The 57,671-nt window shown below is 67.8% G+C and carries 54 protein-coding genes (2 of these 54 running past the window's edge); 33 read left to right on the plus strand and 21 right to left on the minus strand.

The features are described 5' to 3' along the window. The 8 genes from MOM01_RS11670 to MOM01_RS11705 all read right to left on the minus strand — a co-directional run. Positions 1 to 692, minus strand: partial view of a fumarylacetoacetate hydrolase family protein gene (locus MOM01_RS11670; protein WP_241385600.1) — the 5' portion only. The gene continues 178 nt to the left of window position 1, outside the view; 692 of the gene's 870 nt are visible here — the first part of the coding sequence; its start codon is at positions 690 to 692; the stop codon falls past the left edge of the window. Continuing rightward, positions 692 to 2,083 (minus strand): MmgE/PrpD family protein, encoded by a 1,392-nt coding sequence (locus tag MOM01_RS11675; protein WP_241385601.1) that lies wholly within the window; start codon positions 2,081 to 2,083, stop codon positions 692 to 694. The genes MOM01_RS11670 and MOM01_RS11675 overlap by 1 nt, the downstream gene beginning before the upstream one ends. 93 nt (positions 2,084 to 2,176) lie before the next feature. Continuing rightward, positions 2,177 to 3,523, minus strand: coding sequence for an MFS transporter (locus MOM01_RS11680; protein ID WP_241385602.1), 1,347 nt, complete (start codon positions 3,521 to 3,523; stop codon positions 2,177 to 2,179). Between the two features lie 132 nt (positions 3,524 to 3,655). Then, positions 3,656 to 4,852 (minus strand): flavin reductase family protein, encoded by a 1,197-nt coding sequence (locus tag MOM01_RS11685; RefSeq protein ID WP_241385603.1) that lies wholly within the window; start codon positions 4,850 to 4,852, stop codon positions 3,656 to 3,658. Continuing rightward, complete coding sequence (locus tag MOM01_RS11690; RefSeq protein ID WP_241385604.1) at positions 4,845 to 6,152, minus strand: MFS transporter; 1,308 nt, start codon at positions 6,150 to 6,152, stop codon at positions 4,845 to 4,847. The genes MOM01_RS11685 and MOM01_RS11690 overlap by 8 nt, the downstream gene beginning before the upstream one ends. Before the next feature lie 79 nt (positions 6,153 to 6,231). Beyond that, the gene (locus MOM01_RS23340; RefSeq protein ID WP_241385605.1) at positions 6,232 to 7,479 is read right to left on the minus strand and encodes a hypothetical protein; all 1,248 of its coding nucleotides are present in this window, start codon (positions 7,477 to 7,479) and stop codon (positions 6,232 to 6,234) included. A 43-nt stretch (positions 7,480 to 7,522) separates the two neighbouring features. Then, positions 7,523 to 8,524, minus strand: coding sequence for an alpha/beta fold hydrolase (locus MOM01_RS11700; protein WP_241385606.1), 1,002 nt, complete (start codon positions 8,522 to 8,524; stop codon positions 7,523 to 7,525). 127 nt (positions 8,525 to 8,651) lie between these two features. Further along, positions 8,652 to 9,512: a VOC family protein gene (locus tag MOM01_RS11705; protein ID WP_241385607.1), complete on the minus strand. Its 861-nt coding sequence runs from the start codon at positions 9,510 to 9,512 to the stop codon at positions 8,652 to 8,654. A 198-nt stretch (positions 9,513 to 9,710) separates the two neighbouring features. Between MOM01_RS11705 and MOM01_RS11710 the strand changes: the two genes are divergently transcribed. The 4 genes from MOM01_RS11710 (at position 9,711) to bluB (ending at position 12,772) form a co-directional block, all read left to right on the plus strand. Then, positions 9,711 to 10,571: a hypothetical protein gene (locus MOM01_RS11710; RefSeq protein WP_241385608.1), complete on the plus strand. Its 861-nt coding sequence runs from the start codon at positions 9,711 to 9,713 to the stop codon at positions 10,569 to 10,571. Between the two features lie 78 nt (positions 10,572 to 10,649). Next, the gene (locus MOM01_RS11715; protein ID WP_241385609.1) at positions 10,650 to 11,504 is read left to right on the plus strand and encodes an IclR family transcriptional regulator; all 855 of its coding nucleotides are present in this window, start codon (positions 10,650 to 10,652) and stop codon (positions 11,502 to 11,504) included. Between the two features lie 102 nt (positions 11,505 to 11,606). Further along, entirely contained in the window at positions 11,607 to 12,101 is a 495-nt protein-coding gene (locus MOM01_RS11720) for a glutathione peroxidase (RefSeq protein WP_241385610.1), read from the plus strand. Between the two features lie 5 nt (positions 12,102 to 12,106). Beyond that, positions 12,107 to 12,772 carry a 5,6-dimethylbenzimidazole synthase gene (gene bluB / locus MOM01_RS11725; RefSeq protein WP_241385611.1) on the plus strand — a complete coding sequence of 222 codons (666 nt, stop codon included), beginning with the start codon at positions 12,107 to 12,109 and terminating at the stop codon, positions 12,770 to 12,772. Positions 12,773 to 12,829: 57 nt separating this feature from the next. Here bluB and MOM01_RS11730 read toward each other — a convergent pair whose 3' ends face one another. Beyond that, a complete protein-coding gene (locus MOM01_RS11730) occupies positions 12,830 to 14,956 on the minus strand; it encodes an oxidoreductase (RefSeq protein WP_241385612.1) in 2,127 nt (708 codons plus the stop codon). Positions 14,957 to 15,220: 264 nt separating this feature from the next. Between MOM01_RS11730 and MOM01_RS11735 the strand changes: the two genes are divergently transcribed. Together MOM01_RS11735 and MOM01_RS11740 are read left to right on the plus strand one after the other, a co-directional pair. Further along, the gene (locus MOM01_RS11735; protein ID WP_241385613.1) at positions 15,221 to 15,925 is read left to right on the plus strand and encodes a DUF2334 domain-containing protein; all 705 of its coding nucleotides are present in this window, start codon (positions 15,221 to 15,223) and stop codon (positions 15,923 to 15,925) included. 59 nt (positions 15,926 to 15,984) lie between these two features. Beyond that, the gene (locus MOM01_RS11740) at positions 15,985 to 17,628 is read left to right on the plus strand and encodes an FAD-binding dehydrogenase (protein ID WP_241385614.1); all 1,644 of its coding nucleotides are present in this window, start codon (positions 15,985 to 15,987) and stop codon (positions 17,626 to 17,628) included. A 4-nt stretch (positions 17,629 to 17,632) separates the two neighbouring features. Here the strand turns inward: MOM01_RS11740 and MOM01_RS11745 are convergent, their stop codons facing one another. After that, positions 17,633 to 18,277: an MBL fold metallo-hydrolase gene (locus MOM01_RS11745; protein ID WP_241385615.1), complete on the minus strand. Its 645-nt coding sequence runs from the start codon at positions 18,275 to 18,277 to the stop codon at positions 17,633 to 17,635. Positions 18,278 to 18,456: 179 nt separating this feature from the next. Between MOM01_RS11745 and MOM01_RS11750 the strand changes: the two genes are divergently transcribed. From MOM01_RS11750 to purM, 16 genes are all read left to right on the plus strand, one after another. After that, positions 18,457 to 19,347: an LLM class flavin-dependent oxidoreductase gene (locus MOM01_RS11750; RefSeq protein WP_241385616.1), complete on the plus strand. Its 891-nt coding sequence runs from the start codon at positions 18,457 to 18,459 to the stop codon at positions 19,345 to 19,347. Between the two features lie 126 nt (positions 19,348 to 19,473). Next, a complete protein-coding gene (gene purS, locus MOM01_RS11755; protein WP_241385617.1) occupies positions 19,474 to 19,719 on the plus strand; it encodes a phosphoribosylformylglycinamidine synthase subunit PurS in 246 nt (81 codons plus the stop codon). Further along, positions 19,716 to 20,393, plus strand: a complete 678-nt coding sequence (gene purQ, locus MOM01_RS11760; protein ID WP_241385618.1) for a phosphoribosylformylglycinamidine synthase subunit PurQ — start codon at positions 19,716 to 19,718, stop codon at positions 20,391 to 20,393. The genes purS and purQ overlap by 4 nt, the downstream gene beginning before the upstream one ends. A gap of 199 nt (positions 20,394 to 20,592) precedes the next feature. Further along, a complete protein-coding gene (locus MOM01_RS11765) occupies positions 20,593 to 21,402 on the plus strand; it encodes an SDR family NAD(P)-dependent oxidoreductase (protein ID WP_241385619.1) in 810 nt (269 codons plus the stop codon). 51 nt (positions 21,403 to 21,453) lie between these two features. Beyond that, positions 21,454 to 22,626 (plus strand): serine hydrolase domain-containing protein, encoded by a 1,173-nt coding sequence (locus MOM01_RS11770; protein ID WP_241385620.1) that lies wholly within the window; start codon positions 21,454 to 21,456, stop codon positions 22,624 to 22,626. A 50-nt stretch (positions 22,627 to 22,676) separates the two neighbouring features. After that, positions 22,677 to 24,923 carry a cytochrome P450 gene (locus MOM01_RS11775; protein WP_241385621.1) on the plus strand — a complete coding sequence of 749 codons (2,247 nt, stop codon included), beginning with the start codon at positions 22,677 to 22,679 and terminating at the stop codon, positions 24,921 to 24,923. A 73-nt stretch (positions 24,924 to 24,996) separates the two neighbouring features. Further along, positions 24,997 to 25,593, plus strand: coding sequence for a TetR/AcrR family transcriptional regulator (locus MOM01_RS11780; RefSeq protein ID WP_241385622.1), 597 nt, complete (start codon positions 24,997 to 24,999; stop codon positions 25,591 to 25,593). A 260-nt stretch (positions 25,594 to 25,853) separates the two neighbouring features. Next, on the plus strand, positions 25,854 to 26,201 hold the full coding sequence (locus MOM01_RS11785) for a VOC family protein (RefSeq protein WP_241385623.1): 348 nt from the start codon (positions 25,854 to 25,856) through the stop codon (positions 26,199 to 26,201). Between the two features lie 83 nt (positions 26,202 to 26,284). Beyond that, positions 26,285 to 27,580, plus strand: a complete 1,296-nt coding sequence (locus tag MOM01_RS11790) for a M18 family aminopeptidase (RefSeq protein WP_241385624.1) — start codon at positions 26,285 to 26,287, stop codon at positions 27,578 to 27,580. 80 nt (positions 27,581 to 27,660) lie between these two features. Further along, complete coding sequence (locus MOM01_RS11795) at positions 27,661 to 28,251, plus strand: Uma2 family endonuclease (protein ID WP_241385625.1); 591 nt, start codon at positions 27,661 to 27,663, stop codon at positions 28,249 to 28,251. Between the two features lie 67 nt (positions 28,252 to 28,318). Further along, positions 28,319 to 30,598, plus strand: coding sequence for a phosphoribosylformylglycinamidine synthase subunit PurL (gene purL, locus MOM01_RS11800; RefSeq protein WP_241385626.1), 2,280 nt, complete (start codon positions 28,319 to 28,321; stop codon positions 30,596 to 30,598). A 2-nt stretch (positions 30,599 to 30,600) separates the two neighbouring features. Beyond that, positions 30,601 to 32,376, plus strand: a complete 1,776-nt coding sequence (locus tag MOM01_RS11805) for an alpha/beta hydrolase (RefSeq protein WP_241385627.1) — start codon at positions 30,601 to 30,603, stop codon at positions 32,374 to 32,376. Further along, positions 32,373 to 33,035 (plus strand): CPBP family intramembrane glutamic endopeptidase, encoded by a 663-nt coding sequence (locus tag MOM01_RS11810; RefSeq protein WP_241385628.1) that lies wholly within the window; start codon positions 32,373 to 32,375, stop codon positions 33,033 to 33,035. The genes MOM01_RS11805 and MOM01_RS11810 overlap by 4 nt, the downstream gene beginning before the upstream one ends. Next, entirely contained in the window at positions 33,022 to 33,408 is a 387-nt protein-coding gene (locus MOM01_RS11815) for a sterol carrier family protein (protein WP_241385629.1), read from the plus strand. Before MOM01_RS11810 ends, MOM01_RS11815 begins: the two co-directional genes overlap by 14 nt. Before the next feature lie 101 nt (positions 33,409 to 33,509). Further along, positions 33,510 to 35,117 carry an amidophosphoribosyltransferase gene (gene purF, locus MOM01_RS11820; RefSeq protein ID WP_241385630.1) on the plus strand — a complete coding sequence of 536 codons (1,608 nt, stop codon included), beginning with the start codon at positions 33,510 to 33,512 and terminating at the stop codon, positions 35,115 to 35,117. A gap of 135 nt (positions 35,118 to 35,252) precedes the next feature. Beyond that, positions 35,253 to 36,326: a phosphoribosylformylglycinamidine cyclo-ligase gene (purM, locus tag MOM01_RS11825; protein WP_241385631.1), complete on the plus strand. Its 1,074-nt coding sequence runs from the start codon at positions 35,253 to 35,255 to the stop codon at positions 36,324 to 36,326. A gap of 225 nt (positions 36,327 to 36,551) precedes the next feature. Here purM and MOM01_RS11830 read toward each other — a convergent pair whose 3' ends face one another. From MOM01_RS11830 to ygfZ, 4 genes are all read right to left on the minus strand, one after another. Then, complete coding sequence (locus tag MOM01_RS11830; protein ID WP_241385632.1) at positions 36,552 to 36,743, minus strand: DUF3073 domain-containing protein; 192 nt, start codon at positions 36,741 to 36,743, stop codon at positions 36,552 to 36,554. A gap of 194 nt (positions 36,744 to 36,937) precedes the next feature. After that, a complete protein-coding gene (locus MOM01_RS11835; RefSeq protein ID WP_241385633.1) occupies positions 36,938 to 37,918 on the minus strand; it encodes an asparaginase in 981 nt (326 codons plus the stop codon). Then, complete coding sequence (locus tag MOM01_RS11840; RefSeq protein WP_241385634.1) at positions 37,915 to 38,583, minus strand: MOSC domain-containing protein; 669 nt, start codon at positions 38,581 to 38,583, stop codon at positions 37,915 to 37,917. The genes MOM01_RS11835 and MOM01_RS11840 overlap by 4 nt, the downstream gene beginning before the upstream one ends. Continuing rightward, positions 38,580 to 39,710, minus strand: a complete 1,131-nt coding sequence (gene ygfZ / locus MOM01_RS11845) for a CAF17-like 4Fe-4S cluster assembly/insertion protein YgfZ (protein WP_241385635.1) — start codon at positions 39,708 to 39,710, stop codon at positions 38,580 to 38,582. The genes MOM01_RS11840 and ygfZ overlap by 4 nt, the downstream gene beginning before the upstream one ends. Positions 39,711 to 39,766: 56 nt before the next feature. Here ygfZ and MOM01_RS11850 point away from each other — a divergent pair, with 56 nt between their 5' ends. From MOM01_RS11850 to MOM01_RS11875, 6 genes are all read left to right on the plus strand, one after another. Beyond that, positions 39,767 to 40,621, plus strand: coding sequence for an aminodeoxychorismate lyase (locus MOM01_RS11850; protein WP_241385636.1), 855 nt, complete (start codon positions 39,767 to 39,769; stop codon positions 40,619 to 40,621). Between the two features lie 223 nt (positions 40,622 to 40,844). Continuing rightward, a complete protein-coding gene (locus tag MOM01_RS11855; RefSeq protein WP_241385637.1) occupies positions 40,845 to 42,350 on the plus strand; it encodes a cytochrome ubiquinol oxidase subunit I in 1,506 nt (501 codons plus the stop codon). Positions 42,351 to 42,362: 12 nt separating this feature from the next. Continuing rightward, positions 42,363 to 43,400 carry a cytochrome d ubiquinol oxidase subunit II gene (cydB, locus tag MOM01_RS11860; RefSeq protein ID WP_241385638.1) on the plus strand — a complete coding sequence of 346 codons (1,038 nt, stop codon included), beginning with the start codon at positions 42,363 to 42,365 and terminating at the stop codon, positions 43,398 to 43,400. Continuing rightward, on the plus strand, positions 43,397 to 45,142 hold the full coding sequence (cydD, locus tag MOM01_RS11865) for a thiol reductant ABC exporter subunit CydD (RefSeq protein ID WP_241385639.1): 1,746 nt from the start codon (positions 43,397 to 43,399) through the stop codon (positions 45,140 to 45,142). Before cydB ends, cydD begins: the two co-directional genes overlap by 4 nt. Further along, positions 45,139 to 46,806: a thiol reductant ABC exporter subunit CydC gene (gene cydC, locus MOM01_RS11870; protein ID WP_241385640.1), complete on the plus strand. Its 1,668-nt coding sequence runs from the start codon at positions 45,139 to 45,141 to the stop codon at positions 46,804 to 46,806. The genes cydD and cydC overlap by 4 nt, the downstream gene beginning before the upstream one ends. 295 nt (positions 46,807 to 47,101) lie before the next feature. Then, on the plus strand, positions 47,102 to 48,847 hold the full coding sequence (locus MOM01_RS11875) for a BCCT family transporter (protein WP_241385831.1): 1,746 nt from the start codon (positions 47,102 to 47,104) through the stop codon (positions 48,845 to 48,847). A 21-nt stretch (positions 48,848 to 48,868) separates the two neighbouring features. On the opposite strand, the gene MOM01_RS11880 is transcribed toward MOM01_RS11875, so the two are convergent. From MOM01_RS11880 to MOM01_RS11905, 7 genes are all read right to left on the minus strand, one after another. Next, positions 48,869 to 49,531 (minus strand): FABP family protein, encoded by a 663-nt coding sequence (locus MOM01_RS11880; protein ID WP_241385641.1) that lies wholly within the window; start codon positions 49,529 to 49,531, stop codon positions 48,869 to 48,871. 206 nt (positions 49,532 to 49,737) lie between these two features. Next, positions 49,738 to 50,043, minus strand: coding sequence for a DUF1416 domain-containing protein (locus MOM01_RS11885; RefSeq protein ID WP_006551801.1), 306 nt, complete (start codon positions 50,041 to 50,043; stop codon positions 49,738 to 49,740). 3 nt (positions 50,044 to 50,046) lie between these two features. Then, complete coding sequence (locus MOM01_RS11890; RefSeq protein WP_241385642.1) at positions 50,047 to 50,883, minus strand: sulfurtransferase; 837 nt, start codon at positions 50,881 to 50,883, stop codon at positions 50,047 to 50,049. A gap of 148 nt (positions 50,884 to 51,031) precedes the next feature. After that, the gene (locus tag MOM01_RS11895; protein WP_241385643.1) at positions 51,032 to 51,496 is read right to left on the minus strand and encodes a DUF4395 domain-containing protein; all 465 of its coding nucleotides are present in this window, start codon (positions 51,494 to 51,496) and stop codon (positions 51,032 to 51,034) included. 112 nt (positions 51,497 to 51,608) lie between these two features. After that, positions 51,609 to 51,695, minus strand: coding sequence for a putative leader peptide (locus tag MOM01_RS23425; RefSeq protein WP_374112298.1), 87 nt, complete (start codon positions 51,693 to 51,695; stop codon positions 51,609 to 51,611). Positions 51,696 to 51,740: 45 nt separating this feature from the next. Next, positions 51,741 to 52,157: a thioredoxin family protein gene (locus tag MOM01_RS11900; RefSeq protein ID WP_241385644.1), complete on the minus strand. Its 417-nt coding sequence runs from the start codon at positions 52,155 to 52,157 to the stop codon at positions 51,741 to 51,743. Beyond that, the gene (locus MOM01_RS11905) at positions 52,154 to 52,936 is read right to left on the minus strand and encodes an LmeA family phospholipid-binding protein (RefSeq protein WP_241385645.1); all 783 of its coding nucleotides are present in this window, start codon (positions 52,934 to 52,936) and stop codon (positions 52,154 to 52,156) included. Before MOM01_RS11905 ends, MOM01_RS11900 begins: the two co-directional genes overlap by 4 nt. A 164-nt stretch (positions 52,937 to 53,100) precedes the next feature. Between MOM01_RS11905 and MOM01_RS11910 the strand changes: the two genes are divergently transcribed. The 5 genes from MOM01_RS11910 to pstA form a co-directional block, all read left to right on the plus strand. After that, positions 53,101 to 53,880, plus strand: a complete 780-nt coding sequence (locus tag MOM01_RS11910; RefSeq protein ID WP_241385646.1) for a winged helix-turn-helix transcriptional regulator — start codon at positions 53,101 to 53,103, stop codon at positions 53,878 to 53,880. After that, positions 53,877 to 54,788: a mycothiol synthase gene (mshD, locus tag MOM01_RS11915; protein WP_241385647.1), complete on the plus strand. Its 912-nt coding sequence runs from the start codon at positions 53,877 to 53,879 to the stop codon at positions 54,786 to 54,788. The genes MOM01_RS11910 and mshD overlap by 4 nt, the downstream gene beginning before the upstream one ends. A 238-nt stretch (positions 54,789 to 55,026) precedes the next feature. After that, entirely contained in the window at positions 55,027 to 56,151 is a 1,125-nt protein-coding gene (pstS, locus tag MOM01_RS11920) for a phosphate ABC transporter substrate-binding protein PstS (protein WP_241385648.1), read from the plus strand. A gap of 121 nt (positions 56,152 to 56,272) precedes the next feature. Then, positions 56,273 to 57,328, plus strand: coding sequence for a phosphate ABC transporter permease subunit PstC (pstC, locus tag MOM01_RS11925; protein WP_241385649.1), 1,056 nt, complete (start codon positions 56,273 to 56,275; stop codon positions 57,326 to 57,328). A gap of 3 nt (positions 57,329 to 57,331) precedes the next feature. Further along, positions 57,332 to 57,671, plus strand: partial view of a phosphate ABC transporter permease PstA gene (pstA, locus tag MOM01_RS11930; protein WP_241385650.1) — the beginning only. Its footprint extends 572 nt past the window's final position; only the first 340 of its 912 coding nucleotides appear in the window; it begins with the start codon at positions 57,332 to 57,334; its stop codon lies beyond the right edge, outside the window.

The following is a 57,671-nucleotide window of genomic DNA, read 5'->3' on the forward strand; positions in this document are numbered from 1 at the left end:
ACGAGTTCAGGGACGGGAAAGATCATGTCGCGTGTGCGGCCCTTCTGGACCTCCTCGCCATCGATTGCACAACCGAGCTCGAGATCGTCCGGATCGGCGAACTCGTCGGGAGTGACGAGCCATGGGCCTTGCGGCGCGAATCCGGGATACGACTTCGCGAGTCCGAACTGGGGCGCGGGGCCGCGCATCTGAGATATGCGTTCGGAGAGGTCCTGACCTGCAGTCAGCCCCGCTGTACAGGACCACGCCTCGGCCGCATCGATTCTGTACGCTTCTCTGCCGATCACGGTGACGAGTTCGATCTCCCAGTCGACATCACCGTCGGGTGGGATTGCGACCTCGGTGTCGGGGCCGGTGAATGCCGACACGTATTTGGTGAACACCGGCGGCAGATGCGTCGGCGTTTCGAACCCGGACTCGGCGGCGTGGTCGTCGTAGTTCAGGCCGACCGCGAAGACCTGTCGCGGTGCGGGAGAGGGGGCTCGGAGCAGGGACCGGTCGATCGCCGTTCCGGCATGGCCTGACAGGTCGACCTCTGCGCCCCATGCCCGGACCTCGTTCCATGACGAGTAGATCGCGGACGGGTCAGGCCCGAATCGCCCGTCGGACGCAGTAGCGATGTCGACGGCCAGTTCGTCGCCGGGGCCGCCGACGACGAGCACAGCGCGGTTGTCGAGGTTGGCGATACGCATCAGTTCTCCTCCGTGGATGACGCAAGAATGGCCGAGAGATCGAATCGCTCTTGGGACACGAGTATCGCGCGTAGCACGGACAGGCACTTCTCCGGGGATCCTTCGAACTCGGCGTGTCGAAGGTTCGCAACGAACTTCGCGTCGATGTCCGCACTCGTCGCGCCGATACCCCGAGGATCTCCCCATGGATAGTCGATGCTCCTCGCACATACCGCCCCGTCGTTCGTGCGCAGCTCGAGATGTGCTGCAGTGAGCGGCACCGCCGGGTTGTCCGAGGCCCGGAGGCGGACGAGTCGGGCAAGACGAAGAACCTCGAGGTCGTTGCGAGCGGGATCGTCGAAGTGGGCCGGCACCGGCCTCCCTCGCACCAACGCATTCGCCACCTGGAACTGGAAGCCGAACAGTGCTGCCGGTCGAGAGACAGCCGAATTCGCGACCGGCAGGTCCAGCGGCGAGCCGACATGGTGCGGGTGGACGGTGAGGGTGATCTCCCGGATGGTCGAGGATGCACCGCCGAGGTCTGCATGCAGATTTCCGGCGATATCCACGGGACCGTGCGTGAACCGGCAACCGGGGTACGGCTTGAAGATCTGGTCACCGAAGTACACGCGACCGAGCCGATCTCTCACAGACGCAGCCGAGGGGTGTCCCGCACCATACGTCGAGAAGAGCCCGAAGCGGCCGTCGAACGCACCGTCCCCACCGGAGTAGCCGTGCCGGACGAGATCGGCCGCCTCGATGCCGTCCCGTGCCGCCAGTCCCTGGATGTAGGTGAATGCTTCACTGTGTTCTTCGATGGCCTGGAACGTTCCCGAGACCTGCTGAAGAACCAGTCCCCACGCCCGCACCAATTCGTCCGGGCTCAGTCTCCACAGGCGGGCGGCCACCACGGCAGAGCCGAAACGGTTGACCAGGCCGGGGTTGTCCCATCCGGTGCCCGGAACGAATTCGAGAGCTCTGCTGATCCGTGCGGTCACGTCGTCGGCGACCACGAGTGCTTCGAGCATCGTTCGTGCCGACGCACCGCAGTCCTCGGCGACCGCCACAGCCACAGGTACCGTCGTTTCCGAGATGGGGGACCAGATCGGGGTCGTACCGTCGAACGGAGTCAGCGGACCGAAGTCGTACGCGCGGGCGAGGAGCGCATTGGCGTAGGCGGCTGCGCCGGGAGTCGTTCTGGTGCCCTGGAACACGAGCGACGATCGGCCCGTCGCTGCGTTGTACGCGAGGAACTCGGCTGCTCGGCGGACCGATTCGACCTTCGTTCCGGCGACCGCACATCCGAGCGTATCGATGACTCGGTCCACGAGGGCGGAAAGGTAGGGGGATTCGAACGCCGGACTCGGCGTCGACTCGATGGCGTGGGATGCCAGGATGCGCGCGAGCGTCATGATGCAGGTACCTTCGTCGGTTGTGCAGGAGAGCGACGCTGCAGCCGAGCCGAAGCGCCACCCTCCCGACGAGCATTGCGGGGATCGACCTTCTCAGGAGACGAGAGCGCCGTGGGAAAGGGTGTTTCCGCCGCGTGCGGCAGAATCCTCGCGTTGCTGGATCCTGCCGAGTACCACGATGCACACCGTGCCGAGAGCCAACGGAAGGGCCATCAGATAGAACAGGTTGCCTGCAGTCCAACCGCTCTCGAGGAGGAAGCCGGTCCCGATGGGGGAGACGATCGATACGAGGCGGCCGACACCGACCATCCAGCCGACACCCGTGCCACGCAGCGAAGCGGGGTAGACGGTCGGTCCCACGGCGTAGAACCCGGCTACCGATCCGACAGCGACGATGCCGAGGAAGATACCGAGAGCGATGGCGAGCCACCCTACGCCGAATGCTGCACCGTAGACGGCGTATCCCACCGCGCCCAGACCCAGGGTGGTCACCAGGATGTTGCGCGGAATCCACCGGAATGCAGCGGCCGCGAAGATCAGGCTGCCGATGATGCCCCCGAGATTGAGGACGGTCCCGACGGTGGTACCGCTCTGCACGTCGCCGGTGGACTCGGCCACCAACTTGGGGATCCACGAGTTCGCGAAGTAGTAGGCGGCCATCAGGCAGGCATATGCGAGCCACAGTGCGAGGGTCTTGGCTCCTGTCGTGCCGGTGAAGATGGCGCCGAGCCGTGCATTGTGGCGATCGGCAGTGGACTGCTCGGGCAGTTCCTCCAGCGCGGGACGGCCCATCTTTACGAGCATGGAGTTGATGCGTTCGAGAGCATTCTTCGGGCGCCGTGCCACCAGGAAATCGATCGATTCCGGCAGCGCGGCCCAGGCGAGGACGAGCAATGCGACGCTCAGGACGGTGCCGACGACGAACAGATTCTTCCAATCCGCAGGATCGAACAGTCCGGCGACCACGCCGGCGAGGGCGGCGCCGATCGGGAATCCGGTGGCGTAGATGCCGACGACCGTGCCGCGGCGCTTCTCCGAGGCGAACTCGGAGACGTATGCGTTGAGCTGGGACATCGCACCGATGCCGAAGCCGGTGATCACGCGAGCGACGATCATGACGCCGACGCTCGGGGCGAGCACGGCAAGCAACATGCCGACGACAACCATCGTCATCGACACGATCGTCAGCGGTCGCCGTCCGAAACGATCACCGAACGGGCTGAACAGAATCGCGCCGGCGGCCATCCCGAACAAACTGCCGCTGAGAACGATTCCGAGAGTTCCGGATCCGACACCCCATTCATCCGACATCGGTTTCGCAGCGAACGACATCACTGCGATCTCGAATCCGTCGAGAATGATCAATGCGAGTGCTATCGCGATCGCGCGGATCTGCAGGGGCGCCATTTTCGAAGCCCTGATGTCAGCCAACACATCCATCGTTGATTCCTTCGCTTGGTCGCGCTCGAGGAGCGAAGCTCCGAGCTGAGACGACACCATGCCCGGTGGCGGTAGTCACATCTTGCGTCCGTCAGGTGCTGTGATCACAGTCACCGGTGCCACTGGGTGGCACTACCGGACGGCGTGCGGCAAGGCGAGTCCGATGGCTGTCGAAGACTGTCGGATCCGATGAATGAAGTCGAGTATCTCTGTGCCGGAGGTGTTCTCGGGTAGGCCTGACAACCGTAACACCATGACGACATTACCCTCGGGGTTGCGGACGGGAACGGAGAGCTGGAGCGGGGAGTAGATCGCGGTCGGATCGATATCGGCGGGCTCGTGACAGGCCGCCATCCGCTGCAGTGCGTCGATCAGTCTCTGTTCGTTCTCCGGCGTTCGGGCAGGGGCGCTGAAGGCGTCGACGAGCTCGTCGAGCGTACGGCTGTTCACCTCTCCGGACAGGGTCACCGACCACCCACGTTCCTGGACCCGACGGAGTTGGATCTCTGCGACCTCCCGGACCTCTCGTGATGTGTGAGGGGCGCGGTCGAGCCAGTCCTGACGTGACGGGGCTCCGGGATGGTCGACCATGAGAGAGCCGAGCGGGGGGACGAAGGGAAGCCGCGTGCCGGGCATCGTCGAGTGGCTCGGACCTTCGGCGTTCGCCGTTGCAACGAAAGCGAATTCGTCGCCGAGGGGCGCTAGGAGACTGACTTCCATCCCCAGTTCGTTGGCGAGGAGTTCCATTTCCTGTCGCCCGCATTCGGCTGTCCGGATAGCGGCGGCGAGGGAACGATAGTCCGAGGCCATCAGCGAGCCCGGCGTGAACCGTCCGTATCCGCGCTGGAAGAACAACAACGGAAGGCAGTTCCGCTCCGCTGCCAATTCGCGCACGGCGCCGAGGACGAAATAATGGTCACCGGCATCGATCACATCCGACCATTCACATTCGATCCACGCCGTCGTCCCCTCGAGAATCGGGGATCCCGTAGGAGATTCGCGCCAATCGACACCTTCGAACTTGTTCTCCCGTCGCATGAATGCTCCACATACGCCCTCTTGGTCGGCAGCCATGATGTTGACGCAGAAGGTGCGGGACTCACGCAGTGCGGAAAAGGTGTACGACGACTTCATCGGCATGAAGGACACCAGCGGCGGATCCATCGATACCGAATTGAACGTACCGACCACCATGCCCAGTGGGCTGCCGTCGGCTGCGCGGCCGGTGATGATCGCGACGCCGGTGGGATAACTGCCGAGTACGTGCCTCATGTGCTGGGGATCGATCGGTTCCACGCGCGGGAGGTCGAGGGCGGTTGCTTCAGGCATCGGACGTAGTCCTTTCGGGGACCGTCGACGTCGACGGGACGGAAGAAGTTTCGGCGGGATCATCGAGACGGGACAGGCGTAGTCGCTGGGGACCGAATCGAAGGGCGACCGCAACGGCCACCAGCAGGAACGCTGCGATTTCGACGGTGGACCGAAGACCGAGCACGTCGGCGAGCGCTCCCTGGAGCGCGGCACCGAGGGCGACCGAACCGGTGTAGACCATCACGCTGATGGAGAGCACTCGGCCGCGGATGTGGTCGGTGACCAATATCTGCACGGTGCTCTGTCCGATTGTGAGAGAGAGAAGGAAGAAGGTCCCCACACCGACGGTCGCGGCTGTGGCCGTGGCGACAGTCGGTGCGATCCCGAAGAGAGCCAGTGTTATTCCGAAGCCTGCGAAAGCGGCCAGGGCCACGGTCGAGCGGCCCACTCGTCGCAGGGCACGACCGAGCAGCGGTATGCCGGCCATGGTGCCGACACCGAGCCCGAGGTTGAGGGCGGCCAGACCGAGTTCTCCGCTGTCGAAGACATCCTCGGAGAACGTGATCACGTGCTGGAAGATCGGCATACCCAGCGTGCCCGTCACAAATACCACCGCAAGCGCAGTGAGGACTCCCGGCGTCTTCCAGGTGTAGCGCACCGCTTCCGAGAAGCGGCCGTTCGTCGCCCGGGAGATGCTGGGCGTCCGGTCGGGAGCATTCACGGGGCGTGAGACCAGGAGGGCGACGACGACGGAGAGCACCATGACGAAGGTGACAGCGAAGGCGACCGCCGGGCCCCACCAGTACAGGACGACACCGGCTACGGCGGGACCGAACGAGCGGGCGAGATTGAACTGGACGGTGTTCAGCGCCGCTGCGGAAGCCAATGATCCACGTGGAACGTAGTCGTTGGCCAACGCCTGCCAGCTCGGCATGGATACTCCCTGGGCGGCACCGGTCGCCACCGCAAGTCCGAGCAGCAGCCAGGGTGAATGCCAGCCGACGAGCCAGCTCACACAGATCGCGAAGGCGACGAGGGAGCGGATCAATTGCATCCACAGCACCAGTCGGCGACGGTCGACCCGGTCGGCGAGCGCACCCGCGTACGGTCCGAAGACCATGATCGGCACGAATTGCGCCGCGGTTGCGAGACCGACCCATGCGGCCGAGCCGGTGATCTGGAAGAGTACGAACGGCACTGCCAGCGACTGGAACCAGCCGCCGGTGTTCGTGAGGAACGCGCCGGTGAGGAAGACCGCGAAGCCGCGGTGGCGCAGAGCCTCGAACACGCTGCCCTGTGCTGCGGCCGACGCTGTCATCTGGTCCCTGCCTTTCTTCAGGTTTCCGGGTTCTGCAAGCCCGGGCGCGGCCGGAATTCCGGCCACGCCCGACCGATTGTCAGCCGTAGAGACGGGCCGACCGAGCCCGGGCCCCTGCACGTTCCTCGTCGCTGAGCAGGAAGGCGGCGGCTGCCGGGTTCCCCATCTCGAGATTCGCGGCGGTTGCGGCCGCGAAATCCGTGTTCTGTGTGAAGTGCTGGCGGGCCACGATGAGGTCGCGGTAGATGCGTGAGAGCGGATTCGCTTCGTGCACCACACTCGCCGACATCGACGGCATCAACTGCTGCGGCACGTTGAGCGCTGCCTCCGCGGTACGGGCCGCATCGTAGATCCCGCGGGCGGCTTCGAGATCTCCGGGGACCTCGAAATTCTCGGCCTGGCGGTACCCTTCGCTCAGAATCCGCAGCACGGTCCGCTGTTGGTCGTCGAGACGCACGCGCACGTCGTTCATGCGGAGCAGTTCGACGCGGTCCTCGCTGAGCTTCGCGTTGTCGAAGCGACGAGTGAATCGTTTGAGTTGGGCGACATACTCGTCGTAGAAGGCCCACGCGGCGCCGAGTGCGGGAGCGCCGGCGACGAGGTTGTAGAGGTAGCCCTGCGGGATGCGATAGAGCGGGTTCGTGTTTCGCGTCAGGCCGGGTCCGGCTTGCGCGAGCAGGACTTGGCGGTCGAGTACCCGGTGAGCCGGGACGAAGACGTTGCTCAACGCTACCGAGCGTGAACCGGTACCACGCATACCGAGCACGAACCAGTCGTCGATGATCTCGGCCTCGGACAACGGCACCACGAAGTTGTGCATGATCGGCTTGCCGTCGACTTCTACCGACGCGCCGAGGATCACCCACTGCGCGTGCGTGACACCGGAGGACGACTTCCATGAACCGTCGAGTATGTAGCCGCCCTCGACCGGCGTCGCCTTGCCGTGCGGGGCGTAGGACGAGGAGAGCAGCGTGGTGGGGTCGTCGAGGAACAATTCGTCCTGCAATTGTTCGGTCATGTGAGAGACCTCCCAGTTGTGGACGCCGAGCAGCATGAGCACCCAACCGGTTGAGGTGCAGGACTTGGAAACCTCGATGACCGCCTCGACGAAGTCGGCCGGATGAGCCTCCTCACCACCGTAACGGGCGGGTTGCAGGGCGCGGGTCAGGCCGCAGTCGATCATCGCCTGCACGGCTTCGGAAGCCACGGTGCGCTGCTGGTCGTTCTGCACGGCGTACTCGGCGACGATCGGGGCGATCTGCCGCGCGCGTTCGACGAGGGAAAGACCGGCGGCCACGGACACTGCGGGCTCGGCGTAGGTCGTCACGGGAGTTCTCCTTCTACAAGGGTGGACTGGGAGCTCGGAGCGGTCAGCGGGCGGACAGAGCGTCGTCCGGGACGCCGACCAGATCGGGGTTGGGGGCACGACGAGTGGAGATACCGGCGGCCTGCGCGGTGTCCCAGGAGACAATGCCGTCGCGGAAGAATTCGAGAAAGACCTGGTTGTGAAGTTCGGGGCGATCGGTCTGCCCTTGGTGTCCGGTGTTCTCCGGATAGAAGAACTGCACCTTCGGCAGGGCGTCTTCCTGCAGGTGCGCGGCTTCGACGGCGTAGAGCACGTCCTTGTCGCCGAACATCGCGATCCCGGGGATGGAGATGCGGTCGAGCCGGCCGGTGGTGGTCAGCCGCAGCAGCTCGTCAGGGTCGGTCGGGCGCAGCACTCGGCCCATGTTGGCGTCGTAGTAGTCCTTGTTGCGGTTCGCGGCGGCGGTGCGCATCGTCACGAGTTCGTCGGTGACGCCGGAGGGGTCCACGACCATGGACTCGATCATGGCGCGCATCATGTCTTCGCTGCCGTCATAGGTGCCGCCGCTGCCCGGCAGCGGGCCGTTCTTCGCTCGGTTGTCGACCGCGCGCATCTCGTCGCGGGAAACCAGATCGCCGATCATACCGGCGATCACTGCAAATCGTCTCACCCGTTCTGGATGTGCGACAACGTAATTGACCGTGTTCTGACAGCCCATCGAGTTTCCGCCGAGGCAGAAGGTGTCCAGCGCAACGGCGTTGACGAAATCCTGCAGGAAGTCGACCTGACCGCCCTGGCCGTACGCGTAGAAGCGGCCGGGATCCTCCGTCAGTCCGAAACCGGGGAAGTCGGGGCAGTAGACGCGAAACCCGTGAGCGCCGAGAAAAGGAGCCATGTAACGGAATCCGGCTGAACCGGAACTGCCGGGGATGCCGCCGTGCAGCAGGACGACGGCGGGCCCGCTCTCACCCGAGGTGGAGTAGTGGGCCTTGACGCCGGTCTGCAGCCGGACGTAACGGCTGAGCAGTCCTGGAACGTGAATCTCCTGGTCATCGGTCAACGACACGGTGTCCTCCTGGATGGTGCGTACATCACGTGCGAGCAGCAGTGTGTGGTGATTGCGGGTGCGAGCTATTGCGAGGTGCAACCGGCCGGTACGTGCCGAATGCACCTGCGTCGGTCCGGTCGGCCGGTCAGCCCATGCGCTGATGACCCCAGAAATGTGCAGAGGTCCAGCGACCGGGGACCCAGTTCTCCTCGTCGATTTCGAGGCCGCCGTAGCCGTACTCCATCTCCCAGCCGGAGGGTGTCTTGACGTAGTACGAGATCATCTCGTCATTGGTGTGCTTGCCCAGCGTGGCTCCGAGAGGTGCTGCTCCTGCGAGGATCAGGTCGTAGGCCCGTCCCACCGTGTCGAGGTCGTCGACCTGCACCATGAGATGGCCCAGCCGTGGCCCGAAGTTCGGGCGATTGGCGAACGCGACCGAGTGGTGACGCGGGTTGCAGTGCAGGAACGTTCCCGGGTCCGGACCGATGTCGATGTAGTCGCTCAGCCCGAGACCCAGGATGTCCATGTACAGCGTGCGGAACGGCGCAGACTCGCTGACTGCGAACATCACGTGACCGATGCCCATACCTTCGGTGACGAAGCGTGCGCCCGTGGGGGAGACGAAAGGCGCCGATTCACGATGCTGACCGTAGAAGATCTCGATGCCGTGCCCGTCGGGGTCGGTGAACGCCAGAAAGTCGGTGACCTGCCGGTAGGCGGCATCCTCGGCGCTCGCGCGGCGGGGGGCGTAGCCGTGATCGATCAGTGCCTTCTCGAGCGTGTCGATGTCCTCCGGTCCCCGAACCTCCCAGCCGACGGCATCGATGTGTTCCACCGCGCCACGGTGCAGATCGAGACGCCACGCCCGCTCGTCGAGCCGCAGCTTGAGCCTGTCCGGCGTATGTTCCACGACCTGCATCCCATGGACGTCGGCGGCGAAGATCTTCCAGGCCTCGATGTCCCTCACGGTTGCGACCAGGTAACCGAATGCACGGACCCGTCCCATCTTTCCTCCTGATTGCCTGCTCTGAACCGGCTGCTCGTGTCCTGTCGAGGGCGGCGCGCCGACCGACGGTTCACAGAGTGGTCCCGGTCACCCGAGGGGGCACGGATCGTGTGCCACGCCGTGGAACGTCCCCCCGGTTCCGCCAGGTGGCACCGCCGAGTTGTCCGTTCCACCCGGGGCGTCTGCACCATGTTCGTCATGACCGCACCCCCGCCGGCCCCCGCACCGTGGGACGAAGCTCCGAAACGGGCTGCGCTGGACAAGGTCGCCAACATGTTGGCCAATGCGGGCCTCACCGGTCGCCCCGCGCTCGCCGCCGACGCGCTCCTGGTCCCTTATGCCCGGCCGGGCGCCGAGGAGGTGGCCGCGATCAACTTCCGTCGCGGGGTGCAGGAGGGCTGCCGAGTGGTGGGCCGTGCTGTGACCGTTCTCGATACGAGCGCAGGTGAGGTAGGCGTCGGCGGTTACTACTTCGGCGGTTCGCTGCATGCCACCGGTACCGGCATCCCGGACACGCTTCTGGTTCGGCCGCAGCTGTCCGCGGCGCTCGCGCTGCGTGTCGGAACGACGCTCGATCGATCCGACATCACCATCGCGGAGGTCCTCGGCTCAGTAGAGGGTGTGCATGCGGTGCTGGTCGTCGACTGTCCACGGGTGGGCGGACCTGATGGATCGACCTTGCTCGAATGCATCGCGGACAATGCGCACGCCGGGCACATCGTCCTCTCCGACACCTGGATCACACCGGAAGGAGCAGACTTCGCGAACATCGTCCTCGACGTCGGGACCGGAGACACGGTGGCGTCGTACCGGCCGCATCCGCGGGCGTCGCTGCATCTGGTCTCCGCACTCCGCCGGTCGATCGCCCTGTTCGGACCGGTCTCCCCGGGTGAGATGCTCGTGATGCCGACTGCGGGTCAGGTGCTCGAACTCGCTCCGGGCGCGACGGCCAGGATGGACTCGGCGCTTTTCGGGACGGTTTCGGTCGCGCGCGCAGAAGGGGAGTACGACGACGGATTCGAGCCTCTCCGCCACGCGAACGACGGCGGTTCGTGGTGACTTTTCCACCGTGCGAGCGGATGTGGTTGACTTCGGGAATCGGGGGTGACCGTCGTCATACACGAAAGGGAGTGAGCCGTGAATCTCGGCGACCCTCAGGAAGCGCCCGTCAACGTCAAGCCGAGCATCGCCGTCGGCCGCGCGCTGTCACTCCTCGACGCGTTCCTCTACGCGGGCCACACCATGAGTCTCACCGAACTGGCGCAACGCACCGCGCTGCCGAAGTCGACTGCATTCCGCATCCTCGGGCAGTTGACAGTGAGCGGGCACGTGATCCGCAACGGGAACCAGTATCGGCTCGGGGTCAAGATGTTCGAACTGGGAAACCACTTCGTCCACAGTCGTCCCACAGGCCTCAAGGAGGTCGCTGCTCCGCTGCTCGGCGATCTGTTCCTGCACGTCGGTGCCACGGTCGGGTTGTCGATCCTGGAAGCCTGGGACGTCATCCTCGTCGACCAGATCACGAGTTCGCGCAGCCGGATCGTCACTCCCGTGGTCGGCGGGCGGGCACCGGCATTGAGCACCGCTTCGGGAAAGGCCCTCATCGCCTTTCTCGACACCGAGGGCCGCGATCGCGCCATCGCGTGGCACATCCGGCAGGACCGCCGTTCGAGCCATACTGTCCGTCACGCGGGCCGGTTGCGGTCCCAGCTCGCCGAGGTACGCGAGAACGGCCATTCCTGGGCTTGTGACGAGTTCAGCGTCGGGATGAGCGCGGCCGCGTCGCCCGTGCTCGTCAACGGGCGGCCGATCGCGGCGGTGAGTGTCTCGGCAGCGACCGGCCGTTTCGACCGTCACAAGGCCGCCGCCGCAGTTCTGCGCACCTCGCGATTGATCGCCACGCAGTTCATCCGAGCTCGCGAGCTCGCGCAGGACTACAGCACGGACGAGATGCAATGGGACATCGAGGACGAGTTCGACCGGGTCTCCTGAAGGCGCCTCCCGGATTGCCGGCGCATTGCGGTGATCGTCGAGATCGTCGCCCGGCGCTCCCCGTTCCGGAGAACAGAGCCGGTGGCAGGCTAACTTGTAGACATGACCACGTCTCTGCAGGACATCCCGATCAACACCCTCTCGGGTGAACCCACGAATCTCGGCGCCTACGACGGACATGCGGTCCTCGTCGTCAACGTCGCGTCCAAGTGCGGTCTGACCCCGCAGTACACGGCGCTCGAACAGCTCGCACAGGATTACCGCGACCGCGGCCTGTTCGTCGTCGGTGTGCCGTGCAACCAGTTCATGGGGCAGGAACCCGGCACGCCGGAGGAGATCCAGGAGTTCTGCTCCACGACCTACGGCGTGACCTTCCCGCTGCTCGAGAAGATCGAGGTCAACGGCGAGAACCGCCACCCGCTGTACGCAGAGCTCACCCGGCACCCGGACGCTTCCGGGGAAGCCGGCGACATCCAGTGGAACTTCGAGAAGTTCCTCATCGCGCCGGACGGCAGCGTGGTGAACCGCTTCCGGCCGCGCACCGAACCGGATGCACCCGAAGTCGTCGAGGCCATCGAAGCGGTCCTGCCGGCTTGATCGACATGTTCAGCACCGAAGCGCGCGACGCGCTGTACGACATCATCCGCATGCGCCGCGACGTGCGCGCCGAGTTCAGCGGTGACCGACTCCCGGAGGACGTGCTGATGCGTGTCCTGCGGGCCGCTCACCATGCGCCGAGCGTCGGCAACACCCAGCCCTGGGATTTCGTCGTCGTGCAGGACGAGCAACGTCTGTCGCAGTTCGCCGAGCACGTCGCGAGCTGCAGGCAGGCCTTCGCGGATTCGCTTCCCGAGGACCGCAAGAGCACCTTCGACCCGATCAAGGTCGAAGGCATCGTCGAGTCCGGGACCGGCATCGTCGTCACCTACGACCCCGAGCGCGGCGGGAAGCACATCCTCGGCCGGCACACCATCGACGAATCGGGCCTGTTCTCCGCGGTGCTCGCGATCCAGAACCTCTGGCTCGCCGCGACCGCGGAGGGGCTCGGCGTGGGCTGGGTGTCGTTCTACGAGGAGGACTTCCTCGCGGACTTCATCGGGGTGGATACCCCGGTGCGCCCCATCGCATGGCTGTGCGTCGGACCGGTCACCCGGCTGCAGGAAGTACCCGACCTCGAACGGTTCGGGTGGCGCCGGGGCCGGCCGCTCGAGGAGGCCGTGCATCGCGACCGATTCGAGAGCCGCGACCGGGCACGGCAGGAGGCCTGATCCGGTGGGTCGCGACCGTCGGCTGTGCCGTGCGGTCGCGACCCTCCGGGGGCCGGCTCACAACTCGGTCGCGACCTTCCATGCGGAGTGGATGGCGCCCTCGATGTAGTCGACCCGGCCGGCATCGCCGACGATACGGACGTCCATGCCGGAGCCGGCCAGTTCGTCGGCGAGCGGTGCTGCCGCCGACACACCGGACGCGACCACGACCATGCGGGCGCGTACCGATTTCGTCTCGCCGTCCACGGTGAACTCCACCGTCTTCGGGGTGATGCGCTGAACCGTCGCACCACGATGCACCTCGAGGCCCACCTCGCGGGCGTGCTTGACGGCCGTCCACCTGCGCGGCATCGCCATCGGAACTCCGAGTTGCTTCCCTTCGGCGAGCAGCGTCACCCGGCTTCCCCGCTCGGCCATGAACTCCGCGAGTTCGAGCCCGACGAGCGACCCGCCGATCACGACGACATCCTTCGCCATGGGAAGGAAACGGAGGAATCTGCGGCTGAGGGTGCGGATCCTCTCCGGGCTCGTGGTGATGTGTGCGAGCCTGCCGAGCCGGCCCATCGCACGCAGCACGAGGGACTGGTCCGACACGTCGCCTGCGCCCGTCATGAGCGCCCGCATGCTGTCACCGGTGTGCACGTGCGGCAGGTCGCCACCGGGTACGGTCGGCCGTTCCCGTATCGCGCCGGTCGCGACCACCACCACGTCCGGATCCAGGGCGCGTACGGACTCGGCGGTCGCCTCGGTGCCGAGCCGGACGTCGATTCCGAGGCGGTTGATCTCGGCGGTCAGCCACTTCAGCAGACGCTCGTTGTCCGGGGTGGTGAGAGTCGAGAACCACAGGGTGCCGCCGAGCCGGTCGGCCTTGTCGAGGACGGTGACCCGGTGCCCGCGTTCGGTGGCGACCCGTGCCGCTTCGAGACCACCCGGGCCGGCTCCGACGACCACGACATGCTTCGACGTCGCGGTGCGCACGAAGGGCACCAGTGCTTCGTTGCCGAGCGCAGGATTGACCGCGCAGATCGGCGTGGCATCCCAGAAGTTCTCCTGCACACACACATAGCAGTTGATGCACGGGCGGATCTGCTCGCTGCGTCCCGCCCGCAGCTTGGTGACGACAGCGGGATCGGCCAGCAGCTGACGGCCCATCGCGACGAAATCGGTGACGCCCTCGGCGATCATCTTCTCGCCGACCTCCGGCAGCATGCGGCCGACGGTGATGACCGGAACGGACACCGCACGTTTGACGACCGCCGCGTTGTGGGTGTAGTAGCCGACCTTGTCCGGCAGGGGACCGTCGGTGAAGTTCGCGAACGCGTTCAGCGCGGTGCCCGTGACATGGATGGCGTCGGCCCCGGCCTGTTCGAACAATGCGGCGGCAGCGGCGGATTCCTCGACGGTCAGACCGTCGGTCTCCCCGTATTCCTGCCCTGCGAGGCGCACGATGACGGCGAGACGATCGCCGACCGCGGCCTTGACCGCGCGGATCACCTCGCAGGTCAGCCGGGCCCGGTTCTCCAGCGAACCGCCGTACTCGTCGGTGCGCTGGTTGGTGTAGCGGCTGAGGAAGGCGCCGAGGACGTAGTTGTGCGCGGCGTGGATCTCCACGGCGTCCGCTCCGGCGGCCGCGACCCGGCCGGCGGCCTCGGCGAACATCCGGACGAGCCACTCGATGTCGCTCTCCGTGGCCTCGTTGTAGGTGGCCTGCTTACCGCTCTGGATGGCGGCCATACGCTGCAGTTCCTCGGGCGTGCAGTCGGCCATCGCGCTCATGTCGCTCGGCGGCTTCGGGATGCTCGGCACGAGCTGCGGCCGGCCCTGCAGGGTGTCGATGCGTGCGACCTTGCCGTGGTGCACCATCTGGACACACAGTTTGCTGCCGGCCTCGTGAACGGCGTCTGCGAGAGCGCGGAGACCGGGGATGAAACGGTCCTCCGACAATCCGGGTTCCTTGGTGCTGGTGCAGCCCGCCGGGTAGGCGACCGCACAGCACCCGGTGACGATCAGCCCGGTGCCGCCGGCCGCGCGGGCGACGAAATGGTCGATGTCACCCTGCTCGATCTCCCCGTCCTCGCAGAGGTTCATGTCCATGGCGGGCATCACGACCCGGTTGTCCAGGGTGATGGGCCCGATGGTGCCGGGCGAGAGGAGGCGCGTATACGTCTGGTTCAGGACTGTCACGCTCGGACGCTATGCCTGGTCCGGTGTGGCCGTCGACACAATCCCGATCAGCGGGATGCGGCTGGGAATCGTGTCCGTACGAGCGATACCGGAACCTCGGTGAACCCGCCGGTCTACGTGTGGTTCGTCGGGCATCGCCATCCTCCGGGCAAGGTGGGTGACATGTCCCGGTGTGGGGTGAGGGGCGTTCCACCGGGCGGGTTTCACCGGGAGTTCTCCTGTCCGGCAGGTTCTCGTTCACCCGGGTGCGGCAGGCTCGGAGCTGTGAGCGGAGAGATGATCGTGTCGGTATCGGGGATCCGGGACGCCACCCGCGACGCCGTGGAGGATTTCGCACGTGAGATGGACGTCCGCGGGGTGCCACTGTCGCTGTTCGTCGCGCCTCGGGCGAAGGACGGTTACCGCCTCGTGCAGGATCCGGCGATCCAGGAGTGGCTGCTCGAGCGCCGCGAGGGCGGCGACGCGATCGTGTTGCACGGATACGACCGGGCGGCGACGAAACGTCGTCGCGCCGAGTTCGCCGCACTGCCCGAGCACGAGGCACGGCTGCGCCTGCTCGCCGCGGACCGGGTACTCGAGGACACCGGGCTCCGGACGCGATTGTTCGCACCGCCGCGCGGGCTCGCCTCATCCGGTGCGGTGGCGGCGCTCCCGCAGGTCGGTTTCCGGGTGATGGTGGATCTCGCCGGTATCCGCGACCTCAGGACGGGCACCGTGCTCGAGGCGCGGGTGTACGGAATCGGTGGGGGAGTGAGGGCCGAGCCCTGGTGGTGCCGGGCGGTGGTGATCGGTGCCTCGCGGGTGGCGCGCCGGGGTGAACTGCTCCGTCTGGCGATCTCGGGTCCTCGCCTCGCCGAGCCCGGGCCTCGGCAGGCGATCCTCGACGCGGTGGACATCGCCCTGCGCCACGGGGCCGAACCGGTCGTCTACCGCCGGCCGCGACGTCCCGGGAGTGTGAGCGCCGCCTGATCCCACCGGTTCCCCACGGGGCTCCCCGCCGCCACCCGCGCTCGGTAATGTCGGCAGGCATGGACGCTGACGTGATCGTGGTGGGGGCGGGACTGGCGGGACTCGTGGCAGTCGGTGAGCTCGTCGACGCCGGCCGCAAGGTTCTCCTGGTCGATCAGGAGAACTCGAACAACCTCGGCGGGCAGGCATTCTGGTCGTTCGGTGGCCTGTTCTTCGTCGACAGTCCCGAGCAGCGACGGCTCGGCATCAAGGACTCCTACGAACTCGCCCTGCAGGACTGGATGGGTACCGCGGGCTTCGACCGCGAGATCGAGGACCGCTGGCCCAGGCGGTGGGCTCAGGCGTACGTCGAGTTCGCGGCGGGGGAGAAGCACGCCTGGCTGAAGCAGCGCGGCCTGAAGATCTTCCCCATGGTCAACTGGGCCGAACGCGGTGGATACGACGCTGCCGGACACGGCAATTCGGTGCCGCGCTTCCATATCACATGGGGTACCGGCCCGGGTCTCGTGGAGATCTTCGAGCGGAAGCTACGCCAGGGTGTCGACCGCGGCCTCGTCACGCTGAAGCATCGTCACCGTGTCGACGAACTGATCGTCACCGACGGCGCCGTCACCGGTGTGCGCGGAGCGGTCCTCGAACCCACCGACGCGCCGCGGGGTGTGGCGTCCTCGCGCACCGTGGTGGGCGACTTCGAGTTCTCGGCGGGAGCGGTGATCGTCACCTCGGGCGGGATCGGGGGCAACTACGACCTCGTGAAGAAGAACTGGCCGAAGCGGATGGGTGAGCCGCCGAAGCACATGCTCACGGGCGTGCCCGCGCATGTGGACGGGCGCATGCTCGAGATCACCGAGAAGGCCGGCGGCAACATCGTCAATCGCGACCGCATGTGGCACTACACCGAAGGGATCACCAACTACGACCCGGTGTGGCCCGGCCACGGTATCCGCATCCTGCCCGGCCCCTCGTCGCTGTGGCTCGACGCCACCGGCAAGCGCCTGCCCGTGCCGTTGTTCCCGGGATTCGACACGCTCGGCACGCTCGAATACATCGTGGGCACCGGCCACGACCACACCTGGTTCGTGCTCGACCAGAAGATCGTCGAGAAGGAATTCGGGCTCTCGGGGTCGGAGCAGAATCCGGACCTGACCGGACGTGACCTCCGGCTGCTGCTCCAGCGTGTGAGGCACGGTGCGCCCGGCCCGGTCGAGGCCTTCAAGCAGCGGGGCGTCGACTTCGTCGTCCGCGACACCCTCGCCGATCTGGTCGCGGGAATGAACGAACTCACCCCCGAGACGCCGCTCGACTACGAGCAGGTCCGGTCGGTGGTCGAGGCGCGCGACCGCGAGATGGACAACAAGTACACGAAGGACCTGCAGGTCGCGGCGGTGCGCGCGGCCCGCGCCTACACACCCGACCGGATCGCGCGGATCGCCGCGCCGCATCGGCTCCTCGACCCGAAGGCCGGGCCTCTCATCGCCGTCAAGCTGCACCTGCTCACCCGTAAGACGCTCGGTGGACTCGAGACCGACCTGTCGTCCCGCGTGCTGCGAGCGGACGGGTCGGTCTTCGAGGGGTTGTTCGCGGCGGGTGAGGTCGCCGGCTTCGGCGGTGGTGGCGTGCACGGCTACCGGTCGCTCGAAGGCACTTTCCTCGGAGGGTGCATCTTCTCCGGGCGGGCGGCCGGTCGCGCCGCCGCCCGGTGACGGATCAGACCTCGACGTCCTCCTCGTGCGGCAGCACGCGGAACTCGGTCCCTTCGGGCGCGAGGTCCTGGTAGCGGCCGTAGAAGAGGCCGCGACCGTTGTCGTTGACGATGCCCTGGTGGATCGGGACGGCCACCCGTGGGTTCACCGCGCGCAGGTAGTCCACCGATTCCCAGACCTTGAGCCAGGGAGCCGTGGACGGGAAGGCGAGCACGTCGATCCGCTCGTTCGGGATGTAGAACGAGTCGCCCGGGTGCAGCAGCCGGGCCGGGTTCTCGTCGTCACCGACGATGAACGCGGTGTTGTCGATGACCGGCATGTCGGGGTGGATCACGGCGTGACGTCCGCCGGTGCCGCGGACGGTGAGGGCGCCGAGGGTGACGCTCTCGCCGGGCCGCACGGCGGACCAGTTCCCGTCGAGCAGATCCGCCGACTGCGGGTCGGAGAACAGTGCCGCGTCGGGGTTCGCGTCGAGGAGGGCGGGCAGTCGCGCGGTGTCGGCGTGGTCGGGGTGCTGGTGGGTCACGAGAATCGCGTCGAGACCGGTGAGGCCTTCGAATCCGTGCGAGAAGTTTCCGGGGTCGAAGAGGATCTTCGAGCCGAGATGCTCGACGAGGAGGCAGGAGTGGCCGAAATGGGTCAGTCGCATGGCTCGAGTATGCCGCTGTTCGGCCTGTCGCTGGTCGTATCGCGGATCGTGCCCGCTGTTCCGCGTGGAGGAACGAGGCCGGTGATATAGTTGCGTAATCAACTAAATTCGACCGGTTCGGAGACGGTGCCGGTGAGCGCCGGAACTGCGACCCGGCACCTGTGATGGGAGGCTCCCGAATGACCGATTACGGACAGGAACTCCGCTTCGGCAGCTTCCTCACGCCCTCCGCCGCCGACCCGGCGGGCGTCGTCGACCTCGCCGTGGTCTCGGAGCGCGCCGGACTCGACCTGGTGACGATCCAGGACCATCCCTACCAGCCGCGCTTCCTCGACACCTGGACGTTGCTCTCCTGGATCGCCGCGCGCACCACGACCGTGACGGTCGCGCCCAATGTGGCGAATCTGCCCCTGCGCGGGCCGGTGATCCTCGCGCGGAGCGCGGCCTCGCTGGACCGGCTCAGCGGCGGTCGCGTCGAACTGGGTCTCGGATCGGGTGCCTTCCGGGACGCCGTTGCGGCCAACGGCGGGCCGCGCCGCAATCCCGGCGAAGCGGTCGACGCGCTGATCGAGGCGATCGAGGTGATCCGTGCCCTGTGGTCGGACGAGAAGGGCGCGGCCCGGGTCGACGGCACGTACTACCGTCTGACCGGCGCGAAGCGGGGCCCTCTCCCCGCGCACGATCTCGGTATCTGGATCGGCGCCTACGGCAGGCGGATGCTCGACGTCACCGGCCGCTTCGCCGACGGATGGCTGCCGAGTTCGTTCGCCGCCGGACCCGAGAGGTTGGGGGAGATGAGTGCCCGCGTCGACGAGGGCGCGCACCGTGCCGGACGTGATCCCGCCGCGATCCGTCGCCTCTACAACGTCTCCGGCACGTTCGCGGACCCGGCGGACGGCTCGTTCCTGCACGGGCCCTCCGAGGTGTGGGCCGAACAGCTCGCCGAGCTGACCCTGCGGCACGGGACCAGCACCTTCGTCCTCGGCAGTGACGAGCGGTCCGACCTCGAACGTTTCGGCGGTGAGGTCGCGCCCCGCGTGCGCGAACTCGTTGCTGCCGAGCGGCGTTGAACGGGCGTGACGGGCCTCGCCCGAGCGGGACCTCGGCCGATGCCCGTCCCGGTGGCCGCGGCCGGTAAACTGCTGGATGTCCGGTGTCCGTCCCCGGGCGCCAGCACTACTACCGAGGAGCAGCACGTGGCGCGTGTCGTCGTCGAAGTCATGCCCAAAGCCGAGATTCTCGACCCGCAGGGTCAGGCCATCACCGGGGCGCTGTCGCGGCTGGGCTTCGCGGGCGTGACCGACGTCCGTCAGGGCAAGCGTTTCGAGCTCGAGGTCGACGGCAGCGTCGACGACGCCGAGCTCGAGAAGATCGCCGAGTCGTTGCTCGCCAACACGGTGATCGAGGACTGGGCCATCCGGCGGATCGACGGTGACGCATGAGCGCACGCATCGGAGTCATCACCTTCCCGGGAACGCTCGACGACGTCGACGCCTCCCGTGCGGTGAATCTCGCCGGTGGTGAGGCCGTGAGCCTGTGGCACGGGGACGCCGACCTCAAGGGTGTCGACGCGGTGATCGTGCCCGGCGGCTTCTCCTACGGCGACTACCTGCGCTGCGGTGCCATCGCCCGTTTCGCGCCGGTGATGGGCAAGGTCGTGGAGGCCGCGCAGAAGGGCATGCCGGTCCTCGGCATCTGCAACGGCTTCCAGGTGTTGTGCGAGGCGGGATTGCTGCCGGGCGCGCTCACCCGCAATGCCGGCCTGCACTTCGTCTGCCGCGACGAGTGGCTGAAGGTCGAGTCCACCACCACCGCGTGGACGTCGCGTTACGAGGCCGGCGCCGAGATCCTCGTCCCGCTCAAGTCGGGTGAGGGCCGCTACCAGGCGTCGGAGAAGGTGCTCGACGAACTCGAGGGTGAGGGTCGCGTCGTGTTCCGTTACGCCGGCGACAACCCGAACGGTTCGCAGCGCGGCATCGCGGGCATCTCGTCGGCGAACGGTCGGGTGGTCGGTCTCATGCCGCACCCGGAGCATGCCACCGAGGCGCTCACCGGTCCCAGCGACGACGGGCTGGGCATGTTCTACAGCGTTCTGGATGCGGTCGTGAACGCGTAACCGCACAGCCGGGATCTCCGAAGCCCCCACCGACCTCCGGGCCGGTGGGGGCTTCGCGCTTCCCGGGGTGGATCACCCGCCCTGTGCTGCGGTGGGTGCCCTTGTGCAAAATTTCGCTAGACATATGTCTACCGAAATGTCATGCTTCGACCCGTCGGGCTCCGCAGGGAGTTCTCCGCCGATCGTCGAGGAGTATCGAATGCAGTTCCAGGACAAGACCGTCTTCGTCACCGGTGCCGCGTCGGGCATGGGCCTGGCCACCGCTGCGGCGTTCGCCGCGCAGGGTGCCATCGTGTACGGGGCGGACATCTCGGCCGAGAATCTCGAGCGCGATTTCGCCGCGCTTCCGGGAGCACGCCCCGTCCCCCTCGACATCGCCGATCCCGATGCCGTGCGTGCGGCCTTCGCACGGGTGGAGGGCGAGCAGGGGCATCTCGACGTCCTCGTCAACGCCGCGGGTGTCAACACCCCCAACCGCGCGGCGGCCGAGGCGCTCAACGAGGAGAACTACAAAGGCTTCACCGCCGCCAAGGAAGGCCGGGCCCACCATCCGGAGTTCCTCGAGTCGGTGACCGACGAGGACTTCGATCGCGTTCTCAAGATCAACCTGTACGGGCCGTTCTACACCACGCGTTCGGCGGTGCCGCTGATGAAGAAGGCCGGTGGGGGAGCGATCGTCAACTTCTCGTCGGCCGCCGCGCTGATGTCCGTCGCGATGCCCGCCTACTATCCGGCTTCGAAGGCCGGCGTCCTCGGCCTCACCCGCGAGACGGCGACCGAACTCGCGCCCTTCGGTATCCGAGTGAACGCCCTCGCGCCCGGCGCCGTCGACACCCCGCTGTTCCGTCAGACCGACCCCGAGTTCAACGAGTTCCTCGTGTCCCTGCAGCCGATCAAGCGGCCCGCCACCCCCGAGGAGGTCGCGCGGACCGTGCTGTTCCTCGCCGGTGAGGAAGGCGCCTATTACACCGGGCAGACGTTCTCGCCCTCCGGTGGCCTCGTCATGTGACCGCTCCCGGCCGCTGTCCCACCCCTCCTCCGAGAAAAGGAACGTCGAACGATGACCGCCCTCGCCCACTCCGCTCTCGACTCCAAGGCCCTCACCCGTCTGACCGACGAGATCCGTCGCGATATCGATCGCGGGGACTACGACGGTGTCAACATCATCGTCGCCCGCCACGGCGACATCGCCGTGAACGAGACCATCGGCTACGCCGAACGCGCGACGAACACCCCGCTGCGCCGTGACAACGTCTTCCGCATCCTGTCGATGACGAAGTCGTTCACCAACGCGCTCGCCTACCGTGCACTCGGGGAAGGAAAGCTGGCGCTGTCCACCCGCGTGGTCGACATCATCCCCGAGTTCTTCGGCACCGACGTCTTCCGGTCCGTGCGCAAGGACCGGATCAACCTGCACCACTTGCTCACCCATCGATCCGGCATGCCCGCCACGCCGAATCCCGGTCTCGGGCCCGATCGCTTCGGTGTGCTCGCCGACGTCATCGAGACACTGTGCTCGGTGGATGTCGTCAACGAACCCGGCACCAATCTGAACTACGCGCCCTCGATCAACCATGCCCTGATGGGCGAGATGGTCCGCCGCGTCTACGGCTACGACCGCTTCCGCGACCTGGCGAAGGACCTGATCTTCGAACCGGTCGGCATGAACCGCACCGCCTTCGGCCTCCCGGAGGCATGGCGTGCCGACGCGGTGCCGCTCAAGGCGTACGTCCCCGACAACGGCTGGCTGTCGCCCGCCGACATCGAGGACCTCAACGACGCGATCACCGAGGAATCGGAGATCCCCTGGGTCGGCGCCGTGAGCACCGTCGACGACATCTTCGCGTACGCCGAGATGTTCCGCCGCAAGGGCGAAGTGGACGGCGAGTATCTCATCGCCCCCGTCGTCGTGGACCAGGCGACGACCCTGCAGACCGGCACGATGCCCAACGATCTGTATGCCGGTATCGCCGCGGCCCGTGGATGGGAAACTCCGCCCGGAAACTTCGGTCTCGGATTCTCCCTGTCGGGCACCGGATCCCACGCATCCTTCTTCGGCCCGTTCACCTCACCGCGTACCTTCGGCAACTACGGTGCGGGTTCGTCGCTGTTCTGGGTGGATCCGGAACTCGACATGACCTTCGTATTCCTGTCGGCCGGTTGCATGGACGAGGGCGAGAACGTCGCGCGATTCCAGAAGCTGTCCACCATGGCCGCCGCCGCGGCCGTCTGAACCACACGACCCCTGCAACGTTCCGGCTACGGCCGGGATGGGAGCCCGTCATGACCCTCACCCCCCAAGCCCCGGCGGCACGCTGCCCGGTGGCACACGGCTTCGACGCCCTCGGTAGCGACTACTTCGTCGATCCCGCACAGCATTTCGCGAAGTTCCGCGACGAGACGCCGGTCTTCTTCTATCCGCATCTGAATGCGTGGATCGTCACCCGTCGCGACGACGTCGAAACCGTGCTCGCCGACTGGCAGAAGTTCACCTCGGGCGGAAACTCCGGCACCATCGACGTCCCCGAGCAGTTCCGTTCGATCGTGCCGCCGGACCTGATCACCCAGATCCTCGTGGGATCCGACCCGCCGAGCCACACCGATCACCGGTTCGTGGCGCAGCGCGGGTTCACGAAGGCGCGGATGGAAGCGCTGCGACCGGAGATCGAAGCCCGCGCGCACCGCATCATCGACCGGTTCGAGACGAACGGGTCGGCCAATCTGGTCACCGAGTACGCACTCGAGCTCACGACCGGAACGATCATGGCGCACATGGGGCTCGGCTACGAGCACGACGCCATGATGCGTCAGCTCCGGGACGACTTCGCGATGATCCTCGCATCCGCGGCCGAGCCCATGGCCGAACCGATGCGGACGCAGGTGTGGCAGCGGTACGTCGACGCCACGCTCGTGCTGCGTGGCATCATCGACGAGCGGCGGGCGAATCCGGGGGCCGACCTCATCTCGGACATGGCGATCGTCACGGGCAAGGACGGCGAGCCCATGCTTTCGTCGGCCCAGATCGCCGTGCACCTCACGGAATTCGCGATGGCCGGCGTCGACTCCACGACACAGGCCGTGTCGAACGCGGTGCTGTTCCTGGCGCAGAATCCGGACGTGCTCGCCGAGGCGATCGCCGACCCGGACCTGTGGCCGCGGGTCTTCGAGGAGACGGTGCGCCGCCGTCCGTCGTCGACCTTCGCCGCCCGGCAGGCCGAGCAGGACATCGAACTCGGTGGCGCGCAGATCGAACGGGGCGACATGGTGTGGCTGGCCCTGGCCAGTGCCAACACCGATCCGGCTCGTACGGCGCGTCCGTTCGATTTCGACATCCACCGGCCCGAGCCGGAGGACCACCTCGCGTTCACGCAGGGCCGGCACACCTGCCTCGGGCAGGCACTCGCCCGCGTCCAGGGTGCGACGGCCCTGAAGGTGCTGTTCGAGCGCCTGCCGTCACTGCGGCCCACCGACGACGTGCCGCTGGACTTCCTGCCGATCGCGTTGCTCCCCGTGCGCCGCACGCTGCCGGTCACCTGGGACGTCGCCGACGTCGAACGTGCCAAGAAGACCGTCGCACGGCAGTTCTCGCTCACCGTCCTCGAACGACGAGAGGAGGCCGACGGCGTCGTCTCGCTGACCCTCGGCCACGCCGACGGCCAGGCGCTGCCGCGGTGGAAGCCGGGAGCCCACACCGAGGTCCACCTCGGCGAGGGTGCCGACGCGCTCGTGCGCCAGTACTCACTGTGCTCGTCGCCGGAGGACGCGGCCCGGTGGCGGATCGGCGTACTGCGCGAGCCCACATCACGTGGCGGATCGAGCTACGTCCACGAGCACGTGCATGCCGGTTCGACCGTCACGGTCGGTTTCCCGCGCAACAACTTCCCGCTGCGTCGCGCGGCACGATACATCTTCGTGGCCGGTGGAATCGGCATCACGCCGATCCTGCCGATGATCGAGCAGGTGGAAGCGTCCGGTGGAGAGTGGACGCTGTTGTACGGCGGTCGCAGCCGGGCGTCGATGGCGTTCCTCGGGGAACTCGAACGGTACGGCGACCGGGTCACGGTGCGCCCGCAGGACGAGTACGGACTGCTGGACCTCGGAACGCTGCTGGCCGAACCGTCGGACGACACCTTGATCTACTGCTGCGGCCCCGAACCGTTGCTGCAGGCGATCGAAGCGGCGAGCGCCCACTGGCCCGTGGGTTCCCTGGTCACCGAGCGATTCGCCGCGAAGCAGATCGTGCGCACCGAGCCCGACGTGGCATTCGAAGTCGAGTTCGCGGGCTCGGGGGTCACGGCGACGGTGCCCGCGGACAAGTCGGTCCTCGAGGTCGCGGAGGCCCACGGAGTCCGGATGCTGTCGTCGTGCCTCGAGGGCACCTGCGGAACGTGTGAGACGCGGATCCTCTCCGGCCGCGCCGATCACCGGGACTCGATCCTCACCGCGTCGGAGCAGGAGGCGAACGAGACCATGATGGCCTGCGTCTCGCGTGCCGCGAAGGATTGCGCGAAGCTCGTACTCGACGCCTGACCTGCACGAGGAACCCTGCCGTGTCCTCCGCGCGCGGTAGGGTTCCTCGTCCGACGACAGGCTGGAGGTACGGGTGCGAGTCAAGCTGACGAGGGCCGAGCAGAAACAGGCCACTCGTGACGCGCTCGTCGAAGCGGCGCGGGCGCTCTTCGTCGAGGCGGGATACACCGCCACCACGGCCGATGCGATCGCCAAGGCGGCCGGTGTTTCCCGCGCGACCTTCTATCTGCACTTCCGGTCGAAGGCCGAGATCGTGCAGTCGCACATGGCGGCGCTCGAGGACCCCATCGCCGAGGCGTACACACGGCTCGACGCGATGGTCGATCCGGCACTCGAGGACGTCGTCGCGTGGCTGGAGGAACACGCCGAGTTCTGGCGCGAGCACCGTCCGGAGTTCGCGAGCATGGAGCAGGCACTGGCCCACGAGCCGCTCGTGTCGGACGAGTGGTTCGCGATGCTGCGGCGGGTCGCGGAAGGCATGCGGAATCTGCTCGGGCGGCAGCCGGATCCGGCTGCCCGGCACCGTGCCCGGCTCCACGTGACGTCGATGCTGATGTCGACGGACCGGAACTTCCACTTCGCGCTCGTGCAGGGGCACGACGAGAATTTCGGAGAACTCGTCTCCGTGCTCGCCGAACAGTGGCTGTTCTGCCTGCGGCGGGTGGGCTGAGGTGATCCGGAGAAGCGAGACCCTCCGGGAAGACGGAACGAGGGACTCCGCGGCCGTCCCGATCGGCTGCGAAATCCCTCGTCCCGAAACCCGGAGCTCGACCCCCCGATAAAGCCCGGGCGCGATGCCGTCGTCATCCCCCTACCGCGACATCGCGCACCAGTGTGCCCGAGACGAATGGGCGTGTCCTGAGTAGGACTACGCAATCGGACCTGCTCGTCCCGGGCCTCGATGTCGTTCCCGGGCGGTAGCCTCGCGCCATGGCAGCGACCGTCGCGATGATCACCTTCGACGCCACCGATCCGGGACCGCTCGCGGCCTGGTGGGCCGAGCGCACCGCCGGGCGTGTGGAACAGGACAACGACGGGTGGTTCTACATCGTCTCCCTCCCGCAGGGCATCAGACTGGGCTTCCAGAAGGTGCCCGACCCGACGCCGGGGAAGAACCGGGTGCACCTCGATCTCGTCACCACCGACGTCGATGCCGAGGTCGAGCGCTTCACACAGGCCGGGGCGAACGAGGTCCGGCGCGTGGTCATGGGCGACTTCCGCTGGGTGACCCTCGCCGATCCGGACGGCAACCTGTTCTGCGTCTCGGCCGACCACTGATCTCTTCGCCGGTCGCCGGAAGCCGACCGGCCGTGACGGTCTTCGGCGGGCACCCACCGGGTCGGTGATGGGAGGATGCAGTCATGTCTTCCATGCGTGCCGATGCTCAGGGTCTCTGCAATTTCGTCGACCTGTCGCCGTCGCCGTTCCACGTCTGCGCCACCGTCGCGGCGGCCCTGACGGAGGCCGGTTTCACCGAACTGGGCGAGCAGCAGGCCTGGCCGTCCGAGCCGGGACGCTTCTTCCTGGTGCGGGGCGGATCGCTGATCGCGTGGAGCACCGAGGGCGTCGCCGACGACCCGGCCACCCCCTTCCGTATCGTCGGCGGCCACACCGACAGCCCCAACCTGCGCGTCAAGCAGCATCCCGATCTCACGTCGGCCGGCTGGCAGCTCGTCGGTCTCGAACCGTACGGCGGTGCCTGGCTCAACTCCTGGCTCGACCGCGACCTCGGGATCTCGGGCCGGTTCACCGTGCGCTCGGGCCGGGCGACCGAGGACGTCCTCGTCCGCGTCGACGCCGCGGTACTGCGCGTCCCGCAGCTCGCCATCCACCTCTCCGAGGACCGCAAGGGTGTGCAGCTCGACCCGCAACGACACGTGAACGGCGTCTGGGGGATCGGTACCGAACCGCGCTCGTTCATCGCGTGGGTCGCCGAGCAGCACGGGATCGACCCGGGCGGTGTGCTCGGCTGGGAGCTGATGACCCACGACCTCGCCCCGAGTTCGATCGTGGGTGCGGATCGCACTCTCGTCAGCGCACCACGTCTCGACAACCAGGTCACCTGCTATGCGGGTCTGCAGGCACTGCTCCACGCCGCGGATCACGTCGCCGAGCACGGCGGTCCGCTTCCCCTGCTCGCCCTGTTCGACCACGAGGAGGTCGGCAGCATGTCCGATCGGGGTGCCTTCTCTGAGTTGCTCGGTGCGGTCCTCGAACGGATCGTCCTGCTCCGGGGCGGCGGACGCGAGGAGTTCCTGCGTGCCCGCGCCGGTTCGATCGTCGCGTCGGGCGACATGGCGCACGCCACGCACCCCAACTACCCGGAGCGGCACGAACCCGCCCACCGCATCGCCGTGGGCGGCGGACCGGTCCTGAAGGTGAACCAGAATCTGCGGTACGCCAGCGACGCGACCGGCGCGGGAGCCTTCGCACTGGCCTGCGAGCAGGCCGGAGTGCCACTGCAGCGATATGTGCACCGCGCCGACCTTCCGTGCGGCTCCACGATCGGTCCCATCACGGCTTCGAGAACGGCGATCACGACCGTCGACGTCGGTGCCCCCCAGCTCGCGATGCACTCGGCGAGAGAGTTCATGGGCACGGACGACGTGACGAGTTACGCGCGAGCCCTCGCCGCCTTCCTCACCCCGGTCCCGTGACGGCAATCGTCCGTCCCTCCGCGCCCACCGGTGACACACTGGACACGGTCCTGTCCGGTCGGCGAGAACGGGGGAATGCCGTGAACGTCCCGTCCTACCCCGATCACCTGCTGTCCCTCGACGAGTGGGCGGCGCTGCCCGACTCCGGCAGACATCACGTGGAGGTGTGCGAGGGTGTGCTGATCGCGGCGCCCCCGCCCGGCGAGGCCCACGACCACGCCGTGGTCGTGCTCGCGCTGCTGCTCGACGAGAGTCTGCCCGACGAATGGCGCGCCCTCGCAGGTGCCGAGGTGCTGGTGGCGGACGACCCGTTGACCGTCCGGTGCCCCGACGTCGTCGTGGTGAGCAGGGCGCTCGTGGAGGCCGATCCGGATCGGGCACCGGTCTCGGAGGTGAAGCTGGTCGTGGAGGTGACCGTCGACGGCACCGCGCGCACCGATCGGGTCACGAAGTTCTCCGAGTACGCGGAGGCCGGTATCCCTCAGTACTGGATCGTCGATCTCGCCGGGCCACCGGTGATCGCGGCCTTCACCCTCGTCGACGGGTGGTACCGGTTCGACGGCGAGCACACGGCCCCCGTGACCCTCGAGGCGGTGGGCAGCACGATCACCGTCGCGCCGTCCGCGCTCGTCCCCGCACCGGTGGACCCCGTCACCCCTGCGCACCGATAGACTGACCCGCGGCAGTTCCCGCCCGGCCTGCTGTTTTCGATCCCAGAGTGAAGGGACCCGACGCCCAGTGTCACCGCACGTGGATACCGTCTCCCACGCCGCCGAAACCCCCGATGCCGCTCAGCCCTATCGGGAGCTGGGTCTGAAGGAAGACGAGTACACCCGGATCAAGGAGATCCTGGGACGGCGCCCCACCGACGCCGAACTCGCGATGTACTCCGTCATGTGGTCCGAGCACTGCTCGTACAAGTCGTCGAAGGTGCACCTGCGCTATTTCGGCGAGACCACCACCGACGAGATGCGGACCTCGATGCTCGCCGGTATCGGCGAGAACGCGGGCGTCGTCGACATCGGCGACGGCTGGGCCGTCACCTTCAAGGTCGAGTCCCACAATCACCCGTCCTACATCGAGCCGTATCAGGGTGCGGCGACCGGCGTCGGCGGCATCGTCCGCGACATCATGGCCATGGGTGCCCGCCCGATCGCCGTCATGGACCAGCTGCGCTTCGGTGCCGCGGATCATCCCGACACCCGCCGGGTCGTCGACGGTGTCGTGCGCGGCGTCGGCGGCTACGGAAACTCCCTCGGTCTGCCCAATGTCGGAGGCGAGACCGTCTTCGACGCGTCCTATCAGGGCAATCCGCTGGTCAATGCACTGTGCGCGGGTGCGATGCGCGTGGAGGACCTGCATCTGGCCCACGCCTCGGGTACCGGCAACAAGGTCATCCTGTTCGGAGCCCGCACCGGTCTCGACGGCATCGGCGGTGTCTCCGTCCTCGCCTCCGAGACCTTCGACGACAGCGGCGGCGGCCGCCCCAAGAAGCTGCCGAGCGTGCAGGTGGGCGATCCCTTCACCGAGAAGGTGCTCATCGAGTGCTGCCTCGACCTGTACCGCGAGAAGCTCGTCGTCGGCATCCAGGATCTCGGCGGTGCCGGCCTGTCCTGCGCGACCTCCGAGCTCGCCGCTGCCGGCGACGGCGGTATGCACATCTACCTCGAGCGTGTCCCGACGCGCGCGAAGGGTATGACGCCCGCCGAGGTGCTGTCCTCGGAGTCGCAGGAACGCATGTGCGCGGTCGTCGAACCCGAGAACGTCGACGCCTTCATGGCCGTGTGCAAGAAGTGGGACGTCCTCGCCACCGTCATCGGTGAGGTCACCGACGGCGAGCGCCTCGTCATCGACTGGCACGGCGAGACGGTCGTCGACGTGCCGCCGCGCACCGTGGCGCACGAGGGCCCGGTCTACGAGCGTCCCGTGGAACGCCCGGCTTCGCAGGACGCGCTGGTCGCGAACACCACTGCGGGCCTGAAGCGCCCGGAGACCGCCGACGAGCTGCGCGCCACCCTGCTGAAGATGCTGGCGTCCCCGGCACTGTGCAGCCGCAAGTGGATCACCGAGCAGTACGACCGCTACGTGCGCGGCAACACCGTGCTCGCCGAGAACGCCGACGCCGGTGTGATCCGGGTCGACGAGTCCTCCGGTCGCGGTATCGCACTCGCCACCGATGCATCGGGCCGCTACACCCAGCTCGATCCGTACGCGGGCGCCCAGCTCGCCCTGGCCGAGGCCTACCGGAACGTCGCGGTCACGGGAGCGACCCCGAAGGCCGTGTCCAACTGCCTGAACTTCGGTTCGCCGGAGGATCCCGGTGTCATGTGGCAGTTCCAGCAGGCCGTGCGTGGCCTCGCGGACGGTTGCGCCCGGCTCGGGATCCCGGTCACCGGCGGCAATGTCAGCTTCTACAACCAGACCGGTGCCACCGCGATCCTGCCGACCCCGGTCGTCGCGGTGCTCGGTGTGATCGACGACGTGCACCGCCGCATCCCCACCGGTCTCGGTCTCGAGCCGGGGGAGACGCTGATCCTGCTCGGCGAGACCCGCGACGAGTTCGACGGATCGATCTGGGCTCAGGTCGAGCACGATCACCTCGGTGGCGTTCCGCCGAAGGTCGACCTCGACCGTGAGCGTCTGCTGTCGGAGATCCTCACGGCCGGTTCGCGCGACGGGATGATCTCGGCTGCGCACGATCTGTCCGAGGGCGGCTTGGCACAGGCCGTCGTGGAGGCCGCGCTGGCCGGCGAGACCGGCTGCCGCATCCTCCTCCCCGAGGACGCCGATCCGTTCGTGACCTTGTTCTCGGAGTCGGCAGGCCGCGTGCTCGTCGCGGTTCCGCGCACCGAGGAATCGCGCTTCACCGGTATGTGCACCGCCCGCAACATGCCGTGGGTGCGCATCGGTGTCGTCGACGAGGGATCCGACTCCGTCGAGATCCAGGGCCAGTTCTCGATCCCCATGACCGAGCTGCGCGAGGTGTGGGAAGGGACTCTGCCGCACCTGTTCGGATAACCGTGCCGGCCTCCCAGGTCGATCGGCTGGCGGCGTTCGAGGCCCGGCAGGGCCGCATCATCGCCGCGGTCACCGATTTCGGTGACCGTCATCCCTTCCCCGCCCGGGTGTGGGGGTGGCTGAGCCTGGATTTCACCGGTATCGGATTCGCGGCACTGTTCTTCTGCTGGTCGCTGACGCCGTCGTTGCTTCCCCGGGACTGGTTGTTCCAGGGGATCATCGGCGGCATCAACGCCGCCATCGGCTACGGAGTCGGTTGCGCCGTGGGCTGGGTCGTCGCCCGCTTCGTGCTTCCCGGACGCCCGTGGTGGCCACCACCGCTGCACGTCCTGCGTGCCGTCCGAGTGGCAGTGCCGGTCGCCGCGGTCCTCGCAGCCGTCGTCGCACTCGTGCTCGCCGCAGAAGAGCAACGGCAGCTCGCCGCGTTGATGGGGGCGGAGGGCAGCACCACCAGCGGCTATCTCCGCACCATCCTGCTGAGTCTGGCGATCGCCGCGGCGCTCATCGCGCTGTGGCGTGGCCTGCGGGACATCGGACGCTGGGTGGCTGCCAAACTCATCCGCCGGACGAGGATGCCGCTCGGGCTGGCCCGGACACTGGGTGTCCTCGTCGTCGTTCTCCTGTCCTTCATGCTCGTCGACGGCGTACTGATCCGTGGCACCTACGCCTTCGTCAACCAGGCCTTCGGACTGCGGGACGACACCACCCGCCCCGGTGCCGTCCAGCCGCTCGATCCCGCCAAGTCGGGAAGCCCGGCCTCCCTCGCGGCGTGGGAGACCCTCGGTTACGAGGGTCGCAACTTCGTGTCGCGCGGACTCGACGCCGAGGAACTGACCTCGGTGAACGTCAGTCCCGCCCGGGAACCCATCCGTGTCTACGTCGGTCTCGACACGGCTCCCACACCGGAGGAGCGAGCCGACCTCATCGTCGCGGAACTCGAGCGGACCGGGGCGTTCGATCGGTCGGCGCTCGTGTTGATCCCCACCACCGGGACAGGATGGGTCAACCCCACCGCCGCGCGGGCGATGGAACTCGTCCACAACGGAGATCTGGCGCTGGTGGCGTGGCAGTATTCGTACCTGCCGAGCTGGATCTCCTTCCTCGCCGACCGCGAAAAGGCCGCAGCGGCAGGAAAAATGCTGGTCGAGCGTGTGCAGGAGCGATGGTCGCAGTTGCCCGAGGACGATCGGCCCGCCCTGTTCCTGTACGGCGAGAGCCTGGGCACGCAGTCGGGTGAGGGGGCGTTCGACAGCCTCGCCGAGATCCGGGCACAGATGGACGGGGTGCTGTGGGTCGGGCCCCCGAATTCGAACCGGCTGTGGCGGCAACTCGTCGAGCGCCGGGATCCCGGCACCACCGAGGTGCAGCCGGTCTACGCGGACGGTCTGGTCGTACGCTTCGCCCACGACCCGGAAAGCGTTCACGAACCGGACACGCCCTGGCTCTCGCCACGGGTGCTCTACATCCAGCACGCCTCCGATCCGGTGGTGTGGTGGTCGCCGGATCTGCTGTTCTCCCGGCCGGACTGGTTGTCGGAGCCGCCGGGGCCCGATCGTCTCCCGCAGATGCGCTGGTTCCCCTTCGTCACCTTCTGGCAGGTCTCCGCCGATCTCACCAACGCCGCCGGAGTGCCCGACGGGCACGGCCACAATTACGGGACATCGGTGCTCGACGGCTGGATCGAGATCACCCAGCCCGACGGATGGACCGAGACCGACACCGAACGTGTGCGTCTTGCCATCGAGGCGTTCGCGGCCGACGACGGACCCGAGAAGTGAAACCGGCCGGAGCGGCGCTGGTGTGCGCCGCCGTATCGGTCGGGTGGAACAACCTCGTACTGCCGGCGATGGGACTGCCGCCGCGCGGCCGGGCGATCGCCAACACCGCCTTCGCCGCCGCCGTCACCGCCGGCGCACGTGCCGGGGGCCTCTCACCGCGGGAGCTGGGCCGGCGCGCGCCCGGTGAGAGCCGGCGCTGGGAACTCGCCGCGGTCGCACTGCCTGTCGCGGCGTACGCCGTGTTGCTCAGGATCCCGCAGACCAGGCGGCGGTTCGCCACGCCGGAGCGCCGCACCGATCATCTCGAGTGGGTGCTCGTGCACATCCCGTTCGGGACGGTCCTGACGGAGGAACTGGTGTTCCGCTCGGTGCTGTACGCGCTCGCGCGGCGCATGTCACCGCGGTGGGGTGGAGCGCTCGGTGCGGTCGCGTTCGGGCTGTGGCACATCGATCCCGCACGCCGCGCAGGGGACTCGGTCCTCGGTACGGTGCTGTTCACAGCGGCGGCGGGGGTGGTCTTCGACGAGCTGCGACGGCGCTCCGGCAGCGTGATCGCACCGATGCTCGCGCATCTCGCGGTGAACGCCGGCGGCGCCGTCGCGGTGCGGATCGCGAGCGAACCCGCCGGGACTAGGCTGGGCCGACGTGGCTCCACGTAAACCGGTCGATCCCGCCGAACTGCGCGCGGCGCTCGCGTGCGTCGAACCGTGGGTGACGGGTGAGCGCGACGAGAAGCCGCCGCGCGCCGCCCTCGCAGCGGCCGTGCGGCTCAGCGCACGCACCCTCGAGCAGATCGCACCGGGATCGAGCGTCGAGGTGCGCGTTCCGCCCTTCGTCGCCGTCCAGTGCATCGAGGGACCCCGGCACACACGCGGGACCCCGCCGAACGTCGTCGAGACCGATCCGCGCACGTGGCTGCGTCTCGTTCTCGGACAAGAAGTTTTCGACGACGCGGTCGGCTCCGGGAGGGTGGAGGCGTCCGGTGCGCGTGCGGAGGAGATCGGCCGCCTGCTTCCGCTCGCCCGTCTGTGACGCCGTGCGGGCGCCTCGGGTCCGGGCGTGTGGGCGGAAGCCGCCCGCGCTGGCCGTAGAATGAGGAAGGCCCCGCTTGTCCAGCCCCAGGGAGCACGTCCGTGACCAGTGCCGATCTGTCGGTCCACACACGTAATCTTCTCGCTTCGACCGAACCCGAGAACGAACCGCGCGAAGAGTGCGGGGTGTTCGGAGTGTGGGCTCCCGGTGAGGACGTGTCCAAGCTCACATATTACGGCCTCTATGCGCTGCAGCACCGAGGGCAGGAGGCTGCGGGCATCGCCGTGGCGGACGGCTCGCAGGTGCTCGTGTTCAAGGATCTCGGTCTCGTGAGCCAGGTGTTCGACGAGCAGACCCTCGCCGCGATGACCGGTCACATCGCCGTCGGCCACTGCCGCTACTCCACCACCGGGTCCACCACCTGGGAGAACGCACAGCCGATCTTCCGCACCACCGCGTCGGGTTCGGGAGTGGCGCTCGGCCACAACGGCAATCTCGTGAACACCGCCGAACTCGCCGAGCGCGGACGCCGCCTCGGTGTGCTCGACCCCACCCGTCCCGGTGCGGCGACCTCGGACTCCGACACCATCGGTGCGCTGCTCGCCCACGGTGCCGAGAACAGCACGATCGAAGAGGCCGCGATGGAGCTGCTCCCGCAGCTTCGCGGCGCGTTCTGCCTGACCTTCATGGACGAGCACACCCTCTACGCTGCTCGCGATCCGTGGGGCATCCGGCCGTTGTGCCTCGGGCGCCTCGATCGCGGCTGGGTGGTCGCGAGCGAGACCGCGGCCCTCGACATCGTCGGCGCCTCCTTCGTCCGCGACATCGAACCCGGCGAACTGCTGGCGATCGACGCGAACGGTGTGCGCTCGTCGCGATTCGCCAACCCCGAGCCCAAGGGCTGCGTCTTCGAGTACGTCTACCTGGCTCGTCCGGATTCGACCATCGCCGGTCGTTCGGTGCACGCGACCCGCGTCGAGATCGGCCGCAGGCTCGCGAAGGAACATCCCGTCGACGCCGATCTCGTCATCCCGGTGCCCGAGTCGGGCACCCCGGCCGCCGTGGGGTACGCCCAGGGATCGGGTCTCCCGTACGGGCAGGGCCTGATGAAGAACGCCTATGTGGGCCGCACCTTCATCCAGCCGAGCCAGACGATCCGGCAGCTCGGTATCCGCCTGAAGCTCAATCCGCTGCGCGAGGTGATCCGCGGTAAGCGACTGGTGGTCGTGGACGACTCGATCGTGCGCGGCAACACCCAGCGTGCCCTGATCCGGATGTTGCGCGAGGCCGGCGCTCTCGAGATCCACGTGCGTATCGCGTCTCCGCCGGTCAAATGGCCGTGCTTCTACGGCATCGACTTCGCGTCGCCGGCCGAGCTGATCGCCAACGGTGCGGGCACCCGCGACCACGACGGTGACGGACACGATTACGACGAGATGGTCGAGACGGTGCGCCGTTCCATCGGTGCCGACTCGCTCGGATACATCTCGACCGACGGGATGATCGGCGCGACCGAACAGCCCGCATCGCGACTGTGTGCCGCGTGTTTCGACGGTCACTATCCGATCGAGCTGCCGACCGAGCATGCCGTGGGCAAGAACGTCCTCGAGAGTGTCGTCGGCACTCGCGCGGGGGGCGTCGTCGATACCGATTCCCCCACGCCGACGGTGCTGGACAACGACAACGCGGATGTTCTCAGTCGGCCGTAGAAGCTGGTCGGGTACCGTAAGTGCCGCGGCCGACACCGTTCGGCGTGCGTTTCGCATGCCCGGACACAGGTGCCGGACGCGCGAGATAGCCAACATTCACGACAAGACACAACTCGAGGCTGGAGCCGACAACTCATGACCGAGGACGCAACCCCCGGAGCTTCCTACGCCGCGGCGGGCGTGGACATCGAGGCCGGTGACCGAGCCGTCGAACTGTTCGCCCCGCACGCGAAGAGGGCCACCCGCCCGGAGGTCATGGGCGGCCTGGGAGGGTTCGCCGGTCTGTTCGCTCTCAAGGACGGATACAAGGAGCCGTTGCTCGCGGCGTCCACCGACGGTGTGGGTACCAAACTCGCGGTGGCGCAGGCGCTCGACAAGCACGACACCGTCGGTCTCGACCTCGTCGCGATGGTCGTCGACGACCTCGTCGTCTGCGGAGCCGAACCGCTCTTCCTGCAGGACTACATCGCCGTCGGCCGCGTGGTGCCCGAGCGGGTCGCGGAGATCGTCGCGGGTATCGCCGAGGGTTGTGTCCAGGCCGGTTGCGCGCTCCTCGGCGGCGAGACCGCAGAGCATCCCGGTGTGATGGCGGCGGACGACTACGACCTGTCCGCGACCGGCGTGGGGGTCGTCGAGGCGGAGAAGTTGCTCGGCCCCGATCGCGTGCGTCCCGGCGACGTCGTGATCGCGATGGGCTCGTCGGGTCTCCACTCGAACGGCTACTCGCTCGCCCGCACGGTGCTGCTCGACATCGGCAAGATGAGCCTGACGGCCCACGTCGACGAATTCGGTCGCACGCTCGGTGAGGAACTGCTCGAGCCGACCCGCATCTACGCCAAGGACTGCCTCGCGCTGGCCGCGGAGACCGAGGTGCGGACGTTCTGCCACGTCACCGGTGGCGGTCTGGCCGCCAACCTCGCGCGGGTCATGCCCAAGGGACTCGTCGCCGAACTCGATCGCACCACGTGGAGCCCGGCTCCGGTGTTCGGGCTCATCGCGCAGCGCGGCCGCGTCGAGCGGGTCGAGATGGAGAAGACCTTCAACATGGGCGTCGGGATGGTGGCCATCGTGGCTCCCGAGGACGTCGACCGGGCACTGGCGGTGCTCACGGCCCGTCACATCGACTGCTGGACGCTGGGCACGGTCCGCAAGGCGCAGGACGGCGGCGACGAGCGTGCCGTGCTGCTCGGAGATCATCCCCGATTCTGACGCGCCGGCGCCCGGACACGACACGACGAAAGGCCGGTTCCCCCAGTGAGAGTGGGGGAACCGGCCTTTCGGCTGTTCTGCTGTATCACCGGCTGCCGTGTTACAGGCTCGAAGGTCGCGAACAACGCCGAGAGCTGTCCGGCCTCGTGGCGAACGCCGACCACATCACCGGCGGAGGGGGAGCCGATTTCTCGGCATCCCCCTCCGCCGGGTGAGGAATGTAGGTCAGCGACGCCAGTCGTCGTCGTAGTCGTCGTCCCATCCGGAACGTTGCTCGGCGAAGACTTCGTCCCGCTGCGAGTTGGTTACTCCGCCAGACAGCTCTCGCTGGAGGCTCTCGAAGTCGGTGGACGGCGAGCTGTACTTGAGTTGCCGTGCAACCTTGGTCTGCTTTGCCTTAGCCCGGCCGCGGCCCATGGCCAACCCCCTCGCGCTTTGACGGGGCGGCCTGGGGAAAAGTGGCGGCCCCGGTGTGTTGAGTATTTTCCTGGAGCCCACTTTAGCGTGGAAAGTTCGGTTCCGCCTCCACACGTCCGGGTAGGCCGGTGTCCGTTACGCCTCATAACGACCCGACCTGCGCGAATGCGGTAGGAATGTGATAAAGATGCCCCTCAGAACACCCCCGGGACAGCCCGGACGGTGCCCACGCGCACGCCCCCACCCAACACCGGCGCGCACGAGAGGACCGCGAGGCGTTCGGTATCGAAGGTCGTGGAGTTCGAGGCGGGACCGGCGGCGAGCCGGTGGAGCAGAGTCGCGGTGAGCGGAAGACGCGCTCGCTCGTGCCCGTCGTCGATCTTGAACGCGAAGGAGGTGCCGTCGGGCAGCGCTCCGGCGTGAACTCCGTCGGCACCCGCCTTGCACAGCAGACCGTTCACCGCGCGCATCAGCTTCAGGTCGTCCTTGCCGGTGCCGGAGATCAGGAAGGGATGTTCCCGCACCGCATCGGCCACGGCTCGTTCAGGTGTGCCGGCTTCGGCGGTGACCAGGCGCGAGTAGGCGCGGGCCAGGTTGAACAGGGGGATCGGCACGATCGGCAGCCCGCACCCGTCGATGCCGAGATCGGTGTCCTCGATGTCGCCGGTCAGTTCGAGGATCGTCTCGGTCACCGTGCGTTGCAGGGGGTGGCCCGCGTCGAGATAGCCGTCGGTCTCCCAGCCGTTGACCGCACAGGTCGCGAGCATGGCCGCATGTTTGCCCGAACAGTTCATGTAGATCGGTCGCGGTGGACGTCCGGCCGCGAGCAGTTCGGCGCGCGCGAGTTCGTTGCCGGGGAGATCCGCCGGGCAGCGCAGATCCTCATCTGTGAACCCGGCATCCGAGAGGACGCGTTCGACGGCCTCCACGTGGTCGGCTTCCCCCTCGTGCGACGCCGTCGCGATCGCCAGTTCGGCCGTGTCGCGGGGGACGAAGCCGGCGCGCAGCAAGGCGACGGCCTGCAGGGGCTTGTTCGACGAACGCGGATAGACGGGGGTGTGCACCTCGCCGAGCGAAATCAGGACCTCGCCGTCGGGGGCCAGGACGATCAGCGACCCGCGGTGGACGCACTCCCGGAAACCCGATCGCACGACCTCGACCAGTTCGACGCTCAACGGACCTCTCCCTTCCGTGCCCGCTCCACGATGCGCCGGGCCTTGTCGGCGACGCTGGGAGCGAGATCCGATTGCTGCCCGAGCATGGCGGAGATCCGCTCGTGCCCACGCCCGGCGAACAGATCCCGCACCGTGGCCCCGTGGCCGGGAACGTGCTCGACGACGATCCTGTCGCCGGCCTGTACCGGCCCCTCGGTGATCACCTTCAGATACGCGCCGCAGTCGCCACGCGCAACGAAGCGCGACGCCCAGTCCGATTCGTTCGACCGGTTCGCGAAGGTGCGGCAGGGGGTGCGTGGTCCGGTCACCTCGAGCACGAGTCCGCCCTCGCCGACGCGCCAACGCTCACCGACCACTGCGTCGGTGGGGGAGAACCCGGTGACGTGCAGATTCTCGCCGAACCAGCCGATGGGAAGTTCGCGACCGAGTTCGGTGCCCCAGCGCTGTGCTTCGGCCTGTGAATAGGCGTAGACGGCCTTGTAGCGGCCTCCGTGGTTGGCGGTGTCGCACTGACGGTCTCCGGCGAGTCCGAGTTCGGACACGCGAACCGGCCCGTCCACGGGGCGCTTGTCGATCGCGGTGACGGGATTGCGCCGCAATCCCGTCTCGTGCAGCGTGTGCACGACACACACCGCCGCGACGGCGCCCGGAACGGTCGCCGTCACCGGCCGCGCAATCGCTCGACCGCCGCCCTTCCTGCCTGGATCCCGTCGTCCGGAGGGATGGAGTCGGGATCGATGGACGCGGCGCAGGGGCCGGCGACGAGCGCGGTGTCCGGGGTGATCGTGCGTTTGACGAGCGCGAGTGCGACCGGGCCGAGTTCGTAGTGGTCGACGACCGTACCGATGCGCCCCACGGGACGTCCCCCGGCGGTGATGTCGTCTCCGGTCTCCGGTCGCCCGTCGGCCGAGCCGTCCAGGTGCACCAGGACGAGCCGGCGCGGAGGCTTGCCGAGATTGTGGACCCGGGCGACGGTCTCCTGACCGCGATAGCACCCCTTGTCCAGGTGTACGGCACCGTGCTGCTCGCGGCTGCCGATCCAGCGGGCCTCGTGCGGGATGGTGCGCTCGTCGGTGTCCACGCCGATCCGGGGACGTAGCGCTTCGACTCGCAATGCTTCGAAGGCCCAGCTCCCGGCGGGCCGCACCCCCGCCTCGATCAGGGCGGTGACGGTCGCGGTGAGCGCCTCGCGTGGGATCAGGAGGTCGAAGGAATGGTCGGTGGGCCACGGCATCCGTCGCACGAACCCACCGGAGGGCAGGGCGACGGCCGCATAGATCTCGGCCGGCAGCGAGTCCAGGCCGAGGACGGACAGGACGGCCGGGCGGTCCACCTCGGGTCCCAGCAGGCTCAGCACCGCGAGTTCGTTGCCGTCGCGGGGTTCGGCCTTCGCCCAGAACACCATCTTCTGCAGGAAGGCGAGCAGTTCGGGTCCGCGGCTCGCCTCGGTGTCGATCCAGGTCACGCCGTCGAGATCGGTCTGCACGAAGTGGTGCTCGACGCGGCCGTTCGCGTCGAGGCCGAGATTCTCGGCGGAGGTGCCCTCGGGGAGCGTCGAGACGTGCTGACTGGAGATGGTGTGCAGCCAGCTCAGCCGTTCGTCGCCGGAGATCCGGATGACGAACCGGGTGGACCGGTCCACCACGGCGGCTCCGGTGGAGGCGGCACGCTGTTCGCCGAGGGGGTCGCCGTAATGCCAGGGCAGTCCGGCGTCGGGGCCGCCGGCAGGTGAGGCGACGGCGTCGGGAAGAGCGAGCAGGGCGCTTTCGGACACGATCGGAGACTCGGTCACGACACCAGTCTATGGGGAACGGGCCGGGCGGTCCGTCAGTGGCTAGGCTGACCGTCATGGCAGAGCGGGTGCTGGTGACGCTGGACGGTGAGGTGAGGGATGCGGATGCACCCCTCCTGCACGCCGACGATTTCGGTGTTCTTCGCGGGGACGGGGTCTTCGAGACGCTGCTCGTCCGCGACGGCCGGGCGTGTGCCCTCGAACTGCATCTCGCCCGTCTCGCCGCATCCGCGGCGGCGGCGCAGCTGCCCGAGCCCGATCGCGACGACTGGCGCCTCGCCGTCGACGTCGCGCTGGAGAAGTGGGGCGCCGAGCGGGAGGGTGCCCTGCGGCTGGTCTACACGCGCGGTCGTGAGGGCAGCGATACACCGACGGCCTTCCTGCTCGTGACACCGGTCGCCGAGCGGGTGGAGACGGCCCGGCGCGAGGGTGTGTCGGTCGTGACCCTGGAGCGGGGTTTCTCCGTCGACCTCGCGCGCAAGGCACCCTGGCAGCTGCTGGGGGCCAAGACGCTCTCGTATGCGACGAACATGGCGGCCTTGCGTCATGCCGAGTCGGTGGGCGCGGACGACGTGATCTACATCAGCTCCGAGGGGTACGTCCTGGAAGGGCCGCGGTCGACGGTGCTGATCGCTCGCGGCCGCACACTCGTGACTCCGCCCCCCGAGCAGGGCATCCTTCCGGGCACCACGCAGCAGGCACTGTTCGATCTGGCCGGTGAGCGGGATTTCGCGGTCCGGTACGAGCCGTTGCGCCCGGCGGACCTCGTCGTCGCCGACGGGCTCTGGCTGATCTCCAGCGTGGCACTGGCGGCACGCGTGCACACCCTCGACGGGCACACCTTGGTGTCGCGCGTCGCGGAAGGCGACATCGAGAACCTCGTGAGCGAGGCGGTCCAAGCCGCTTCGTGAGCTGCCGAGCGGACCTACCCTGGTAGTGATGCGCACCTGCCCTGTGTGACGCGCATCCGATGTGTCGGGCGACACGAACGTACCCTGTGCCGCGCATTGGCTACTACATTCGGTAGTAGGCAAGCCGGTGCGGCGATACCGGCGTGACTTTTGCGAACGAGAACCGCAGCGCCGGCCCACGCTTCGGATTCCGCCTGAACTCGGGCCTCACCTCGGAGTGGCAATGGACGTCTTGGATCTGTCCCGGTGGCAGTTCGGGATCACGACGGTGTATCACTTCATCTTCGTGCCCCTGACGATCGGCCTCGCGCCGCTCGTCGCGATCATGCAGACGATGTGGGTGGCCACCGGCAAGGACCACTGGTACCGGCTGACGAAGTTCTTCGGGAAGATGTTCCTGATCAACTTCGCGCTCGGCGTCGCGACGGGCATCGTGCAGGAGTTCCAGTTCGGCATGAACTGGAGCGAGTACTCGCGCTTCGTCGGGGACGTCTTCGGGGCCCCCCTCGCACTCGAAGGGCTCGTCGCCTTCTTCCTGGAGTCCACCTTCCTCGGATTGTGGATCTTCGGGTGGACACGACTGCCGAAAATCGTTCACCTGGCGACCATCTGGCTCGTCGCGATCGGGGTGAACGCGTCGGCCTACTTCATCATCGCGGCCAACTCCTTCATGCAGCATCCCGTCGGTGCGGTCTACAACCCCGAGACCGGGCGAGCCGAACTGTCGAGCATCTGGGCGCTGCTCACCAACAACACCGCACTGGCGGCCTTCCCGCATGCGGTGGCAGGTGGTTTCCTGACCGCCGCGACCTTCGTGGCGGGCATCGGCGGCTGGTGGATGGTGCGCAACATGCGCCGTGCCGCGAAGATCCGGAACTCCGAACCCGAAGAAGCGCAGCAACTCGAGAAGGACGCGCGTGGACTGTTCCGCCCCGCGACCCGGCTCGGTCTGATGGTGATGCTCATCTCCGGCGTGGCCCTGTTCGTGACGGGCGACATCCAGGCCAAGCTCATGTTCGAGCAGCAACCGATGAAGATGGCATCCGCCGAGTCGCTGTGTCACACGGAGACCGACCCGAACTTCTCGATCCTCACGATCGGCACGCACAACGACTGCGACGGCGTCATCCACGTCCTCGAAGTGCCCTACGTGCTCCCGTATCTCGCGGAGGGGGAGTTCAGCGGCGTGACGCTCCAGGGCGTCGAGGACCTCCAGGCGCAGTACGAGCAGGAATTCGGCCCGGGCAACTACAAGCCCAACCTGTTCGTGACCTATTGGTCCTTCCGCGCGATGATCGGCCTCGCAGCCGGATCCGCAGCGCTCGCCGTCGCCGGGCTGTGGGTCACCCGCCGTGGCCGGGTGCCCGATCAGAAATGGTTCTCGTGGTTGTCGCTCATCGCGATACCCACGCCCTTCCTGGCCAACAGCGCCGGATGGATCTTCACGGAGATGGGCCGCCAGCCGTGGGTGGTGCATCCCAACCCGACCGGCGTGGACCTGATCCGGCTCACCGTCGACCAGGGCGTGTCCGACCAGGCGCCGGGGACCGTCCTCGCCTCCCTGATCGCGTTCACCCTCGTGTACGCGGCGCTCGGAGTCGTGTGGTTCTGGCTCATCCGCAAGTACGCCATGCAGGGCCCGCAACCCCACGACGCACAACCCCCGGGCTCCGGCGATGACGACGACACCGACGACACGCAGCCGAAACAGCTGTCCTTCGCGTACTAGGAGTGGGCGGACATGGGACTTCAAGAACTCTGGTTCATCCTCATCGCAGTTCTGTTCACCGGATACTTCGTGCTCGAAGGATTCGATTTCGGTGTCGGTATGCACTTCTCGGTCCTGGGCCGGGGCCGGACCGAGGAGGCCGACACCCGTCGCCGGGTGTTGCTCAACACGATCGGTCCGGTCTGGGACGGTAACGAGGTGTGGCTCATCACCGCGGGTGGTGCGCTGTTCGCGGCGTTCCCCGAGTGGTACGCGACCCTCTTCTCCGGTTTCTACATCCCGCTGCTGCTGATCCTGCTGGCCCTGATCCTGCGAGTGTGCGCGATCGAATGGCGCGGGAAGATCGACGATCCGACCTGGCGTCGCCGCTGCGACTGGGGAATCATCTTCGGGTCGTGGGTGCCCGCGGTGCTGTGGGGTGTGGCCTTCGCGAACATCGTGCGCGGAGTCGCCATCGACGCCGACAAGCAGTACGTCGGCGGCTTCTTCGACCTGCTGAACCCGTACGCCCTCCTCGGTGGTGTGACGACGGCGCTCGTCTTCGCCCTGCACGGCGCGGTCTTCCTCGCCCTCAAGACCGACGGGACGGTCCGGACCGAATCGGTCGCCCTGGCCCGGAAACTGTCCGTTCCCACGGTCGTCGTGGCGGGCGCCTTCGTCGCGTGGACCCAGTACGCCTACGGCAAGCAGTGGACGCTGATCCTCGCCGCCGTGGCAGCGGTCGCGCTGATCGCGGTGGTCGCGCTGACCGCCGTCGAGCGAGAGGGCTGGGCGTTCCTGTTCACCACCGTGGCGATCGCCGCGACCGTGGTGCTGCTGTTCGCCTCGTTGTTCCCGAACGTCATGCCCTCGACTCTCGACCCGGCATGGTCGCTCACCATCGAGAACGCCTCGTCGAGCCCGTACACCCTGAAGATCATGACGTGGGCGGCGGCGATCATGACGCCCGTCGTCCTGATCTACCAGGGCTGGACGTACTGGGTGTTCCGCCAGCGCATCTCGACCGACCACATCCCGCCCTCGATCGGTCTGAAGATCGGCTCGAAGTGACCGCTGCACGGCCTGCCGCCCCGGCCACTGCAACGCCCGCAACCCCCGCCGACGCATCCCGGCGCCGGCGGGGGCCGGTCGACCCGCGGTTGTGGCGTTATTCGGCCGCAGCACGCGGCTATCTCGTCCTGACGGTGCTCACCTCGGTGGTCGACGTCGTGATGGTCGTCGTCACCGCGCTCATGATCGGCCGGGTGCTCGCGGGTGTCATCACCACCGATGCCCGCTCGATCGGCGACTGGACGACCGAACTGTCGGTGCTGGCCGCGGCAATCGTCGTGCGGGTCGTGGTGACCTGGCTGCAGTCGCGATACGCCCACCGATCCGCCACGCGTGTCATCACCGAACTCGAGCACGAAGTACTCGATGCGGCAGCGGACCTTCCGCCGAGGGAGCTCGACCCGCGGCGCGACGAGATCGCGGTCGTCCTCACTCGCGGACTCGACGGGCTGAAGGAATATCTCACCGGTTACCTGCCGGCGCTGCTGCTGGCGGTGATCCTCACCCCGGTGACGATCGTGGTGATCGCACTGCACGACCTCACGTCGGCGGTCATCATCCTCGTCACCTTGCCGCTCATCCCGATCTTCATGATCCTCATCGGCCTGCTCACCAAGGGCAAAGCCGATCGCACGCTCCGGGCGATGACCACCCTCTCGTCGCAACTGCTGGATCTCATCGCGGGGCTCCCGACGCTGCGCGCGCTGGGACGGGAGAAAGGCCCGGCCGAGCGGGTGCGCCAACTGGGCGACAGTCACCGGACGACCACCATGTCCGCGCTGAGGGTCGCGTTCCTCTCCGGCACCGTGCTCGAATTCCTTGCCACACTGTCGGTTGCGCTGGTCGCGGTGAGTATCGGCATGCGGCTGGTGTACGGCTCGATGCCGCTCGAAGCCGGCATCATCGCCTTGATCCTGGCGCCGGAGGCGTACCTTCCGTTGCGCACCGTCGGCGCCAAATTCCATGCTGCGGAGGACGGAGCGGCCGCCGCCGGAAAGGCTTTCGCGGTGCTCGACACGGTTCCGCGTGACACGCAGCCACAGCACGATCCCGCGGGCGCATCCGCCTCCGGCCGGACCGGGCCGTGCGAGATCGTCTTCGACGGGCTGAGCGTCCCCGGCCGCGACGGCGATGCCCCGCACCGCCTCGACGCCGTCTGCCGCCCCGGCGAGATCACCGCGTTCACCGGCGCCAACGGAGCGGGCAAGTCGACCGCTCTGCTGGCACTGCTCGGACTCGCCTCGCCGAGCGAGGGACGGATCACCGTGAACGGCCGGCCGGTGTCGGGTGACGAGCAGTGGTGGTCGCAGGTGGCCTGGCTCCCGCAACGTCCCGTACTGCTCCCCGGCACACTCGCCGACAACCTGCGGCTGACGGGCGTCGACCCGGCGGTATCCGGACTCGGCGAGGTCTGCACGGCCACCGGCTTCGACAGCGTGCTCGACGAACTCCCGGACGGCTGGAACACCGTCGTCGGTGCCGGCGGCACCGGCCTGTCGCTCGGCCAGCGGCAGCGACTCGCGCTCACCCGTACTCTCGCTTCCCCGCGACCCGTGCTGCTGCTCGACGAACCCACCGCGCACCTCGACGAGGAGGCCGAAGCCACCGTCCTGGACACCTTGCGCGATCTTGCCCGCGCCGGGCGGACGGTGGTCGTCGTCGCGCACCGGCCCACGCTGCTGGCGGTCGCGGACACGGTCGTCACCGTTCACGGCGTACGGAACGCGGAGACCCTCCGATGAGGGACCTGCGACGGGCGATGGCCCTTCTCGAGCTCGAACCCCGGCGGGTGTTCCTCGCGGTCGTCGCCGGGGTCGCGACCCTGGGGAGCGCCCTGTTGCTCGCGGGACTGTCGGCCTGGCTCATCGTGCGGGCCTGGGAGATGCCGCCCGTGCTCGACCTGACCGTCGCCGTCGTTGCGGTGCGGGCGCTGGGCATCTCCCGGGGCCTGTTCCGCTATGTCGAACGGTTGGCGACGCACGAGACGGCGCTACGTGGCATGACTGCGGCTCGGTCGAATCTGTACCGCCGGCTGGCCGACGGTGATCCGGCCGCCGCCGCCGGTCTGGGGCGCGGTGACCTGCTCACCCGCACCGGCGCCGACGTCGACGCGCTCGGGGACGTCGTGGTGCGCGCACTCGTCCCCATCGCCGTCGCGGCCGTGCTCTCGCTCGCGGCGGTCGTGACGCTCACCGTCATCGCTCCGGCGGCCGGGGCGATACTCGCCGTGGCGCTGGTCGTCGCCGGGGCGCTCGCGCCGTGGCTGTCCGCCCGCGCCGCTGCTCGTGCCGACGCGGATGCGAGTGTTGCTCGCAGCCGCTTCACCGAGGACTCCGTCACGGTCCTGGACCATGCGGCGGAACTGCGTGTCGCGGGCCGGCTGGAGACACTCGCACGTCGCGCCCGCGCCGCGAACGTCGCCTCGGTGCGCGCGACGGATCGATCCGCCGTTCCCGCGGCGTTCGCCGATGCTGCCACGCCGCTCGCGATCGGCGCGAGCGTGCTCGGCGCGTTGCTCGTCGGCATCACGGTCTTCGGGTCCGGTCCGGCGAGCATGAGCCCCACGACGCTGGGCATCCTCGTCCTGCTGCCGCTCTCGGCGTTCGAGGCCACAGCGGTTCTCCCGGCCGCGGCGCAGACACTCAACCGGGCCCGGCTGGCGGCGCACCGCATCGTCGACCTGCTCGACCGGGCGGACCGGCCGAGCCCGCACGGCACCGAGCCTGCGGATGGCCCCGGACGGCTGCGTGCCGCGGACCTGCGCAGCGGATGGCCCGGAGGGCCGTCCACGGAACCGGCGGATCTCGATCTCGTTCCCGGAAGTCGCGTGGCGATCGTGGGCGGCAGCGGCAGCGGTAAGACCACCTTGCTCATGACCCTGGCGGGCCTGCTCACCCCGCGCGGCGGGACAGTGACGCTCGACGGCACCGATCTCGCCGACATCGAGCCCGATGCCCTGCGCCGCCGTATCGGATTCTTCGCCGAGGACGCGCACCTCTTCGACACCTCGATCCTCGAGAACCTCCGGGTGGCACGTGGCGACATCGACGCGGAGGAGGCCCGGACACTCCTCGACGCGGTGGGCCTGGGGGAGTGGGTGGACGGTCTCCCCGAAGGGGTCGACACCGTCCTCGGGGCAGGTGCCCGCACGGTCTCCGGAGGGCAGCGGCGGCGCATCCTGCTCGCCCGGGCACTGGCGTCTCCGGCACGGATCCTGCTGCTCGACGAACCCACCGAGCACCTCGACGACGAGACGGCGGAACACCTGCAGAGGCAGCTGCTCGACCGGGACGCCGGCCTCGTCGAGCCCGGTCGCAGCGTGGTCGTGGTGACCCACCGTCTGCCGCGCGACACTGCAGCCGACCTGGTTGTTCGCGTGCAGAAAAATGCGTTGCCGACCCCGTGAACGGAGCGTAGTTTCGCTGGTACACGAGGAAGGAGGTGGTCTGAAAGTGATTGACATTCGGACGCGTGAGGTGGCTATCCGCTAGCTGCTTGCCGACGACGGAATTCACCGACCGCGCGCGGCTGGCGAATCCCAGGTAGTCACCCGGCCCCCGAGCTCCCGATCTGTCCGGATCGGGTCACCCGACGGTACGACCGTCGCGGCGATGCGGCTCGGGGGTCGTCCCCTTTTTCGGAGGAGTAGGGCATTTCGGGTGTGAAGGAGCGCGCACCCGGGGTACACCCGTCTGGTGCCGATACTGAAAAAAGCTCATGATTCTCTAGGATTACGCACGTCACCGGGGGTTTTCTTCTCGTCCGCGCTCATCGCGCTGCTGTTCGTCGTGGTGACCATCCTGTTCACGGACAGCGTCGATTCGATCTTCAGCGCCGCATCGGGCTGGATCATGACCAACCTCGGATGGTTCTACATCCTCGGGGTCACCACCTTCCTGCTGTTCCTCGTGGGCATCGCGTTCACCCACTACGGCCGGGTGCGCCTCGGCGGCGACGACGAGCGTCCCGAGCACTCGAACCTCGCCTGGTTCTCGATGCTGTTCGCGGCGGGTATCGGCACCATCCTCATGTTCTGGGGCGTCGCCGAGCCGATCTCGCACTTCGCGAACCCCCCGATGCAGGACGTCGAACCGCAGTCCGTCGAGGCCGCCGAAGGGGCGATGGGCTTCGCGCTCTACCACTTCGGGCTGCACACCTGGACGATCTTCGCGCTTCCCGGGCTGTGCTTCGGGTACTTCATCTACAAGCGGCGGCTGCCTCCGCGGGTCAGCTCGATCTTCGCGCCCCTGCTCGGCGGCCGCATCTACGGTCCGATCGGCAAGACCATCGACGTCGTCGCGATCATCGGCACGGTCTTCGGCGTCGCCACCTCGGTCGGGCTGGGCACCCTGCAGATCAACGCGGGTCTCGCGCAGCTGTTCGGCATCCAGGAATCCGGGATCACCCAGATCGCGCTCATCGCGATCGTGACGGTGATGGCCGGTGTGTCCGTTGCGCTGGGCCTCGACAAGGGCATCAAGCGGCTGTCCAATCTCAATATCGGCATGGCCGTGATGCTGCTGGTCTTCGTGCTCGTCACCGGCCCGAGTCTGTACCTGCTCAAGGGCATGATCGAGTCGGCGGGGATCTACGCCGAAGCACTGCCGCGACTGGCGTTCTGGAACGACACCTTCGCCGACTCCGGCTGGCAGAACACCTGGACGGTCTTCTACTGGGCCTGGACCATCACCTGGTCGCCCTTCGTGGGCATCTTCATCGCCCGCATCTCCCGGGGACGGACCGTGCGTGAATTCATCGGCGGCGTCCTCGGGCTGCCCGTGCTGTTCTCGGTGATCTGGTTCAGCATCTTCGGGATGGGCGCCTTCCACATCGAACTCGAGGGCGGAGGGGGTCTCGTCGAACGGGTCGTGGACGACGGCGACATCCCGGGGGCCCTGTTCGAGTTCCTCGGCAACTTCCCGCTCGCCGGCCTGGTGTCCGGCATCGCGATCCTGCTCGTGGTGATCTTCTTCGTGACCTCGGTGGATTCGACGGCCATGGTGCTCGACATGATGGCCGCAGGACACGAGGACAAGGCCCCGATGCACCAGCGCCTGTTCTGGGCGGTGCTCATGGGTCTCGTCGCCGCGACCATGCTCGTGGCGACAGGAAAGGACGGGCTGGACGCGCTTCAGCAGGTCATCACGGTGGTGGGGCTGCCGTTCTTCGTCATGGGCTTCGTCATGATGTACAGCCTGGTGCGCGGCATCCGGGAGGACCTCGGCGAGCGACCCGAGCCGGTCACCCGGCAGTGGCCCGAGGTGCGGTCCGCCGAGGAGCTCGAAGCGGCCCAGGAACGACCGGCCCCCGAGGTCGTGGTCCAGACCAGGGCCATCCCCGAGGACGACGGGGACGACGGGGAGCCGGAGGCGATCCGGGTTCCGGGCAACGGTGCGCACGCACAGCAGCCGGACGCTCCCGTCGGGACGGGAACGAAGGAGAACTGAGGACCGAGCGGAGCCGCCCGGTCAGCCGACGTAGCGCGACAACCGGGCGGACATCCGCGGCTGCAGTTCGCCGTCGGCCGTGACGCGCTCCTCGACGTAGGCCAGATCGCCGCCCTCGACGATGCCGTAGAGACGTTTCGCGCCCCCGACCACCTCGCCGGACGTGCTGCGGATGACCACATCGGTCGCCAGCTCCCAGGAGGACTGGGTGAGGGCGGTGCCGTAGTACAGCTCGACCACACCGGAGCTGTGCGTCAACAGCAGCTCGAGCGTCTCGGGATCGTCGCTGTCGGGCGTGCCCGTTCCGGACACTCGCCAGAAACCGCTCTCACGGCGATCCTCGCCCGCGTAGGCGCCGGACTCGTCGAGACGCCACGAGCGCGCCTCCCACACGAGGAAGGGTCCGCCGTTGTGCGCCACGACGATCTGCTGACCGAAGGGATAGTCGCCGGTCTCGGGGTCGTTCGCTTCGCCCTCGCCACGCCACACCCCGACGAGGGGCAGCAGCGCGAGAAGGGCGGGATTCAGATCGGGACCGAGCCGCAGATTCGCGGTGTCCTCGGCCCCCGGCAGACCGGGCAGAACGGGAAGGTTCAGCTCTGCGGTGGCGCGAGCGCGTTCGGCGGCGCGGGCGATTGCTTCATCGCCACTGCGCCGTGCGCTGTCCGATCCGTCGCCCGTCACGATCCGTCGGAGACCACGCGGTAGATGGTGTAGAGCGCGAACCAGGTGATGAGCACCGCCGCGAGGACCAGCAGGATTTCGAAGAAGATGACCACGCCGTCATTCTAGACCGCCCCCTGGGGTGTTCACGACGAAGGGCTCCGCTCCGGGTGGAGCAGAGCCCTTCGTCGACGTCGGCCCTGCGGGAACAGGGACGAACGCTCGTGCTACTTCGCGACCGTCACGTCCACATTGTGGACGCCGGGAGCCGTGGGGCTCACGGTCGAGGTGCCGTTACCGGAGCTCGAGAGCGCACGGATCTTCCAGTCGCCGGGAGCGGCGAAGAAACGGAAGTCGCCGGTCGCGGATGCGACGACCTCGGCGGTGAACTCGTCGGTGCCGTCGAGGAGACGCACGAAGGCGCCGCCCACGGGCTCACCGTCGGCGTTCAGGACGCGGCCGGTGATGACCGTTTCCTTCTCCGTGTCGACTCCGGCGGGCAGGGTCTGGGTCTGGACGGGTGCTCCACACATGATTCAGTGAACCTCCAATTCGATCGGTGCGCCGACGAGCGAGCCGTACTCGACCCAGCTGCCGTCGTAGTTCTTGACGTTCTTCTTGCCGAGGATTTCCTGCAGCACGAACCAGGTGTGGCTCGAGCGCTCCCCGATGCGGCAGTAGGCGATGGTCTCCTTGCCGTCGTCGAAACCCTTCTCGGCGTAGAGCTTCTCGAGGTCCTCGTCCGACTTGAAGGTGCCGTCCTCGTTGGCGGTGGTGCTCCACGGGATGTTGATCGCACCGGGGACGTGGCCGCGCTGCTGGGCCTGTTCCTGGGGCAGATGGGCCGGAGCGAGGATCTTGCCGGAGAATTCGTCGGGCGAACGGACGTCGACGATGTTCTTGGTGCCGATCGAGGCGATCACCTCGTCGCGGAAAGCGCGGATCGAGTAGTCGGGCTCGGCGGCCTTGTACTCGGTGGCCGGGCGGGTGACCTCGTCCTTCGACAGGGGACGTCCGTCGAGTTCCCACTTCTTCCGGCCACCGTCGAGGAGCTTGACGTCCTGGTGCCCGTACAGCTTGAAGTACCAGTAGGCGTAGGCCGCGAACCAGTTGTTGTTGCCGCCGTAGAGCACGACGGTGTCGTCGTTCGCGATGCCCTTGCGCGACAGCAGCTCGGAGAACTGCTCACGGTTCAGGAAGTCGCGACGGACGCCGTCCTGCAGGTCCTTGCGCCAGTCGAGCTTGACGGCACCGTCGATGTGGCCTCCGTCGTAGGCGCTGGTGTCCTCGTCGACCTCGACGAATACGGTCTTCGGGGCATCGAGGTTCTGTTCTGCCCAGTCGGCGGAGACCAGGACATCGGAGCGAGCCATAGGTGTTCCTTTCATGAGAGATCTCGTCTGTGAGTGCGTGAAGAGTTCGTGAGCGATCGGGGTGAGCTTCGCTGCGTGACATCGCGGAGCCGCGCTCCGGACGATGGTCTTCGTCGTGGCCGCGTACGTCGTGGCCGAGGAGGGTGGATCAGGCGGTCGCGCGACGCATACGCGCGACGAGCGGGTAGAGCCGGCAACCGAGACAGACGCCGAAGGCGGCGTTCATCAGTGCTGCGAACAGGGCGAAACCCGTCGCCACAGAGCCCACGACGGTCGAGCCGGCGAAGAACGACGCCGTGCCGACGAGAGCGAAGACGAAGCCGACCAGTTGCGCGAACCGCAGCGGCGCGACGGGCTCGGTCTCGGCAGGAGCGCCGAGCCGGGGCGCGACGAACTGCGCGAAGAGTGTTCCGTAGGGACTACGCCGGGGCCCGAGGAGTGCTCCGAGTGCGAACACGATCGTCTGCAGGGCCAGGAGTGCGGCCGCGGCGACGGGAGAGAATGCGGTGAGGATCAGGACGGCGACCAGGATGCCGGTGGTGATCCACGCCGCGAAACGGGGGCCACGCACGTCGACCTGTGGGCCGACTGTGTCGCGAGTGGAGACGGACATAGGAGAGCTCCTGCTGGAATCTGATGCGCTGGGCGGAAGGACGACCGCGGTGTGACGCACAGGTGAACGGCGAAGGAATCCGCGCCGGATCGGGACGAGCCCGCCGATACGTTCAGCAGCAGGGACAACAGCAGCCACCGAGGCGGCACAGATCGACTGCGCGGCGTCGGGTGAGCATCAGCTCGTGGCGGTTCTGCACGCGAGGGAGTTTAACCCACCTTTCGGGGAAATGGATCCCCTGTCGTCACAGCGCCGCGAGGGCTGCGCGCAGATCGTCGGGGGAGGGAACCCCGGAGACGCGGAACCGTTCGCGTCCGTCCGCGTCGAACACGAACGTGGTGGGGAGTGACAGAACGCCGAGTGTTCGTGCCAGGGAGGGGTTTTCGTCGAGATCCAGTTCGATTTCGCGTGCGCTTCCCGGCGCGCCGCCCAGGATCTGCTCGATCACCCGCCGCACCGCGGCGCACGGGCCGCACCACGGCGCGGAGAAGTGCAGCACCACCGGCACGTCCTGCCCGACACCCACCGCCGCGAGGGCCGGATCGAGTTCGGCGTGTGTGGTGGTCTCGACCGCGCGGATACGTCCGGACCGGGCGCGCAGGACCGTGCCGGCCACCAGTGTGGCGACAATCACGGCGGCGAGAACGATCACGCCGATCATGCCGGGCTGCGCACCTGAGTGAGGTCGATGACGGTGTTGCGGGCCTCGCCCTCGATGACGATCCGCGACCCTCGCGCTTCGACCGATGTGGGCCGAACCCCGAAGGGCAGATCCTGCGGTTCGATCGTCGTCGTGAACATGCCGAGGACCGTCGGCTTCAGGATCTCGGGCACGCTGAAATCGGCACTGCCTTCGGGGCCGAAGTACAGGTCCGAGGCGACGATGTGGACGCGTTCGCCGTCGAGCACGAGATCCGCCTGGACGCTGACCGTCGCGGACGCCGGGCCGACCGGCACGGTGCCGGTGAGCACGACACCACCCGCGGTGGTCGGCCCCGACCCGCCGGAGCCGCCCGTGCCGTCGGACTTGTTCGCCGGCGGAGCGGAAACCTGCAGGTCGGGGATGCCGTAGAGCTGTCCGAGCTCGGTGGCGTCGATCATGACCCGGCCGTACAGAAGGTCGACGGGCACGGTGCGGATCGAGCCCTCGAGGAGTTCTCCGGCCGCGGCGTGCGCCCCCACCAGATTGGCCTCGACGGTGATGTCGCCGAGCAGGTCGGTGCGGATGTTGTCCGCCACGATCTCGACGTTCTCGTAGTGACCGTCCCGGGCCTGGAGCAGGAAGGGGAAACCGTGGATGGTCACCGCCGGATCGGACTCGAGCACGCCACCCTCGCGCAGCGCCCGTGAGACGCGGTACTCGGACCACGCCGCGGCGCCGAAATCGGCGAGCACGGCGAGTCCGAGCAGGACTACGAGACCGAAGATCAGTTTGCGCACGCCCCCATTGTGTAGGACGCGCCGGACACCGGGCGGGAGCCGTCCGTTCCCGTGCGCTCTACGGCATCCTCGTGCTTACATGCCGGTAACAATCGGAGCGTTAATCTGTAGCACGACGTTTACGACCCCTATCCGCGCTGGTGGCGCGAAGAACTGGAGGCCCGGTGGAGCTGCTGCTTCTCACCTCCGATCCGAACCCGGACGCGGTCCTTCCGTCGTTGTCCCTTCTCGCACACTCGGTGAGGCCCGCTCCCACCGAGGTGTCGTCGCTGCTCGAAGCGGGTTCGGCGGACATCGCCATCGTCGATGCCCGCTCGGATCTCGCGGCCGCGCGAGGGCTGTGCCGTCTGCTCGGGAGCACCGGCTCGGCGGTGCCCGTGGTGGCGGTGCTCACCGAGGGCGGGCTGGTGGCCGTCAACCCCGAATGGGGGCTCGACGACATCCTCCTGTCCACGACAGGACCTGCGGAGCTCGACGCCCGTCTGCGGTTGCTGATCGGCCGCTCGGGTGGGCCGGTGGGGCCGGAGAACACCGGCAAGATCACGCTCGGCGAACTCACCATCGACGAGGGCACCTACACCGCGCGCTTGCGTGGGCGCCCCCTCGACCTGACCTACAAGGAGTTCGAACTCCTCAAGTATCTCGCCCAGCACGCGGGTCGCGTGTTCACTCGTGCCCAGCTCCTGCAGGAGGTCTGGGGCTACGACTTCTTCGGTGGAACCCGCACCGTCGACGTCCACGTCCGGCGACTGCGCGCGAAGCTCGGTCCCGAGCACGAAGCCCTCATCGGAACCGTCCGCAACGTCGGCTACAAGGCGGTGCGGCCTGCCAACAGGAACGGCAAGGGCGGGAACGTCACCCCCGACGTCGACGACGTGGATGTGGACGACACGCTCCTCGACGACTCCGGAGCCGGGGAGTCCGGGGCACAATTCGTTCAGTGAGCACCGAACCGGAATTCGTCGACCGTCCGTCCACCGAGCAGGCCGAAGCCGTACGCGCCGTGCTCTCCCGAGCCACGCAGGCCGACGGTGTCGCGCCGATCTCCGAGCAGGCCGTGCACTCGCTCGGCAGGGAGGGCGGGGCCCGGCATCTCGTCGTCGTCGGTGACGACGGCGCCGTCACCGGATACGCGAACGTCACCCCGGGCGGGGACGGGCACCCTGCGATGGCCGAGGTGGTCGTGGATCCGCAGGCCAGGGGACGAGGGCTCGGAGGCGAACTCGTCGACCGTGCGCTCGGTGAAGGAGGCGACGGGACGAGGGTGTGGGCGCACGGCGACCTCCCGGCCGCGCGTGCCGTGGCGAGTCGGCTCGGCCTGGCCGGAGTGCGTGAACTTCTGCAACTGCGTCGTTCTCTCGCCGAGCCGGATCTGCCCACCCTCGAGGTTCCCGAATCGGTACGGCTGCGTACCTATCGCGGCCCGCAGGACGATGCCGAGTTGCTCCGTGTCAACGCCGCCGCCTTCGCCTGGCATCCCGAACAGGGCCGCTGGACAGCGGCCGACGTGGAGGAACGCCGGCAGGAATCCTGGTTCGATCCCGAGGGTCTGTTCCTGGCCTTCGACTCGGCCGATCCCGACCGGTTGCTCGGCTTCCACTGGACCAAGGTGCACTCCGCCACCGCGTCCGATCCGCAGCTCGGTGAGGTCTACGTGGTGGGGATCGATCCTTCGGCGCAGGGACGGGGTCTCGGCCGTCTGCTCACTCTCGCCGGTCTGCACCATCTCCGCGATCGTGGACTGTCCACGGTGCTGCTCTACGTCGAAGGCGACAACACCGCCGCGTTGAACACCTACGGCAAGCTCGGCTTCGAACGTTTCCACGTGGATGTCGCGTACGCACGAAAGTGAACGCCGGCCCCACGACATCCCGGTTCCGGATGAAGTTCGAGTGATGGTCGCAACACCATCGCCAGGTGTATCCGTCGTGTTCATCCGCTGTTCACCTTCGGTCGTCCCGGTGTCCATCGGCCGCACCTAACTTCTCTCTACGGGTCGAGTCCTGCCGGCCCGGCGCCGGGAACACCCGCGCCTCGGGACCGCCGCCTCGGCACCGCGGTCGTGTGAAGTTACTTCCGGAGGAGAACAGGTGAACTTCAAGCGCAAAGGCGCCCTGCTCGGTGTTGTGGCCGTCGGGGCCCTCACGCTCGCCGCGTGCGGCAGCGACGACAACAGCGGATCGCTGGACGTCGACGCAGCCGCCTCCGCTGCGGCCTGCGACGGGAAGGCCAACCTCTCGGGGGCGGGCTCGTCGGCTCAGAAGAACGCGATGGATCAGTTCGTCGCCACCTACATCGCCGTCTGCTCCCAGAAGGGCGCCACCGTCAACGTCGCGTACAACCCGACCGGCTCGGGTGACGGTCGCACGCAGTTCATCGCCGACCAGATCGACTTCGCCGGCTCCGACTCGGCCATCGAGGACGAGCAGGCAGCACAGGCCGCCGAGCGCTGCGCCGGAAATCCCGCGTGGAACCTGCCGCTGGTGTTCGGCCCGGTCGCGCTCGCCTACAACGTCGAAGGCGTCGACCAGCTCGTGCTGAACGCCGCGACGGCCGCCGAGATCTTCAACGGCTCGATCACGAAGTGGAACGATCCGGCCATCGCCGCGCTCAACGAGGGTGTCGAGCTGCCGGATGCCGACATCACGCCGATCGTCCGCTCGGACTCGTCGGGCACCACCGACAACTTCCAGCAGTACCTCGAGGTCGCCTCCGGCGGTGCGTGGACCTCCGGCGCCGGTTCCGACTTCACCGGCGGTGTCGGGGAGGGGGCCAAGGGCTCGGCAGGGGTGGCGCAGGCCGTCTCCGGTTCGCCCAACTCCATCACCTACGTCGAGAAGTCCTTCGCCGACCAGAACGGTCTGAGCATCGCGCAGATCGACAACGGTTCCGGCCCGGTCGAGCTGACCGAGGAGACCGCGGGCAAGGCGATCGAGGGTGCCGAGTTCGTCCCGGCCTCCGAGGGCGACCTGACGCTGGATCTGTCGTCGATCTTCGGCAGCACCGAGGCGGGCGCATACCCGCTGGTGCTGGCCACCTACGAGATCGTGTGCTCGGCCGGTTACGACACCGACACCGCCCTGGCCGTGAAGTCGTTCCTGACCTCCGCCGCGAACGAGGGGCAGGAAGGCCTCGCGGAGCAGGGCTACGTCCCGCTGCCGGACACCTTCAAGACCCGTCTCACCGAGTCGATCGACGCCATCGCCGCCGGGTGACGGACGGCTCACCCGTCTCCGAGCCGGTGACGGAAAACTCACTCGAAATCCGAGCCGAGTGACCGACTGATCATCGACCCGCCCGTTCCTGACGATACGCTGAGAAGGATTGCGAGCGCACATGAGTGACGCGCACAAGACGTCGGTTCCCATCGCGGCCGACGAACCGACCCGCTCAGGAACGGGCGGTGTCACCGGCATCACGGAGGACACGATCAGTACCCCACCGCACTCCCCGGAGCAGGCACGCAAGACAGTCGTGCGCCCGGGCGACCGAATCTTCAGTTCGTTGGCGTCCGGCTCCGCCGTCCTGATCACCGTGATCATCGGCGCGATCGCGGTCTTCCTGGTCTGGCGCGCCGTACCCGCGCTGCAACGCAATCAGGTCAACTTCCTCACCAGTCGCGAGTGGGTCACGCAGGACATCGCCGACATGGCGTTCGGCGTCCTCGACCTGTTCCAGGTGACGGTGCTCGTCTCGTTCTTCGCGTTGTTCCTCGCGATGCCCGTCGCACTGGGCATCGCGATCTTCCTCACCTCGTACTGCCCCGAGCGGCTCAGGAAGCCGCTGGCGTACGTGATCGACCTGCTCGCCGCGGTCCCCTCCATCGTCTACGGCCTGTGGGGCATGCTCGTCCTCGCGCCGTTCCTGCGTCCCGTGGCCGAGTGGCTCAACACCAGCCTCGGCTGGTTCCCCCTCTTCGCCACCGGCAGCGGTTCCATCGTGGGCGGCGGAACGATCTTCACCGCCGGCATCGTCCTCGCGGTGATGATCCTGCCGACGATCGCCGCTGTGAGCCGTGAAGTGTTCGTGCAGACCCCGGTCGCACAGATCGAAGGCGCTCTGGCGCTCGGCGCGACCCGCTGGGAGGTCGTGCGGACCACCGTCATCCCGTTCGGCAAATCCGGCTACATCAGCGGCTCGATGCTCGGCCTCGGCCGCGCGCTCGGCGAGACGATGGCGCTCTATCTCATCCTGCGCACCACCTCGCAGTCGTTCTCGTGGTCGCTGTTCGACGGCGGCGCCACCATCGCATCCAAGATCGCGCTCGGCTACGCCGAATTCAACAACGACATCCAGGCGGGCGCCTACATCGCCGCCGGACTCGTGCTCTTCGTACTCACGTTCGTGGTCAATGCCGCCGCACGCATGATCGTCGCCGGAAAGAAGGACTGATCCATGTCGACCACCACGCTCGCCTCTCCGGTCAAGGCTCCTGCCTTCCAGCGCGTCAGCGGACGTCGTCGCGCGAAGGACACCGCGGCCACGGTGCTCGTCACCCTGTCGGTCGTCATCGCGCTGATCCCGCTCGCCTGGGTGCTGATCACGGTCGTCGCGAAGGGTTTCCCCGCGCTGGTCTCGCCCACCTGGTTCACGCACTCGCTGAGCGGCCTGACGGCCTCGTCGACGGGTGGCGGCGTCTACCACGCCCTCGTCGGCACCCTCCTGCAGGGACTCGTCTGTGCGGTCATCTCGATCCCGCTGGGCGTCTTCGTGGCGATCTACCTTGTCGAGTACG

The organism is Rhodococcus sp. CH91, from assembly GCF_022554085.1.
In the GTDB taxonomy this organism is placed as follows: Bacteria; Actinomycetota; Actinomycetes; order Mycobacteriales; family Mycobacteriaceae; genus Rhodococcus.

Bases quoted from the DNA above. Each gene is read 5' to 3' on its own strand.
- MOM01_RS11675 (WP_241385601.1), bottom strand. From the start codon at position 2,083: ATGACGCTCGCGCGCATCCTGGCATCCCACGCCATCGAGTCGACGCCG.
- MOM01_RS11680 (WP_241385602.1), bottom strand. From the start codon at position 3,523: ATGGATGTGTTGGCTGACATCAGGGCTTCGAAAATGGCGCCCCTGCAG.
- MOM01_RS11685 (WP_241385603.1), bottom strand. From the start codon at position 4,852: ATGCCTGAAGCAACCGCCCTCGACCTCCCGCGCGTGGAACCGATCGAT.
- MOM01_RS11690 (WP_241385604.1), bottom strand. From the start codon at position 6,152: ATGACAGCGTCGGCCGCAGCACAGGGCAGCGTGTTCGAGGCTCTGCGC.
- MOM01_RS11705 (WP_241385607.1), bottom strand. From the start codon at position 9,512: ATGGGACGGGTCCGTGCATTCGGTTACCTGGTCGCAACCGTGAGGGAC.
- MOM01_RS11710 (WP_241385608.1), top strand. From the start codon at position 9,711: ATGACCGCACCCCCGCCGGCCCCCGCACCGTGGGACGAAGCTCCGAAA.
- MOM01_RS11720 (WP_241385610.1), top strand. From the start codon at position 11,607: ATGACCACGTCTCTGCAGGACATCCCGATCAACACCCTCTCGGGTGAA.
- bluB (WP_241385611.1), top strand. From the start codon at position 12,107: ATGTTCAGCACCGAAGCGCGCGACGCGCTGTACGACATCATCCGCATG.
- MOM01_RS11740 (WP_241385614.1), top strand. From the start codon at position 15,985: ATGGACGCTGACGTGATCGTGGTGGGGGCGGGACTGGCGGGACTCGTG.
- MOM01_RS11745 (WP_241385615.1), bottom strand. From the start codon at position 18,277: ATGCGACTGACCCATTTCGGCCACTCCTGCCTCCTCGTCGAGCATCTC.
- MOM01_RS11750 (WP_241385616.1), top strand. From the start codon at position 18,457: ATGACCGATTACGGACAGGAACTCCGCTTCGGCAGCTTCCTCACGCCC.
- purQ (WP_241385618.1), top strand. From the start codon at position 19,716: ATGAGCGCACGCATCGGAGTCATCACCTTCCCGGGAACGCTCGACGAC.
- MOM01_RS11765 (WP_241385619.1), top strand. From the start codon at position 20,593: ATGCAGTTCCAGGACAAGACCGTCTTCGTCACCGGTGCCGCGTCGGGC.
- MOM01_RS11770 (WP_241385620.1), top strand. From the start codon at position 21,454: ATGACCGCCCTCGCCCACTCCGCTCTCGACTCCAAGGCCCTCACCCGT.
- MOM01_RS11775 (WP_241385621.1), top strand. From the start codon at position 22,677: ATGACCCTCACCCCCCAAGCCCCGGCGGCACGCTGCCCGGTGGCACAC.
- MOM01_RS11785 (WP_241385623.1), top strand. From the start codon at position 25,854: ATGGCAGCGACCGTCGCGATGATCACCTTCGACGCCACCGATCCGGGA.
- MOM01_RS11790 (WP_241385624.1), top strand. From the start codon at position 26,285: ATGTCTTCCATGCGTGCCGATGCTCAGGGTCTCTGCAATTTCGTCGAC.
- purM (WP_241385631.1), top strand. From the start codon at position 35,253: ATGACCGAGGACGCAACCCCCGGAGCTTCCTACGCCGCGGCGGGCGTG.
- MOM01_RS11830 (WP_241385632.1), bottom strand. From the start codon at position 36,743: ATGGGCCGCGGCCGGGCTAAGGCAAAGCAGACCAAGGTTGCACGGCAA.
- MOM01_RS11850 (WP_241385636.1), top strand. From the start codon at position 39,767: ATGGCAGAGCGGGTGCTGGTGACGCTGGACGGTGAGGTGAGGGATGCG.
- MOM01_RS11855 (WP_241385637.1), top strand. From the start codon at position 40,845: ATGGACGTCTTGGATCTGTCCCGGTGGCAGTTCGGGATCACGACGGTG.
- cydB (WP_241385638.1), top strand. From the start codon at position 42,363: ATGGGACTTCAAGAACTCTGGTTCATCCTCATCGCAGTTCTGTTCACC.
- cydC (WP_241385640.1), top strand. From the start codon at position 45,139: ATGAGGGACCTGCGACGGGCGATGGCCCTTCTCGAGCTCGAACCCCGG.
- MOM01_RS11885 (WP_006551801.1), bottom strand. From the start codon at position 50,043: ATGTGTGGAGCACCCGTCCAGACCCAGACCCTGCCCGCCGGAGTCGAC.
- MOM01_RS11890 (WP_241385642.1), bottom strand. From the start codon at position 50,883: ATGGCTCGCTCCGATGTCCTGGTCTCCGCCGACTGGGCAGAACAGAAC.
- MOM01_RS11895 (WP_241385643.1), bottom strand. From the start codon at position 51,496: ATGTCCGTCTCCACTCGCGACACAGTCGGCCCACAGGTCGACGTGCGT.
- MOM01_RS11900 (WP_241385644.1), bottom strand. From the start codon at position 52,157: ATGATCGGCGTGATCGTTCTCGCCGCCGTGATTGTCGCCACACTGGTG.
- pstC (WP_241385649.1), top strand. From the start codon at position 56,273: ATGAGTGACGCGCACAAGACGTCGGTTCCCATCGCGGCCGACGAACCG.